Origin of the sequence: Neolewinella lacunae, from assembly GCF_014349155.1 — a bacterium.
GTDB lineage: Bacteria > Bacteroidota > Bacteroidia > Chitinophagales > Saprospiraceae > Neolewinella > Neolewinella lacunae.
Genome location: NZ_JACSIT010000029.1, coordinates 1 through 45,901 on the forward strand (window position 1 = coordinate 1; position 45,901 = coordinate 45,901).

At 56.6% G+C, this 45,901-nt stretch carries 22 protein-coding genes, 1 tRNA gene and 1 pseudogene; 20 read left to right on the plus strand and 4 right to left on the minus strand.

The genetic code is table 11. The features are described from left to right. Positions 1–336: 336 nt before the first annotated feature. From dnaX to H9S92_RS00175, 4 genes are all read right to left on the minus strand, one after another. The gene (gene dnaX, locus H9S92_RS00160) at positions 337–2,091 is read right to left on the minus strand and encodes a DNA polymerase III subunit gamma/tau (RefSeq protein ID WP_187464709.1); all 1,755 of its coding nucleotides are present in this window, start codon (positions 2,089–2,091) and stop codon (positions 337–339) included. Between the two features lie 41 nt (positions 2,092–2,132). Then, positions 2,133–3,308: a DegT/DnrJ/EryC1/StrS family aminotransferase gene (locus H9S92_RS00165; protein WP_187464710.1), complete on the minus strand. Its 1,176-nt coding sequence runs from the start codon at positions 3,306–3,308 to the stop codon at positions 2,133–2,135. A gap of 235 nt (positions 3,309–3,543) precedes the next feature. Beyond that, on the minus strand, positions 3,544–4,146 hold the full coding sequence (locus H9S92_RS00170) for a hypothetical protein (RefSeq protein ID WP_187464711.1): 603 nt from the start codon (positions 4,144–4,146) through the stop codon (positions 3,544–3,546). A 143-nt stretch (positions 4,147–4,289) separates the two neighbouring features. After that, the gene (locus tag H9S92_RS00175) at positions 4,290–4,763 is read right to left on the minus strand and encodes a DUF1573 domain-containing protein (protein ID WP_187464712.1); all 474 of its coding nucleotides are present in this window, start codon (positions 4,761–4,763) and stop codon (positions 4,290–4,292) included. A gap of 264 nt (positions 4,764–5,027) precedes the next feature. Here H9S92_RS00175 and H9S92_RS00180 point away from each other — a divergent pair. The 20 genes and pseudogenes from H9S92_RS00180 to H9S92_RS00270 form a co-directional block, all read left to right on the plus strand. Beyond that, a tRNA-Ala gene (locus H9S92_RS00180) sits at positions 5,028–5,101 on the plus strand. A 375-nt stretch (positions 5,102–5,476) separates the two neighbouring features. Continuing rightward, the gene (gene infA, locus H9S92_RS00185; protein WP_187464713.1) at positions 5,477–5,695 is read left to right on the plus strand and encodes a translation initiation factor IF-1; all 219 of its coding nucleotides are present in this window, start codon (positions 5,477–5,479) and stop codon (positions 5,693–5,695) included. Positions 5,696–5,739: 44 nt separating this feature from the next. Continuing rightward, complete coding sequence (gene rpmJ / locus H9S92_RS00190; protein WP_068213048.1) at positions 5,740–5,856, plus strand: 50S ribosomal protein L36; 117 nt, start codon at positions 5,740–5,742, stop codon at positions 5,854–5,856. A 17-nt stretch (positions 5,857–5,873) separates the two neighbouring features. Continuing rightward, positions 5,874–6,251: a 30S ribosomal protein S13 gene (rpsM, locus tag H9S92_RS00195; protein WP_187464714.1), complete on the plus strand. Its 378-nt coding sequence runs from the start codon at positions 5,874–5,876 to the stop codon at positions 6,249–6,251. After that, positions 6,251–6,649 carry a 30S ribosomal protein S11 gene (gene rpsK / locus H9S92_RS00200; RefSeq protein WP_187464715.1) on the plus strand — a complete coding sequence of 133 codons (399 nt, stop codon included), beginning with the start codon at positions 6,251–6,253 and terminating at the stop codon, positions 6,647–6,649. Before rpsM ends, rpsK begins: the two co-directional genes overlap by 1 nt. An 87-nt stretch (positions 6,650–6,736) precedes the next feature. Further along, positions 6,737–7,351 (plus strand): 30S ribosomal protein S4, encoded by a 615-nt coding sequence (gene rpsD / locus H9S92_RS00205; RefSeq protein WP_187464716.1) that lies wholly within the window; start codon positions 6,737–6,739, stop codon positions 7,349–7,351. Positions 7,352–7,561: 210 nt separating this feature from the next. Then, positions 7,562–8,566 (plus strand): DNA-directed RNA polymerase subunit alpha, encoded by a 1,005-nt coding sequence (locus tag H9S92_RS00210; protein WP_187464717.1) that lies wholly within the window; start codon positions 7,562–7,564, stop codon positions 8,564–8,566. 166 nt (positions 8,567–8,732) lie between these two features. Further along, entirely contained in the window at positions 8,733–9,242 is a 510-nt protein-coding gene (gene rplQ / locus H9S92_RS00215; protein WP_187464718.1) for a 50S ribosomal protein L17, read from the plus strand. Between the two features lie 482 nt (positions 9,243–9,724). Continuing rightward, positions 9,725–10,285, plus strand: a complete 561-nt coding sequence (locus tag H9S92_RS00220) for an RNA polymerase sigma factor (protein ID WP_222935915.1) — start codon at positions 9,725–9,727, stop codon at positions 10,283–10,285. A 7-nt stretch (positions 10,286–10,292) separates the two neighbouring features. Further along, entirely contained in the window at positions 10,293–11,030 is a 738-nt protein-coding gene (locus H9S92_RS00225) for a tetratricopeptide repeat protein (protein WP_187464720.1), read from the plus strand. 80 nt (positions 11,031–11,110) lie between these two features. Continuing rightward, positions 11,111–13,201 (plus strand): S8 family serine peptidase, encoded by a 2,091-nt coding sequence (locus tag H9S92_RS00230; RefSeq protein WP_187464721.1) that lies wholly within the window; start codon positions 11,111–11,113, stop codon positions 13,199–13,201. A 21-nt stretch (positions 13,202–13,222) separates the two neighbouring features. Then, the gene (locus H9S92_RS00235; RefSeq protein ID WP_187464722.1) at positions 13,223–16,051 is read left to right on the plus strand and encodes a CHAT domain-containing protein; all 2,829 of its coding nucleotides are present in this window, start codon (positions 13,223–13,225) and stop codon (positions 16,049–16,051) included. 32 nt (positions 16,052–16,083) lie between these two features. Then, positions 16,084–16,980, plus strand: coding sequence for a DMT family transporter (locus tag H9S92_RS00240; protein WP_290283137.1), 897 nt, complete (start codon positions 16,084–16,086; stop codon positions 16,978–16,980). A gap of 1,104 nt (positions 16,981–18,084) precedes the next feature. Next, positions 18,085–19,710 (plus strand): winged helix-turn-helix transcriptional regulator, encoded by a 1,626-nt coding sequence (locus H9S92_RS00245; RefSeq protein ID WP_187464724.1) that lies wholly within the window; start codon positions 18,085–18,087, stop codon positions 19,708–19,710. A gap of 429 nt (positions 19,711–20,139) precedes the next feature. Further along, positions 20,140–21,759: a tetratricopeptide repeat protein gene (locus H9S92_RS00250; protein ID WP_187464725.1), complete on the plus strand. Its 1,620-nt coding sequence runs from the start codon at positions 20,140–20,142 to the stop codon at positions 21,757–21,759. A gap of 389 nt (positions 21,760–22,148) precedes the next feature. Then, positions 22,149–22,928 (plus strand): LytR/AlgR family response regulator transcription factor, encoded by a 780-nt coding sequence (locus H9S92_RS00255; RefSeq protein ID WP_187464726.1) that lies wholly within the window; start codon positions 22,149–22,151, stop codon positions 22,926–22,928. Between the two features lie 1,633 nt (positions 22,929–24,561). Continuing rightward, positions 24,562–25,770, plus strand: a pseudogene (locus H9S92_RS22750) (Ig-like domain-containing protein); the annotation flags it as partial. 729 nt (positions 25,771–26,499) lie between these two features. Next, positions 26,500–33,987: a beta strand repeat-containing protein gene (locus H9S92_RS00260; RefSeq protein ID WP_246463559.1), complete on the plus strand. Its 7,488-nt coding sequence runs from the start codon at positions 26,500–26,502 to the stop codon at positions 33,985–33,987. A gap of 1,111 nt (positions 33,988–35,098) precedes the next feature. Then, the gene (locus tag H9S92_RS00265; RefSeq protein ID WP_187464728.1) at positions 35,099–38,743 is read left to right on the plus strand and encodes a hypothetical protein; all 3,645 of its coding nucleotides are present in this window, start codon (positions 35,099–35,101) and stop codon (positions 38,741–38,743) included. A gap of 579 nt (positions 38,744–39,322) precedes the next feature. Next, positions 39,323–45,901 (plus strand): DUF7507 domain-containing protein (locus H9S92_RS00270; protein ID WP_454557402.1); only part of this gene is annotated, 6,579 nt, incomplete at its 3' end.

Genomic DNA, 45,901 nt, shown 5'->3' on the forward strand with positions numbered 1-45,901 from the left:
CCTCCGACTGTGCGGCGCGGATCGCGCGCTCGTCGCAAGGCTACGCCTTGCGATAGAGTAATAACTAACCCAGACACACTTAATTGAACTATCCCATCCGAACCTCCGAATGGAGTTTAGCCGGACGAGACGTCCGGAACCGGTCCGCATCCGACATTCTCTCTCCTCGTCCGTTTCATTGCACCTGCGACCGCGCCCCTTTCCCCTTTATTCCTTTCCCCCTTTATTCCTTTCCCCCTTTACTCCTTTCCCCCTTTATTCCTTTACTCCCTGTCTCACCTGTCCCTCGCGGCAGCTCATTCAATCATTCGCTCATTCACTCATCCACTCATTCGCTCATTCCTCCGGCCTAAGATCAAACCGCTTGCGCAAATCATCAATCGCCGGGTTCTTTTCCCGCATCCGCAGGTACTTATCCTTGGCCGTCAGCCGCCTTTTGACGGGGGCCTGGGCGGGGCGGAGGGTTTCGTCCACTTCCAGGCGCATCACCAGGGTGGGCCGGCCGAAGGTTTCGCGCAGGTACTGAATCAGCGTGCTGTCTTCGCGCAAAGAGGCCATCACGCGCTGGGAGCCGATGTTGACCACCACCTCCTCGCCTTCGAGTTGTGCTTCGGCCATTTGCAGGTGCAGTGCCAGGGTGGAGCCCTCGTTTTTTTGCAGGAAATTTTCCCAGGCCCGTTGCAGGCTGGCGGCGCTCAGCTCGGGCAGTTGGGTGACCACGGCGTTGCTCGCACTTTCCTGGGCGATCTCGGCCAGCATGTCCTGCAGGTTGATCGACTGAAAAACCGTCGGTGCGGGGGGCGTAGTTTTCTTCACCTGCGGCGCTTCCAGCTCGTGGTCGTCGTCGCCGCCGGTGGCCAGCTGTCCGCCCGCAGCACCCGTTCCCGCTACGGTGTGGGTGGCGTCAGGGTTTTTTTTTTCCGGATTTTGGGCGCTCAACGCAGGTGCCGGGGAAGGGGACGCAAGAGCAGGGGAAGTCGGGGCATCGTTGCGGAAGGCCCGCTTGATGGATACCATGCGCAGCAGACTCATTTCCACGTGCAGGCGCTTGTTCCGCGCCATGCGGAAACCCAGGTCGCAGTCGTTGGCCACGTCCAGAATGGTCAGGAGGAGGTCCGGCGGACTAATCGCGGCCTGCTGGTGGTAGCGCTCGCGGAGCCGTTCGCCCACCTCCAGCAACTGCAGGGTGGCCGTGTCTTTACACACCAGCAAGTCGCGCACGTGGGCCGCCAGGCCGTTCAGGAAGAGGTCTTCGTCGAAACCCTTCTGCAAAATCTCGTCGAAGAGCAGCAACATGCCGGCGCGGTCTTCGGTCAACACAAAGTCCACCGCCCGGAAGAAGTAGTCGTAGTCGAGCACGTTGAGGTTCTCGATGACGGCATCGTAGGTAATGGAGTTGCCGGTGAAGGAGACGATGCGGTCGAAAATGGACAGCGCGTCCCGCAGCGCACCGTCGGCCTTCTGGGCGATGATGTGGAGGGCGTCTTCCTCGGCCGCAATCTGCTCCTGCTGGCAGATGTCCTGGAGGTGCAAAACGATGTCGGCTGGCTGAATGCGCTTAAAGTCGAAAACCTGGCAGCGGGAAAGGATCGTGGGGATGATCTTGTGCTTCTCGGTGGTGGCCAGGATGAAGATCGTGTTCGGCGGCGGCTCCTCCAGCGTTTTCAGGAAGGCGTTGAAGGCCGCCTGGGAGAGCATGTGAACTTCGTCGACGATGAACACCCGCGATTTGCCCTTGTCCAGGGGAATCCGCGCCTGCTCGTTGAGCGAGCGGATGTGGTCCACCGAGTTGTTGCTGGCCGCGTCGAGCTCCCGGATGTACACGTTGGCGTTGTCGTCGAAGGAAACGCAGCTGTCGCACTGGTTGCAGGGCTCGAAGTCGGCCGTGCGGTTCAGGCAGTTAAGTACTTTGGCCAGGATGCGCGCCGAAGTCGTTTTCCCAACGCCCCGGGGCCCGCAGAAGAGGAAGGCGTGGGCCAGGTGGTCAGTAAGCAGGGCGTTTTTCAGCGTCTGCGACACGTGCTGCTGCCCGACAACCTCGTCGAAGCGGACGGGACGGTACTTACGGGCGGAAACGACGAAGTTGGACATAGTGGCGAAGGTACGAAAGTTCCCGCTGCTGGTGTTGCGGCCTAGGCAAAAAAGCTGCGGATAGCACCGACGATGTAGGCCAGGGTATCCTCGTCCATCTCACTGTGCATGGGCAGGGAGATCACTTCGCGGGTGAGCAGGTCCGTATTGGGCAGGAAAGTGACGGCGTTGGCGGCCGTTCCCCGGAAGGCTTCCTGGTCGTAGAGGGCCACAGGGTAGTAGATCATGGTCGGTACCCCGGCGGCCTGGAGGTGTTGCTGGAGCGCGTCGCGGCGGTCTCCGTCAATGCGCAGCGTGTACTGGTGAAAGACGTGGGTGCTGTTGGCCTGGCGGGCGGGGGTGAGCAGGCCGGGCAGGTCTTGCAGGTGCGCGTCGTAGTACGCCGCCGCCTGCTGCCGGCGGGCGCAGTAAGCATCCAGGCGGGGCAGTTTGCAGTTCAGGATGGCGGCCTGGATGGAGTCAAGGCGGCTGTTGCAACCCACCACGTCGTGGTAGTAGCGCCGGGACTGCCCGTGGTTGGCCACCATCGTCAGGGTTTTGGCCAGCGCCTCGTCGTCGGTGTTGATGGCTCCGCCGTCTCCGTAGGCGCCCAGGTTTTTGCTGGGGTAAAAGCTGGTGCAGCCAATGTGGCCGATGGTGCCCGTAGCGCGCACTTCACCGTCGGGCAGGGTGTAGCGGGCACCGATGGCCTGGGCGTTGTCTTCCACCACGTAAAGGTTGTGGGCCCGCGCCAGCTCCATAATCGGGGCCATGTCGCAGCTCTGCCCGTAGAGGTGGACGGGGATGATGGCTTTGGTCTTGGCCGTGATGGCCGGGGCAATGTCTTCGGCCCGTACGTTGAAGGTGCGCGGGTCTACGTCGACCATAACCGGACTCAACTGCAGCAGGGCAATGACTTCCGCCGAAGCCACGTAGGTGAAGGCGGGGACGATCACTTCGTCGCCCGGCTCCAAACCCAGGGCCATCAGGGCGATCTGCAAAGCGTCGGTGCCGTTGGCGCAGGGAATGACGTGGCCCGCCCCTAGGTAGGCCTCCAGGCTGGCCTGGAAGCTGCGCACCGCCGGGCCATTAATAAAGGCTCCACTACGAATGACGTCCAGTACGGCCTGGTCTACCTCGTCCTGCATCGCCAGGTACTGGGTCTTAAGGTCCACCATCTGGATGTTGGTTGGGGGCGGAAGCTGGGCGTGGCCTTGGGAATTGGTAGGGGTTGCCATCGGTAGGGAGCGTTTTGGGGCGCAAAGGTAAGGGCAATCCGTGGAAGGGAGTAACGGAGCAAGGGAGGCCACGGCAATAGGGGATAGTTCAGGGATAGTTCAATTAAGTGTGCCTACTGAACTATGAACTACTGAACTATGAACTTCCCCCCGTGTGCCGTCCTAACTCCGCTCCTCAACGCTGGCCTTTCACCTGCGGCCGCGCCCAAAAAAACACCGGCCGCAGTAAGACCCCTCAAAGCGGATTTTTCACCATCAGGTCGTACAGCTCGCGGCCCCGGCGGTAGAAATTTTCGATTTCGGCGCTGGGGATGAGGGTGCCTTTCCGGTAAAAGAGGAGGTAAAAGCCGAGGCCTTCCATCGACCAGCCCTTGTTGGTGGTGAAGTAATGGAGGAGGGGGTCGGGGAAGTGGTGGCGGATGTACTCCTCGTCTTCGCCCGTCAGACGGTACTGGCCGGAGAACTTGGGGAAGCGCACGAAATCGATGTCTTTGAAGCCCAGCAGCTCGCCGATTTTGTGGCCCAGCGTCTCGGGCTGCATCCAGAATTCGGGGAGGCCGAGGTGGCGGCTGTGCAGGAAAAAGACCGTCTGGTAGGTGATGCCGGAATTATCGGAGGCCCCCCACTTCTTGAAACTGTAGTCAAAAACGGCCATGTCGAACTCCATCATGCCGTCTTGCATGCGCAGCACGCGTTCCACTTTCTTCTTGTAGCCTTCGCTGAAAAGCTTGAAATCCTGGAGCTGGGTCAGCAGGCCCATTTCGTCGGTAGGGTAGAAGGAGCAGCCCAGCTTGTGGGCCAACTCGGCCAGGTTGCGTTCGCGGTAGGGGTGGACCATAATAAGTGGTTTGGCGGAGCCCAAGGTAAGGTGCGCGGCCGGAACAGCGGAGGGCAACGGTGTGCAGGGAATCCATAAAACGCCAAAAGCCCCGTTCCGGCGGGGGAACGGGGCTTTTGGCAAGCGGGACGGGGGAGAAGAAATTACTTGCCGCCGCCGTTGAAGAGGCCTTGCTGGCCAGCCGGAACGGCGTCGGGCTGGGCGGGCTTGGCTTCTACTACTCCTTTAATGGTCAGGATGATGGGCTCGGCGCTGGCGTTGGTCGTCAGCGTAACCCGCTTCTGGAACTGGCCGACGCGGTGGGTGTCGTAACGAACCTTGATTTCGCTGCTTTCACCGGGGGCGATGGGGGCTTTGCTGTAGCTGGGGACCGTGCAACCGCAGGAACCGCGGGCGTTGGTGATCAGGGCGGGCTCCGTACCGGTGTTGGTAAACTTGAAGACGCGGTAGGGATCGGAGTCTTGCTCGATGGTACCGTAGTCTACTTCCAGGCTTTCAAACTCCATCTTCGCGCCGGAAGTTTCCGTGGCGACGGGTGCGGGTTTGGTGGCCACCTGGGCCTGAAGCGCCAGGGTGAAACAGCTGGCAAGCAGGAAGAGAAGGAAGAAACGTTTCATGGTAGTTTAATTTTACAAGGACAAATATAAGGACAAAACCGGGGGATCCGGTTAATGGACTGTTAATGGCCGTCATGGACAGGCCGCACCGCCTTTAACGTCCGATCAGACGGCGGGGGTTGTGTGAAAGCCACAAAAAGCGTGTTAAACCTTTGCAAAAAGTTGGGGCAAAGAAAAATTGAGAAACTTTTCTACGGAGGGCTTGTGCATGTTGATGGGCCGATCTATCTTTGCGTCCGCTTAGGCAACTAGGCGGCTCTAACTGGGGGATTAGCTCAGCTGGCTAGAGCGCTTGCATGGCATGCAAGAGGTCACCGGTTCGACTCCGGTATTCTCCACCCCACCTACGGAACCTCCGGTGATTACTGGGGGTTTCGTCTTTTTTCGGCCCTGCCCAAGCCACTTCTGGTGGCTGCCGCAGGTCGCTCAAGCGGGCTTTGTCCCTGCGCCAACTGCCTGTCACCCCAGTGGATGGCAGCCAGCGCTGCGGAGAAAGCGGCAGTGGACGGTAAACCGTGTTACCGGTCTCGGAGCCCCCACACCCCGCCGGACGGGCAGGGTGGCAGGAGCTCGTTTCCGGGGTACTTACGCGGCGCAAGTAGCTCTGAATCAACTACTTCTTGCTCCGGGGTGTTTACTGCCTGAAAACATTTTCACAAAACACTTGGGCGGGTTGGGATAAAAGCTTACCTTTGCCCTCCGAAATTTAAAACATGTCCAAAAAAAACCTGATTAAGCAGGATGGCGTGATCGAAGAAGCCCTGTCAAACGCGATGTTTCGCGTGCGGCTGGAAAACGACCACGAAATCAAGGCGACTATCTCCGGTAAGATGCGGATGCACTACATCAAAATCTTGCCCGGCGATAAGGTAGCAGTGGAGATGAGCCCCTACGATCTGACCCGCGGGCGCATCACTTACCGCTACAAATAGTCTCCTTCCCGGCTGCCGCTGATTGAGTATAAATTTGACCAACTATGAAAGTACGGCCCTCCGTCAAGAAGCGCTCGGTCGATTGCAAAATCGTCCGCCGCAAAGGCAAAGTCTACATCATTAATAAGAAGAACCCCAAGTTCAAGCAACGTCAGGGATAAGTCTAAGCTACAGAATTATGGCACGAATTGCAGGTGTTGACCTCCCGCGGAACAAGCGCGGCATCATTAGTTTGACCTATGTCTTTGGCGTGGGCCCTACCCTGGCGGGCGAGATTCTCGACCGCGCAGAAGTAGCGCACGATACGAAAGTTGCGGACTGGACGGACGAGAACATCCGGATCATCTCTAACCTCATTACCAACGAGTACAAGGTAGAGGGTGATCTCCGGACGGAAATTCAAATGAACATCAAGCGCTTGATGGATATCGGCTGCTACCGCGGCCTCCGTCACCGTAAAGGGCTGCCCCTGCGTGGCCAACGCACCCAGACCAACGCACGGACGCGGAAGGGCAAGCGTAAGACAGTAGCAAACAAGAAAAAAGTCACTAAGTAATGGCTAAGAGACAAGCAGCCGGCCGCGTAGTCAAGAAGCGCAAAGTAAAAGTTGAAAGCGAAGGACTCGCCTACATCCAGGCCTCCTTTAACAACATCATCATCACCATCACCAACAAGAAGGGTGACGTGATCAGCTGGGGTACCGCCGGTAAGGAGAAATTCCGCGGTTCCAAGAAGAGCACGCCCTACGCCGCGCAGGTAGCTTCTGGCAACGCTGCCCGGGAAGCCTACGAACTTGGCCTTCGTGCGGTAGAAGTTTACGTCAAAGGCCCCGGAAGTGGCCGCGAAGCCGCCATCCGCGCCATCGACGGTTCCGGTATCCGGGTATCCAAGATCAAAGACGTGACGCCAATGCCCCACAACGGCTGCCGCCCCCCCAAGCGCCGTCGCGTGTAATCTTCCCCATTCTCTCCCTCCATTCAACAAAACATCCCCCGCTCTTTTGCCAGCGCGATCGATGGGGAATAAAGACTTCAGGTCACTATGGCTAGATATACTGGTCCTAAGGCGAAAAAAGCCCGCGCACTTGGCGAACCGATCTTCGGTTTCAGCCGCGCATTCGAAAAGAAGAAATACCGGCCCGGCATGCACGGCAACACCCGTGGCAAGCGTCGGCAGCCCTCTGACTACAAACTCCAACTGACGGAGAAGCAGAAGGCCAAGTACACCTACGGGGTGCTTGAGCGGCAGTTCCGTAACCTTTTCGAGAAAGCCGCCGCCAACCGGGGCATCACCGGTGAAGTGCTCCTGCAGTTGCTCGAAGCCCGCCTGGATAACGTAGTCTTCCGCATGGGCCTGGCCAGCACCCGCCGCGCCGCCCGCCAGCTCGTATCCCACCGTCACATCCTGCTCAACGGCCGCGTCAACAACGTACCCTCTACGCAGTTGCGCCCCGGCGACGTCATCGCCGTACGCGGTAAGTCCCAGGGCCTCGAAGTCATCCGCGATGCCGCCAGCAGCAAGAGCAACGTCCGCAACTACGGCTGGCTCTCTTTCAGCTCCGATAAAATGGAAGGCACCTTCCTCGCTTACCCCGAAGAAGGCACCATCCCCGAAAAGATCAACGCCCAGTTGATCGTTGAACTTTACTCTAAGTAAGGTTGCCGAGTCTTTCCGCACGCTGGTTCGCCGGCGCGCGGAAAGAACCCCTCGGGTGGTGTGCCCTCCCCCCCGCCCCCTTCGGGCCACCATCCAGTCCCCAGCCAGGTCTAAAGACCCGCTGGGGACAAATTAATTTAAAGTCCAGGTGTACTTTTTCGCTTAGCCCTATCGGCCGAAAAGACCCCACTCAAAGCGATATATCAAAATATGAGCAGTATTCTGAACTTCCAAAAGCCGGACAAAATCACGATGCAAAAGTCGAATGATTTTCAAGGCACCTTTGAATTCAAACCCCTGGAACCCGGCTTCGGCCAAACCATCGGTAACTCCCTGCGCCGGGTGCTCCTCAGCAGCCTCGAGGGCTTCGCAATCTCCGCCGTCCGGATCGCCGGTGTCGACCACGAGTTTTCTACCATCCGCGGCGTTACCGAGGACGTGGTGGAAATCATCCTCAACCTCAAGCAGGTCCGCCTCAAGCGCCTCATCAAGATGGATGAGAACGTCGAGGAAGAAAAAATCTACCTGACCATCAGCGGCAAAGACCAGTTCACCGCCAAAGACATCGGAGACCACACCAACGTCTTCAAGGTCATGAACCCCGAACTGCTGCTCTGCACCATGGAACCCTTCGTGAACCTCGAAGTGGAACTGACCATCACCAAAGGCTACGGTTACGTCCCCGCCGACGATAACCTGCCCAAGAACGCCCCCATCGGCGTGATCCCCGTAGACGCCATCTACACCCCGATCAAAAACGTAGCCTACCGCGTAGAAAGCACCCGCGTAGGCCAGCGCACCGACTACGAGAACCTGATCCTTGACGTCAAAACCGACGGCACCATTCACCCCGAAGACGCCGTTCGCGAAGCCGCCAACATCATCATCCAGCACCTCGTCCTGATCACCAACGAGGCCATCGTCTTCGAAAGCAGCGGAACGCGCGAGGAAACCATCGTCGATGAGCACATCCTCCACATGCGCAAGCTCCTCAAAACGAGCCTGGAAGACCTCGACCTTTCCGTCCGCGCCTACAACTGCCTCAAGGCCGCCAAGATCAACAGCCTCGGCGAGCTCGTCCGCTACGACACGCACGAACTGCTCAAGTTCCGCAACTTCGGCAAGAAATCCCTCGTCGAAATCGAAGAACTGCTGGTAGAAAAGGGCCTGACCTTCGGGATGGACCTCGGCAAGTACAAACTCGACGAAGAGTAAATCTCCCCGGCCCGGCACACCCCGCCGGCCCGCTAAGAAAACACGGACTGTCCGTTGCCCGGACATTTTTACTACTACAAACCGGCAATTACCGTCGCTGCACCTGGAGGGGTCCGTCCTCCGCTAAACAGCGGCAGTGTGTTGCCAACAAATCTTCCCCCAGACCATGCGTCACGGAAAAAAAGTTAACCACCTGGGCCGCACCAGCGCCCACCGGAAAGCGTTGCTCAGCAACCTTGCCATCGCCCTCATCACGCACAAGCGCATCAACACGACCCTGGCCAAGGCCAAGGCCCTGCGCGTGTACGCCGAGCCCCTGATCACCAAGGCGAAAACCAACGACACCCACAACCGCCGCATGGTGTTCAGCTACCTTCAGAACAAGGAAGCCATCATCGAGCTTTTCGACGTGGTTGCACCCAAAGTCGCCAACCGCCCCGGTGGTTACCTGCGCGTCATCAAAACCGGCTTCCGCCAGGGTGACGGCGCCGAAATGGCCATGATCGAACTGGTAGACTTCAACGACGTCTACAACAAGGAAGGCAAAGCCGCCGGCAAGTCCAAGCGCAGCCGCCGCGGTGGCAAAGGCAAAGGTGGTTCCTCCGCTGCGCCCCCCGTTGCCGCAGCTCCCGCAGTAGTTGCTGCCGCCGCTCCCGCCGCCGCCGAGGAGGAGTAAATCCTCACCATTCTAAGTTCATCTGGGCGCTGCCGCAGGTGCAATGAAAGGGATTAGAAAGCAAGCCTTGCCAGGTCACTACGATCGGCAAGGCTTGTTTCGTTTGGAGGGGCTAATGAGTGAATGAGTGAATGCGTGAATGAGCTGCCGCACGAGATAGGCTGCCGCACGAGATAGGCTGCCGCACGGGATAGGCTACCGCACGGGATACGCTACCGCACAGATTTGGAGTACTACCCACCATTGCTCCTTTCCCCCCTATTCACGCATTCGCTCATTCACTCATTCCCCCAAAAAAAAGCCAGCTTCCCGAGGGGTGGGAGCTGGCAGCAGGTTAACAGGGGAACGTTCATGGGATTATACAACACAGAGATTGAACAGGAACACGGGCTTAGATCGCGGCAAGCGACAAAGTCTTACCTTCGGGACTGCGGAAAAACTGCCCGGTTTGATTTTTTTTGGGGCAGGACTGCCATAACACTATGCCATTGCCACATCCGGACCATCGCTACCTGACTGCACTGCGGGAGAACGATTCGCAGACGCTGGAGGCCCTCTATCGCCTGGCCAGTCCCGGGGTGCAGCAATGGGTACTGGCCAACGGCGGGACGATGGCCGATGCGCGGGACCTCTTCCAGGAGGCCCTCATCAGCCTGCACCGCAGCGCCCACCAGCCGGATTTTTGCCTGCAGTGCCCCATCGGTGCGCTCATCTTCACCATTTGCCGCAACCAGTGGATCAGCCAGTTGCGCCGGAAAAAGCGGGAGGCGGAGGTAAGAAAAATTGAGGCCGAACGATATATCCCCGAATCCGCCACGGTCTCGGCCTACGAGCGGTGGGAAGAGGATCAGCTCGAAAAGCAGCGTCTGGATGCTACGCTGGCACAACTCTCGGAGACGTGCCAGCAGTTGCTGCGGCTGCTGGCCCGGGGGATCTCTCCGGCGGAGGCGGCAGAGCGGCTGGGAATGTCGAACGCCAACACCGTCTACCGCCGCAAGAATGCCTGCCTGACCCGCTGGCGGGAACTACTAGAAGCGAAGTAAACTGGCAATGACCAACGAAGAAAACTACCTCCGCATCGAGGCCTACCTGCAAGGGGAACTGGATGCCACCGAACGGGCGGCCGTGGAAGCGCTGGCGGAGCGCGATGCCGACTTTGCCCGGGCCTTGGCCGAACGGCGGGCGTTGGCCAGCCACCTGCGCGCCGAAGCCGGGGCAGACGCGCTGCGCTTTACCCTGGCTGACCTCGGCGCGAAGTATTTCCCCTCCGAGGCAAAGACCGCCCGGCTCCCCCGGCCCCGCAGGCAATGGCTGGCCCTGGCGGCGGTGGCGGTAGTGGTGCTCGTGCTTACCCTCGGCGGCATCGCCTGGTGGCCTGCGGGTGCGGCCAATTACGCAGATTTTGCGCGCCACGAACCCCTGGCCCTGGTGGAGCGGGGAGCCGCCGATCAACTGCCCAGCCGGGCGGAAGCGGCCTACAACGCCGGTGAATTTGAGCAGGCCATCCCCCTGCTGGAAAGCTACCTGGAGGAGCACCCCGCCGATGAACGGGCCCGCCTGGCCCTCGGCGTGTCCCTGCTGGAGCGCAACCGCGACCAGGAGGCGGTGGACATCTTCACGGCCATCGCCGCAGGAAAGTCTTCGCTGGCCGCCTACGGCAACTGGTACCTGGCCCTGGCCGCCGTAAAGCGGGGAGAAAGCGCCGCCGCAGAAGCTTTCCTCCGGCGCATCCCCACCAGTGAAAGCTACCTCAAAGCCCAGGTGGAACGCCTGCGGGCAGCCCTGTAACCCCAGTAAAGCCGGACTTAAGTTCCTACGTGGCCACAGTTTTCAAGCGAATTGCGTCATCCTTATCCTAAATTGATCCCATGCAAAGTATTGTTCTCAAGACCCTTTTCCTGGTGAGTTTCCTGGGCGGCGGCCACCTCGCAGCCCAGTTGTTCTCCGACCCCTTCGACGCAGACCTGGCGGCCTGGACGGCCATCGGAGCCTGGTCCTGGGATGCCAACGGCGCGGCGGAGGGCAGTCCCGACGCCGACTGGCGAAACCGCAGCCGCATCCAGTCTGCATCGCGCGGCGGAGCGGCCCTGTTTGCCGGCCCTGAGCAAGACGGGCAATTGCTCTCGACCATCATTGACGTTCCGGCGGCAGTAACGGAGGTTTACCTGAGCTTTTACCAGTACTACCGCTCCAACGGAGGGGGCGGGCGGGTCCGCATCCTGGCTGGCGGCGTGGAGGTGAGAACCTTCCCCCTCACCACCGGTCTGGAAGCGGACGACGAAAGCTCGGCGGGCAATTTCATCCTGCTGGATTTAAGTGACCTATTGGCCATCGGCATCAACGCCTTTCAGATCGAATTCGACGTCGAGGGGGCAACCCGGTTCTGGCTGCTGGACGACGTTAACGTCAGCACCACCCGGCCCGCCCGGCCCACCTTCCCCCGCTACTTCGGTGAGGCCCTGAGCAGTTTTGGCATACCTTATATTGTGGATGAAAGGGGGGCTCCCGCCGTCCCCCGGCAACTGGTCGCAGACTTCTTACCCGGTGTGACGGAGGCAGAACGCGCTGACTTCCGCGATGCCTTCGGGGCCAGGCTCCTTCGCTCCTGCGTCTGCGATCGCCTGGAAGTGTGGGAAATGCCCGGCGGACTTTTCTTCGACGCGACAACGGGTGAACCCCTCGGCAACCCCTCCGAAATCCTCCAGAACACCCTGCCCGGCATGGGGATGAATAAGGTCGATGGCCTCGACCTCAACTACTACAGTTACAATGATCTGCAGGCCCTCAACCCGGGCCCCAACCTTCCCCTCACCGCCGAGCAAGTAGCCAGCTTCCCACTGGGCGGCGGCGGGCTAAAAGTGGCCATCCTCGACACGGGCATTGATCTGGACCACCCTGACTTTAACGGCATGCTCTACCGCGACACCGACGGGGTAGGGGACAACTCCGATAATGACCAGGACTGCTACCCCGATAACCCCCTGGGCTGGAACTTCGTCGATGACAACAACAACCCCGAAGATAACAATGGCCACGGAACGCACGTCAGTGGCATCGTAGCGGATCTGCTGCGGGACTGCGACGACTGCCAGGCCCAGATCCTGCCCTACAAAACCCACGACAGCCACGGCGTCGGTACCCTTTTTGCGTCGGCCTGCGCGGTTTTGCAGGCGGCGGTAAACGACGGAGCCACGATCATCAACGCCAGCTGGGGGTTTTACGGGGGCGGCAGCACCATCCTGCGCAGTGCCATTGATACGGCGGGCAACTACGGTGCCGTCCTCATTGCCGCAGCGGGCAATGACTCCCTCAACCTGGTGGCCGACCGGCAGTACCCCGCCACCTACGAACTGCCAAATGTTCTCTGCGTGGGAGCCGCCGAAAACTCCGTTACGGATGGCATCGTCCTGGCGGCTTTCAGCAACTACGGCAGTGCTTTTGTCGATCTGGCCGCCGACGGGGTGGACATCGAAAGCAGCGTACCCGGTGGCGGCCGGGGCCTGAAATCGGGGACCTCCATGGCCACTCCGGCCGTCAGCGCGGCGGCGGCACTCTACGCCTGCAGCCAGGACGGCCGGTTGGGCGGGGCCCTGGCCTTCCTGATGAAAGACGCGAATAAGGAAAGAAACCTGGTGGGCGTCCAACAGGGCAACTACCTCAACCTCGAAGGGCTTTGCCCGGGGGTAGTAGATGAAGAGATTGACCAAGTTGGGGGGATCTTCACGGCCTTCGCCAACGCAGATTTTTCCAAAGTAACAGTGCGGGCGCTCGTAGACCTGCCCGGCGCGCTGGTGGGGCTTTACGGTCCGGAGCAAACCCTGCTGGACAGCCAGCGGCCTGACAGTTTCACGCGGGGCAGCGAAGTTGTTTTTGCCATTTCGACGCCACAACGGGGCAATTACCTGCTTACGGTGCGCGCCGGCGGGCGTACCTGGACCCAACGTTTGGTAAATCGGTAGGGATGGGGCCATTTTTAGGCCATGTTTCGATGGTTGCCCTGCGTTTTACTCCTTGGTGGATTTACGGGCGGGTTGTTTGCGCAGCCCTGTCCGTCCGTTGCGGAGACGCTGAGTGCCCTGTACGCGCGCCCGCAGGCGGTGGAGGACATCGTCGCCGAGGTGCGCGCCCGCTGCCCGGCCCACCTGGATAGCCTCTCGGTGGTCTTTCACGGCCGCAGTGTCTACGCTTACGGTAGCGAGGGATCTTACGCTGGTGCCATTGATTTTGCCCTGCGTGCCCTGGAGGTGCAAAGGGAGTTGTACGCCCAGGCCCCGGCCATTCCCCTGGGCAAGACCCTGGCCAACCTCGGCCTTTTTTACCGCAACCAGGGGCAGCTCCGCACGGCCGAACCCTACTTGCTGGAGGCGGAGCAAGTGTTCCGCCAACTGGATGCCTACCAGCGGCTACACAACAACCGCGAGCAACTCGTCTATCTATGGCAGGCCAACGGCGACTTCGGTCGGGCCGAGGAACTGCTGGAAAGTATGCTGACCGAAGCCCGCGCCCAGCACAACGCCCTGGGGGAAGCGGAAGTCTTACGCCTGCTCGGGGTCCAACACATCGAAACGGGATCCTACCCGGCGGCCCTCGCTCCGCTGGAGGCCTCGGTGGCCGCGTTTGAGGCGCAGGGACAGGCCTACTGGGCACTGACGGCCACCATGGAGTTGGGGCGCGCTCACTTCTACCTGGGGCACCACACCGAGGCCCGCACCCTTACGCTGAAGGCCCTGCGGGGAATGGCGGGTGAGGGCCAGGCCTACAACCAGATTGTTCAGCAAAACCTCCTGGGCCTCAATGCCCTGCGCGCCGGGGACGCTGCCGAGGCCAACGACTGGCTGGCCAAAGCCCTGTCACTGGCCGAGGGCAGCAACGACCCCCGGCTCCTGGCCCTGACGACCGATAATCTGGCGGAACTGGCGCGGAGCCAGGGAAACCATGCGGCGGCGGCCAACTTGAGCCAACGGGCGATTGCCCACCTGGTCCCGGGCTGGACCTACAGTGAAGAAACGCCTTTGCCTACGGAGGCGCAACTGGCCCTGAGCGTGTACCCCGCCGACGTCTTCAAGTACCTGGCCAACCTGGCGCAGTCGCTGGAAGCCGCTGGCCAGGTCACCGCCACCCGCGAAGCCCTGGCGGCGGCGGATGCCCTGGCCGACCTGCTGCGGGCCAACTACGGCGCGGCGGTCAGCAAACTCTTCTGGCGGCGCGAAGCCCTGCCGGTGTACGACCGCGCCATCCGCCTGAGTGCCTTGGCGGGCGACCGGGAAAACAGCTTCTACTACCTGGAAAAGAGCCGGGCCATCCTTTTGCTCGAAGCCCTGTTGCGGGAGCGGGCCGGGGCCAGCCTGCCGCCGGCGCTGGCCGATAGCCTGGTGCTTTCCGAAAAGCGTTTGCTGGCCGGGCAACGTCGCCTGTTGGAAGAGGAACTGGCCAACCGGCCAGCTGTGGAAGATTCCGTCCTCCTGCTGCGTGACGGGCTGGAAGAGTTGCGCAAGTCGGTCGCGGAGCGCCATCCCCAGGTGCGGGAGCTGGTGGCCCGTCCGCCCGTCGTTGATCTGGCCGCAGCGCGGAGCCGACTAGGAGAAGCGGGCTGGGATTACCAGTTGACTTACTTTTTGGGCGGGGATACGGCGCGGGTCTTCCGGCTTTCGGCGGAGGGCGCGGCATTGATTTCCCTGGGCCCGACGGCGGAGATCGAGTTGGCCGTGCGGGCGGTGCTGGCTTACTTTACGGCTCCCGAAAAAATCGACCAGGACCCTGCGGGCTACCTGCTGGCCAGTTCCCATGCCTACGCGCTGCTGCTGGCTCCGTTGGAATTGCCGGCGGGTGCGGGGGTGCTGATTTTGCCCGACGGCATTTTGGCGTCCCTGCCCTTCGTGGCGCTGGTGGAGGGGGAGGCTGGAGCGGACCTTGCGTCGGCCGCTTACGTCCTGCGCCGGCACCGGATCGGCTACGCCCAATCGGCAACGGTGTTGGACCACCAGTCTCGTCCAACGGACCTTGCACCTGCGACCGCGCCCCAAAAAAAATGGGCATTGGCCTTTGCGCCTTTTGCTCCGGCGGACCCTGCGGGGGGCGCTCCTGTGCTCCCGTTCAGTGCCCAGGAAACGGCGGCGGTGGCGCAGTGGTACCCTACGGAAACCCGCCTTGGTTTGGCTGCCGACCGCGATTTTCTGCTGGCCGCGCTGGCGGAATATCCTTTGCTGCACCTGTCCACCCACGCTTATTCGGTGGAGGAGGGGGGGCTGCCGCCGCGCATCCTCACGGCGAGCGGGGCGCTGTATCCGGCCGATATTTACGCGCTTCGGCTGCGCGCCGAACTCATCATGCTGAGCGCCTGCGAGAGCAACATCGGGCCGCTGGCCGAAGGCGAGGGGATGCTGGGCCTGGGGCGGGCGTTTACTGCGGCGGGTGCGCGGGGCGTGGTGGCCAGCCTGTGGGCGCTCAACGACCGGACGACCGCCGAAATTGTGGGCAGTTTTTACAGCCACCTGGCGGCAGGGGAGCGCAAGCCGACAGCCCTCCACCGGGCGCAGCTGGATTACCTGGAGCGCGACGATGTGCCGGGCTATCTGAAGTCGCCGTATTATTGGGCCGGCCTAACCTACTACGGCAATGCCGATCCGCTTCCGGCTCCGGCGGGCTGGTCAAACTGGTTCTGGCTCGGCGGGGTGTTGGTACTGCTGGGGCTGAGTTGGTGGCTGGCCTGGCTGCGATTACGGGCGCGGTCGCAGGTGCTCCCCCCCGACCCCCCGAAGGGGGGAGTCAGGACAAGGAGCAGAGTCCCCAAAGAGGGAGATCAAGGGTAGGGGAGGAGCTTGAGCGTCTTCATTAAGCGTGAGTGTTTACCCCAATAAATCAAGCCGTTATTCGTCCGCTCCATCCTATTCTACAAATCAATCTGGCCATGGTGTTTGTCGGGACCAGCGGCGTCCTGGGCCGATACGTGCCCGTTGAGGCACCGGTAGCCATTTGGTGGCGGGCCTGCCTGGGGCTGGTCTTTTTGCTGGCCTTTTGCTGGTACAAGGGTTACGGTTTTGGCCTGCGTGACCGGCGACAGCGTGCGGCGGTCTTGCTCTCCGGGGTGCTCATGGCGGTGCACTGGATCAGCTACTTCTACGCGCTAAAGCTGGGCGGGGTGGCCATCGGGATGCTGGCCATTTTTACCTACCCGGCGATGACGACTTTGCTGGAGCCTTTGTTGCTGAAGCGGCCTTTTCAGTTGCACCACTTGCTGTTGGCCGGGCTGGTCCTGGGCGGTATTTACCTGCTGGCTCCGGGCTTTGACCTGGCGAACCAGGCGACGTTGGGCCTGTTGTGCGGCCTGGGCTCGGCCCTGGTGTATTCCCTGCGCAATATTGTGGTGAAGACCCAGATTGCGAGTATGCAGGGGTCGGTGCTGATGTGTTACCAGGCGGGACTGACGGTGGTGTTGGTGGCTCCGGTGTGGTACTTTTTCGAGGCGGTCCCTCCGGCGGAAGCCTGGCCCTATCTTTTGGGGCTGGGGCTCTTTACTACGGCAATTGGGCACACCCTGTTTTTGGCCTGTTTCCGCTTCTTTTCGGTGAGCACGACGAGTTTGCTGAGTTGCATCCAGCCGATTTACGGCATTTTGCTGGGGGTGGTGTTTTTCCGGGAGGTTCCTGGGTGGTCGGCGGTGCTGGGAGGCGCGTTGATCCTTTCGGCCGTGGCGGTAGAGGCGGTGATGGCGATGCGGGGGCGGGGGGTGGGGGCGTGAAGTGAGCCGGTGGGGCTTCTTTCCTGGGGGGGCAGGGGGCAGGATGGGTGATGTTGGAGGGGAGGTTAAATGCGTACTTAGCCTTAAATTGATCGTTTATCCATTCCCTGGCCTGTTCATCTACCTTGGCCTTGAGTCCGCTAGGGTGGGGGGGCTATGTTTGTTTTAGGTTTAAGAGATGAAAAATTGGTTTCCACTTATTGAGAGAACAGTTCGACTGGTTAAGGCTAGCGGGCCGCTTGCAGCAGGGGCGCACTGTGACTACAAAAGTTAATTTCAACATTTGGTGTTTTTAAGTATTTTCTGTGTTGTGTTCTAATTGTTTATCGACCCTCCTGCTTTTGCTCAGCGCCTTACCAGGTAGTTGAAACAAGAGAAGGTTTTTTATTTTTCATGAGATTGTTACGGCAGGCATCGTTGCGATGACCTGCCTTTTTTGTGGCAGTGTAAAGCCTGAGGGGCTAGTGGGGCTATTAGGTGAGGCTTGTCCAATAGTCGGTTTGTACCGATATTAACCTAGTTCATTTCTGTTTTTAAACGTTTATCGGCACTTCAGTGAGTTTTGAATGTTGGCACAAGTACATTTGAGTACTGTGAACACGAAAAGTTATGCACCTCTACCAATTCCAAACATTTACCAGTATCTGTAGATTTCTGGTGCTCCCTTAGAAAAGCCAGCTACGGCGATGGCAACAAGCTGGTGATCCTTACTTGGAGGCCTTTTTTACTAGATCTTGGATTTAGTTGGGCAAAATTGCAACCAAGTTTGAACCATCTAAGCCCTCTATTGTCTACGCAAGGTCATGAAATTTCACTGAACTTTTGGCTGTAGTGCTGTAGCGGTCTTCTCTCGTTGTCTGGCTTTTTCCCTGGTTTGTCCACCTTTTCCGGTGACTGGTCAGGGTTTTTAAGCGAATGTCAAAAAGCTTTTCGCCACGCGAAAGAGCAAAGCGTCCATGCTTTGGTCAATGCTCCTGAGGAGAGGTTGCTTCTTTTGAACCAGCAATAGCTCGTGTTTGGCTTTGACAGTGGGCCTGTGGAAGCGCTTTGGTTTTTCGCTTTTTTCGGGCTAAGTCTTCGAGGATTTCAAATCATAACCGACCCATGAACAGCGCACTTACTTGTTTTTGTTTTTTTCTGTTGCTGGGCATTTGCTCTGGGCAGGGATGGAATCCAGATTCTTTGTTTTCCGTTTTCAGTAACCCGCAGCTGCCCGCTACGGAGCGGATCGGGGCCTTGGTTACTTATGGTGAGAGCAGTTTCGCGCGGGAAAACCCTGAAACTGTGCTGCTTTCCTTGTCCCAGGTAGAGAGACTCGTTGAAGACCAAGCGTCGGACAAGGAAAAGCGTCTAACCAGTTACTACAAGGGGGTCTCGCTGTACCGGACGACACGCTATGTGGAAAGCCTGGGCGTGTTAGGAAAGGTGTTGGAGGAAGCCAAGGCGGCTAGAGATACCGCATTAATCATTAAGTCGCTGAGCTATTCCGGAAACAGCCATTTGACGATGAGCAATTTCTCTACCGCCCTGGACGTGTATACTGAAGGCTTACTATTGGCCGAAGCTCGGGGTGAGCAGCGGTATATTGAAGTTTTTCGATCAGCCATCGGGCTGGTTTATCTGGCCCAAAAGGAGTTCGGGAAAGCACGGGAGTACATGCTTGCTGCCCTCAATTATAGCCGGACAAAAGGGGATACTGCTAATTGGATTAGGGGCTTGACCAACGTTGGCATCAGTTATTTTGACGAAGGGAACTTTGCCAAAGCGACGGAGCAACACTTACAAGCCTACGATTTGGCGAAAGCCCACCATTTCAATAAAAACCTGGGGACAATCCTCTTTAATCTTGCGGATGCTTACCTTCATCTGGGGGAAAATGCCAAAGCCAAATCCTTTCTCTGGGAGGGGATGGCTGTTGCCGAGGAAAAGCAAGATTATTTTGCGCTGGCCGGGGGGACGGTCTTGCTCGCCAACTTATACCGCCAGGTGAATCTGGATTCTGCCGCCTATTACGCAGAACGGTCCTTAGCGTTGGCTCGTCAAATAGGCGATAAAACAGTGCTGGAAGATGCGCTTCAGATCAGTTTTCTTCTACACGAAGACAGTAAAGACTATCAAACAGCATTAGAGTACCATAAGGAGTGGAGCCAAACCAGGGACAGTATTTACAGCGAAGATAACCAAAAGGCTTTGTTTGAAAACGAAGCAAAATACGCCTACGAAAAACAAAAGTTAATAGATGAGATGGCTTTTGAGGAGACCTTGCTGCAGCAACGTTTAAAGGCCAGAACGGTTGGTTTCAGCCTACTTGCGGTAGCCGTACTGTTGGTCATCCTCTTTTTGGCGATCCTCGACCGTCGCAAAGTCATAAGTGCGCAGGAGAAAATGGCCCTACAGCATGAGTTAGCGTTGACAAAGGAGCGGGTGGCGGCTCAGTCGGTTTCGGTTGAAGGGGTACGGAAAGAGTTGGAACTGGACAAAGCAGCGCTGGACGCTTACCTGGGTAAACCGCTGGGTGAATCTTCCTGGAACATCCTCTGTGCCATCTTCGAGAACCCTGCAATGAGCAATCGGGAGATCGCCGATAAAGTTTTCCTCAGTCTCGAGGGGGTGAGCTCTTCTCTCCGCCGGATGTACCAGGCCTTTGAAGTGAGTTCGGACAGCAGCCAGAACCTCAAAGTGGCCCTCCTTACCAAAGTCGTGAAGATTTCCTTGGAGAAATACCCCTGACGAGCAGATAGCGAACTGTTAAATAGTGATCATACGCCGTAATCTAAAGGTCGACTGTAGACTAAAACAGGGGAAATTAAAGTCCGTCTTTACGGCACTAGAGGTATGTCATGTTGCATATTTTGCCAAAAAAACGAACTAAAATTTTGTGCCAGCACTGTTGTTTACACCTTCCAATGCTGATTTGCCTTGCAGGTTTTTCCTCTATTGTCTAATTTGGTCGGCAAAGAGTGGCAGCACCAACGCTGGGGGACTGGTTCCCTCAGCAACAAAGACCAGGCAATCCTTCCTTCTGCAGGAACCCAGATTGCTGGTCGTTTCGATTGAACAACAGCAGGCTCCTCCCCTGGGCTATTTACTGAGAAAAGGGACCAGGCCACCTCGTTTTTGTGTAATTCCATTCGGCAGAACTTAAAACCATAAACGAACATGAGTAGGGCTTTTACGTTTTTTTGTTTTTTTTTGCTCCTGGGTATTTGTTTTGGTCAAGGCACCAAACCGGATTCATTGCTCTCCGTATTTGTTAACGGACAGCTGCCCGCCACTGAGCGGATTCAGGCTTTGATTGCTTACGGCGAAAGCAGTTACGCCCGGGAGCATCCAGACAGTATCCTGCATTACTATGCCCGGGCAGAGGATTTGATAGCGGCCGAAGGCACTGAGGCGGAAAAGCGCCAGATCAACTACTTCAAGGGTGTTGCGCTTTACCGCACGGCGCGTTACGTTGAAAGTTTAGGCGTTTTCAAATGGGTGCTGGAAGCGACCAAGGCGGCAGGTGATACGGTGCAATACATAAAATCGCTGAGTTATACGGCGAACTGCCACTTGACCTTAAGTAACTTTTCCATTGCTCTGGAGTTTTACACTGAAGGTTTACTGCAGGCTGAAGCCCTGGGGGACAAGCGATTCATCGAATCTTTTCGATCCAGCATCGGGTTGGTTTATCTGGCCCAAGAGGAGTTCGAGAAAGCGCGGGAGTACATGATTGCAGCGCTTGAGTACGGACGTGCAAGTGCTGATACTGCCAATTGGATCAGGGGGCTGACGAACATGGGGGTCAGTTACGGCGACGAAGGAAAATTTGCCAAGGCGGTGGAGTACCATCTAGAGGCCTACGCGTTAGCAAAAGCAACCGGCTTTAATAGAAATGCGGGCACGATCCTCTTTAACATCGGGGATTCTTACCTTAATCTGGGCGATACCGCCCAGGCCAAAGGGTATTTCATGGAGGGGTTGGCCGTTGCCGAGACGCACCAGGATCGTTTAACCCTGGCCAGGGGAACGGTCATGCTCGCTCACTTATACCGCCACGTAAATGCTGATTCTGCAGACCATTACGCTACCCAGTCATTAGTCTTGGCCCGCCGGGTAGGTGATCAAACGATCTTAGAAGATGCCCTTCGAATCAGTTATTTTCTCAGCGAAGATCAGCGGGATTACAAAACAGCGCTGGAATTTCATAAAGAATGGCAGCAAACCAAGGATAGCATCTACAGCGAACAGAACAGAAAATCTTTGTTTGAAAATGAAGCAAAGTACGCGTACGAAAAACAAAAATTGTTGCATCAACTTGCTTTTGAGGACCAGTTGGCCCAACAACGCTTGAAAGCCAGAACCGCTAGTTTTACGCTTCTTGCGGTGGCGGTGCTGTTGGTCATCTTATTTGTAACCATCCTCAACCACCGGCAAGTCCGAAGTGCCAGGGAGAAGGTGAAGCTGCAACACGAGTTGGAGTTGGTCAAGGAGCGGGTTGCTGCCCAGTCGGTGTCGGTAGCCGGTGTCCGTAAGGAACTGGAACTGGACAGGGAAGCACTTGAAAGCTTCTTGGGGAAACCCCTCGGAGAAAGCTCTTGGAACATCCTCTGCGCCATTTTTGAAAACCCATCCATCAGCAACCGGGAGATCGCCGATAAGGTCTTCCTGAGCCTCGAAGGGGTGAGTTCTTCGCTACGCCGGATGTACCAGTCTTTCGAGGTGACCTCCGACAGTAGCCAGAACCTTAAAGTGGCCCTGCTCACCAAAATTGTCAAGGTTTCTCTTGGTGAATAGGAGGATTTGGGAGGTATACCCAGGTTAAACGGGGTTGAACGGGTATCCGTGCATCTGCCTGAAAACCCAATTGAACGGACTTTATGTGTCGCTGCCTACTTTACTTTGTTCTATGCATCGTAGGTGTTATAAAGCTGAAAAAAAGAACCGTGCTTTAACCGACGACTGCATCGCCACTGGCGTTCTCTCGCTTTTCACAATTCTTTTCACCTCCCGGAAGACGCCCGCTTTGATGTCTGGGCTTTCGACCACTTAACTACCCGCTTTGCGCCAAGTTGCTTTGGGCTGTTACCCTCCAACTCTTTGGAGTCACCCATGAGTACTGGGCATCTAAAACGCCTGACATCAAATCAGAACACAATCTTCTCGTGAAAACAAAATGTTGAAAAATGGTTCCTTCCATCTACCAAACTGAAATCCTCGTTTGTGAACCTAACCTGTCATTCCGGGACCTGCTGCTGGTGCTGCTAACTAAAATGGGGGTCCGCAAAGTTGTGGCCGCTAGTAATGTTGCCGAAGCGGAAAGTAACTTTCGCCAGCACCCCCCGCACGTCTGCATCCTGGATGCCGATGTAGCCGAAAGTTTTGAGTTTGCTACCAAAATCAGGCAGAACGGCCTGCTCACTCCACTCATTTTTCTGGGATCCTCCGTCAATCGAGAGGCTAAGCGTAAAAAGGTTTCCGCAATCAAGAACACCAATTTTCTGGATGACGACCTCTCCAGCTCCCGCCTCACGGACGCGTTGAACTATGCCCTGCTTCAGTTGGAAAACAGCCTGCTCAACCAGAAAATCGCAATTGACCATTCCTCAGCAAGGGTGGGGCCAATTGCTGCACAAGGACTGCAAGGAGAGCAACACGTCTTCTTCAAAATCGGCGATGCCTTCCGGGCGATGAACATTGAGAAAATCAGTTTCTTCTTTGCGGACAACAAACTCACCTACGCCAGAGTCGAAAAAAGGAACTACCCTACTAACGTCCAGCTCAAAACCTTGGAGGAAAAACTGTTCCCCCAGTTTCTGCGCTGCCATAAGAAGTACCTCATCAATGTCATGCATATTGAATCCATCTCCACTAAGGACGACAAGATCAAGATCAATGAAGAGCAACTCCCGATTGGCTATAGCTACCGTAAGCCTTTTTTAGACCAGTTGAACCTGTTGCGATAGTTCAGAACTGGTGGCAAAGGACACCGGCGCGGGCCATTGTTCAATTTACCATTTAAGACGGTTTGTTTTGCGGGTCTGACTTGTTGTGGCTGTAATGGCCTTGTTCATCCTCAAAAACGCCTGACTTGTCTTGGTAACGGTTTTGCGCTGCTGAATGTCTGCCTATATTGTGCTAAATCTTACCCGCACTCTTTCCCTATTTTCTTGTGCTTACAGTAACTATATAAAAACTACAATTGTGTTGTTCAAAAGTGTTTATTTATGCGAGTGGCTCTTTGCCACTCGTTTTTTTTTGCGGTTGAGAGAAGTGTTTGGTAAAGGCAACACCAATAGTCTCTTCTACGATGCATTTCGTGCCGCTGTACTCTACACTTCAATCCTTCATCTTTGCTCAGCCTGTGACCCCCGGTCTTAACCCACTAGCCAGCCACTGCCGACAAACATGGCGTTTTGCAGATGAACGCAACTATCTGGGGGTAAACGTGGCAAAACCCAAGTTGAGTGCGGTTTGTGAGGTGTTTGAGCTGAAATCTGGCAATGCTCCTGGGTTGTCGCCTATTTATCGGCGCTCAGTCTAGCGAATGGGTACTTATCTGCTGGATGTTTATTTCCAGGTGCTATCCGAGCGACCTTCACGCTAGAAATTCGGATTGGATAAAGTAGAGTTAGAAGTTCACTTACAACAATGGTAGACAGATCAAGTTGCTGCACGATTCCGCTGTGATGAGCAAGTTGAGGTCTGCTTAAAGCAGGTTTTCGGTTAACGATATTTTCCCTTTTCAAATTTCAAGTAATTGGCTATCAGTAATCTGAACAATATATTCTCTCTAGTTTAGAGTTGGGTTAAACCAGTGCGTTGCTTTTTCTTACACGACAGCAACTTAAGTACCAAAAAGTGAAGGAGCAAGCCATCTAGGTTGGCGGGTTCTTTCTCTTTCTGTGGTACGCTCCACTACCAGAAAATATTGTTGGGGTTTAAAGCTTTGTTATACCAGGCTAAAAATTGCCGTTAGGTGATTCAGGCTGATAGTATTAGGTTTTGGTGAAAATTAATCTCGTGATGCGTCAAGCACTATAACACACTCACAAACGATCACCCTACTCGTTGGCGTGGTATAAATTTTTTGAAGTGAAAGACTACCTGAAAAAAAATAGCAGAACTGTTTATAACGCCCTTTTATGTTTCAATTCTGTTGACAAAATAACGTGGGGAAACGGTTCTGTTTGGAAAACATTAGTGGTGCTGTTCGCAGGTTTCGCCCTGTTGCTGGGCTGGAACGTCTCCTTGCAGGGGAAGGGGACTGGCCCGCAGTACCCAGACTTGTTTGCTACCTACCCATCTGAGGTCATTGAAGAATGTGAAAATGACCCTTCTGCGGAGTCTGTCTGGGCGGCGTTATGGCCTTTTGGCTCTGGACACCAGGAAAATTTGCCTGCTTATATAAGGAAGGCTGGTCAAGGCAAAGCGCATCAGCTTTCCGCTGGTCCGGCCAGTTTCTTTGGTGCCCATCTGGTGAAGCGTTTTGACCAGGGTCCATCACCTATCGATGGGTTTAACCTGCTGCCTGCAGATGCCAGTACTCAGTCCACAATGGCTACTGAGACTTTGCCGGCCGGAACGCTCATCATCGCCATGGACGATGCCAATCAAGCCAGCGATACCCGTATCACGCAAGCCTACGGGCTAGCGGTCAGGCTGTTGCACGCCGGGATTCCATTGAAGTGGATTATTAATTCAAGCAAAACCAGTAGAACTGGGATTGATTTTACCGCATCCGCCCGGCAGCGCTATCCCACCACGGGCACTTACAGCAGCCGAAGTTTCCGGGCGGGTCCCATTGCCATCTTCCCAGGTTTTGAGGCCCAGGCGGCCACGGTAATCAACAGTTTTGGCAATTCGATCCGAGTGTATGAGTTACAAAACGCCACCACCGTGGATGTACACTCCAACCTTACCCACAAGCCTTTTGTGTTTGTAGAAAATGGAGCCAACCCAGATATTCATTCAGATAATATTTTGGTACGTGCTGGTCTTACCCAAGGCACGCACTTCACAGAGGGATCCCTCACCACTATAACTGCCTCTTCTTGTGTTACCATCATTACGGTGCCGCACAACGAAAGTATTACTACCGCCCAAAGGACGGCAGTGAGAGCTTTTTTACAAAGCGGTGGCAACTTTCTTGCGCAATGCGCGGCGATACGGGGCTTTCAAAATAGTGCCCCCCGGCCATTTCTCAATGCCGGTTACAGGGATAATCCCGGTTTAGGCACTTTCCTGTACGATAACCCCACGGAGCCTTCCGCGCAATTTGAAGGAAATATCGGAGATAGAGGTGGTTCAGTGGAAGACTTTGGGTTCAATACTAACCCTCCCGGGGGTACCCGTATCGTATACGATAGTCAAAATGACTACAAGGCCTATACCGGGCGTATTGATGGGGTTACTGCCAGCGATGGGGGGTATATACACTACCTAGCGGGGCATGACCATAGTGATCAAGGCGCCAACCGGCTTGATGCCGATCGCTTTTACCTGAATGCGGTTTTGCGCTCTGCCATACGTCCTACCAATTGTGGGCTCAACTTGGGCCCCATCGCCCAAGACGACACCGGAACCATTAACTGCGGTAGTGCCTCCGTCACCGTTAACGTACTGGCCAACGACACCAACCCCCTGGGAGGCCCCCTCACCGTCAACCTGATCGGCAGCGGTACCAACGGAACCTTTGTCAACAACGGCAACGGCACCATCACCTACACGGGCAACGTTACCGGCTTCTGGGGCGGTGACCAAATCACTTATGAAGCTTGTAGTGGCGCGGTTTGTAGCCAGGCTACCATCACTATTACCGCTAGCAATCCTAGTCAGTCCACCATCAATGGTACGGTATTTCTGGATGCAAATACCAATGGCATCCTAAACGCTGGCGAAACAGGGGCGAGTGGGGTGACCGTAAACTTGTATAACGACCTAAACAACAACGATTTACTTGATGTAGGAGAACCCCTGATTACTAGTACATCTACCACAGCAGGCGGAGCCTATTCTTTCTCGATCAACTCCATTAGTGCGCCTAGTACAGTAACGCTTAGTAATCAACTTGTTCCAGCAACTACCAGCGATTCCTGGCAGAATAGTGCCGGAACTAACTTCCCAACTTCATTTCAGGACAATGGTGACATTATCAGGTATCAGGGCTTTAGGTTTCAAAGTTTGAACATCCCTGCCAATGCGACCATCACCTCAGCTACGCTTCGACTCATAGGGTACGATGATGGCAACATACCAGTAACCATTCGGGCTGAAAATTTATCTGCTCCACCTGCGTATACAGCGGCCAATAATTATCTTTCTACCCGGGCGGTAACGACTTCCTCGGTTACTTGGAATGTGCCAAACATTTCAGATGAGCAAGTACTGAACTCTCCAAATTTTTCCAGTGTAGTTCAGCAAGTGGTTAATAATCAGGGGGGATTGACGCATCTTTCTCTAATTCTGAGTAATACAACCGGAACTTGGTTGATTTACAATTCAGACGACGGTTCGGCTTTCAGACCACGGTTAGATTTGACCTATACAACTCCCGGTGCACCTAGTAATTTCGTTGTCACAGTCAATACAAGTACCTTACCTACTGGTGCTACTCTCACTACTGATAACGTTGAGGCGGTCAGTTTTACGGCCCTAGGCCAGCTCGATTGCAACAACAACTTTGGCTACGAAACCTGCCCGAACGCATTTGTAAGCATCACGCCTTCCAGCAGCACGGTATGTGTAGGTGGCGCCGTCACCTTGAGCAGCACGGTGAGTGGGGGCAATGGTTCCTGTACGCGGCAGTGGCAGAGCGGCCCCTCGGCCTCCGGCCCTTGGACCAATATCAGCGGCGCCACGGCCGCCACCTACAATGCGCCCACGGCTACGGCGGGCACGTTTTATTACCGGGCCACCTACGCTTGCACGGGCAGCACCTGCGCGGTCCCTACGTCCAATGTGGCCACGGTGGTGATCACGCCTGATCCCACCATCAGCATTGCGCCCAGCTCCTCTACGGTTTGCGTAGGCGGTACGGTCACCCTTACGGCCACTCCCGGCAACGGCACGGGGACCTGTACCATCCAATGGCAGAGTGGCACCTCGGCTGGCGGCCCTTGGACCAATATCAGTGGTGCCAATGCCGCCACCTACAGTGCACCGACTACTACTGCCGGTACCCGCTACTACCGGGCTACCTACTCCTGCACGGGCAACGGCTGTGGCGCCGCCAACTCGGCCACGGCTACCGTAGTGGTCACCCCCGATCCGACCATCAGCATCACCCCAAGCTCGTCTACGGTTTGTGTGGGCGGCACGGTCACCCTCACCGCCACGCCCGGCAACGGCACAGGCACTTGCACCATCCAATGGCAAAGCGGTACCTCGGCCAGCGGTCCCTGGACGAACATCAGCGGTGCCAATGCTACCACTTACAGTGCGCCGACCACTACGGCGGGTACACGCTATTACCGGGCCGCTTACTCCTGCACGGGCAGCGGTTGCAACGTGGCCAACTCGGCTACGGCCACGGTAGTGGTTACGGCTGATCCGACCATCAGCATCACGCCTGCTTCTTCTACGGTGTGCGTAGGCGGCACGGCCACCCTCACGGCTACGCCCGGCAACGGTACGGGCACCTGCACCATCCAGTGGCAGAGCGGCACCTCCGCTACCGGACCCTGGACGAACATCAGCGGTGCCAATGCCACTACCTACAATGCGCCGACTACCACGGCGGGCACCCGGCACTACCGGGCTACTTACTCCTGTACGGGCAGCGGCTGTGACGCGGCCAACTCGGCTACGGCTACCGTAGTGGTCACCCCCGACCCCACCATCAGCATCACCCCAAGCTCGTCTACGGTTTGTGTGGGTGGCACGGTCACCCTTACGGCCACCCCCGGCAACGGCACGGGCACTTGCACCATCCAATGGCAGAGTGGTACCTCGGCCAGCGGCCCCTGGACCAACATCAGCGGCGCCAACGCCACCACCTACAATGTGCCCACCACCACGGCTGGTACCCGCTACTACCGGGCCACCTATTCCTGCACCGGCAGCGGTTGTGATGCGGCCAACTCAGCGACGGCTACCGTGGTGATCAATGCCCTGCCCAATAACGGGCTGGCGGTGAGCGACGCTGCCATCTGTATTGGCCAGACCGCCACTATCACCATCACCGGCAGCCAGAACGGCGTGAGTTACCAGCTTCGCCTGGATAGCAACGACAGCAACGTGGGCGCTCCGGTGGCAGGCAATGGCGGCGCCATCAACATCACGGTGAGTCCTACCGCCACCACCTTGTACAATATCCTGGCCACCAACACCACCACCAACTGTTTTGCCGAACTGACCGACAAGCCCATGGTAACGGTCAATCCGCTGCCCAACAATGGCCTGGCAGTAACCGACGACGCGATCTGCGCCGGCGAAATGGCCTCAATCACAATTACCGGCAGCCAAAGCGGGGTAAGCTACCAGCTTCGCCGGGATAACAACGACAGCAATGTGGGCGCCCCAGTAGTGGGCACAGGTGGCAACATCACCATCATGGTAAGCCCGGCCAGCACCACTTTATACAATATCCTGGCTACCAACACCACCACCACCTGCGCCGCCGAACTAACCGACAAGCCCACTGTAACCGTGGAAGATCCACTTGATCCCGGCACCAACGGTGCACTTTCTATCTGCGCCGGCGAAACAGTCACTGCCGCAGCCCTGTTTGCTGCTTTGGGTGGCACACCTGACCCAGGAGGAATATGGACTCCTGCCTTGGCCGGTGGTGGCACCTACACCTACACCCATGCGGCTACGGCAAACTGCCCGGCCACCAGCGCCCAGGTAGTGGTGACAGAAACAGCCGGCCCTGATGCGGGTACGAATGGTACTTTGATGATTTGCCAGGGCGAAACGGTTACCACTGCAGAACTGTTCAATGCACTGGGCGGAACGCCTGACCCAGGGGGAGTCTGGACGCCCGCTTTAGCTGGGGCAGGTGTGTATACCTATACCCACGCGGCAGTGGGTGCTTGTCCTTTATCCAGCGCCCAGGTAGTGGTGACAGAAGAAACGCCTGAAACCGCAGGATCCAATGGCAGCCGAGAGTTTTGTGAAGGCACAAACACGCTGCAAAACTTGTTCGACATCATTACGGGCGAAGACCCGGGAGGAAGCTGGGCGGGAACGACTGCCGGACCAAGCTCGGGCGTGATGATAGGAGCTGGCACGGCAATCAACTTCAGCGCCGCAGCTCCGGGTGTGTACCAGTTCACTTATACGATTCCGGCGACGGCCGCTTGTCCAGCGGTAAGCGCCACGGCAACGATCACGGTAACAAACCGGTTACTGGCTGGCCCCGACAATAGTGATGAGTTCTGTGAAGGCAGTGGCCAGGGATATAACCTGACGGAATTGTTGTCGGGCGCAGATGCGGGCGGTACGTGGGCGCAGACGAGCGGAGCTACCGTAAACATCGGCGACCCTTCCAGTGTGGACTTCAGCGCGGCAGCCCCCGGTACGTATATCTTCACCTACACCCACGCGGCCAGTGGATCCTGCCCTGCTGACGTTGCGACATTGACGATTACAGTAACGAATCAGTTGCTGGCCGGTATCGATAATAGTGATGAATTCTGTGAGGGCAGCGGAGCAGCGTACAACCTCACAGCTTTGTTATCGGGTGCCGATGCAGGCGGTGCGTGGGCTCAAACGGGGGGGATTGCTGTAAACATCGGCAACCCTGCGAGCGTCAACTTCAGCGGGGCAGCCCCCGGCGTGTATACTTTCACCTACACGCACGCCGCGAGCGGATCCTGCGCTGCTGACGTGGCCGTATTCACAATCACAGTAACGAATCAGTTGCTGGCGGGAACCGATAACAGTGACGAGTTCTGCGAAGGTAGTGGCGCAGCATATAACCTGGTGGCTTTGCTGTCAGGTGCTGATGCGGGCGGAGTCTGGGCCCAAACAAGCGGAGCTGCCGTAAACATCGGCAACCCTTCGAGCGTCAACTTCAGCGGGGCAGCCCCTGGCGTGTATACGTTCACTTACACGCATGCGGCGAGCGGCTCTTGCCCTGCCGATATGGCGACATTCACCATTACGGTAACAAACCAGTTGCTGGCAGGTCCCGACAATAATGATCTTTTCTGCGCAGGCAGCAATGCGAATTACGACCTGACGGCTTTGCTGTCAGGCGCGGATGCTGGAGGCACTTGGAGCCAAACGGGCGGTGATATGGTTAACAGCAGTAATCCTGCAAACGTCAATTTCAGTGCTGCGGCCCCAGGAATGTATACCTTCTCATATACGCACGCAGCAAGCGGTTCCTGCCCTGCGGAAGTATCAGTAATGACAATAACGATTGAGTACTGCTGTCCAGAAGTGCCAATAGCGAGCGTAGGCACAGTGGAATGTGTCAATGGCACCACCTACCAATATACATTTGCGGCTTCTCTTGGTGCGACGGTTGCGAGTGCAAACGGTACGATCAGCGGCAATTTGGTGATGGTAGCGGTAGGAACTAACGACGTCCTCACGGTCTATAATGATGTAAACTGTGAAGCCGTAACGCTGAATATAACCAGCCCGACCATCTGTAACATTTCTTGTGAGCAGCCCAACCTGACCGTCGGCAACAGTGTATGCAACGGCGCGACTTACTCAGTGAGTTTCACGGAAACTACGGGTGCGACGATCACGACGGCCCCTGGCACCTACACCATCACGGGCAACGTAATCAGCGGCATTCCGCTGGGAACCAACGTAGTAATCACGGCGACAAACCCGAATGACGGCGCTTGTAACATTACACTGACAGCGATCAGCCCGACCGATTGCGGTAACTTATGTCCAGATGAGTTAATATCAGTGAGCGCCCTGGGCGTGTGTTCCGCTGATGGCCTGACCTACTCGGTGAACTTCGTGCTGGCTCCCGGAGCCACGCTGACGACTGAGCCCATGGTGGGCACGATTGGCTCGAACGTGATCATGGGCATTCCTGCGGGTACGAACATCCGTTTGGTAGCGACCAATGCAGGTTGTAATAAGGCGGACGATATCCTAATAACAGACCCCAATTGCTGTCCGGATGCCCCAATAGCTAGCGTAGGGTCGGTGGTATGCCTGAACGGCACTACCTATCAGTACACGTTTGCGGCATCGCCAGGTGCGACTGTCGTGAGTGCAAACGGCACGATCAGCGGCAACACGGTCACATTAACGGTGGGCGCGAACGATGTGCTGACGGTATACCGGGATGTCAATTGTGATGTAGTGACGCTGAATGTGGACAGTCCGGCCAACTGCAACCTGACGTGTGAGCAGCCCAACCTGACACTGGGCAACAGCGTATGCAACGGCGCGACGTACTCGGTTAGTTTCACGGAGACGACGGGTGCGACGATTACAACGGCTCCGGGTATTTATACGGTCACAGGCAACGTGATCAGCGGAATACCACTGGGAACCAACGTGGTAATTACAGCGTCGAACCCCAATGACGGTGCGTGCGCCATCACGCTAACGGCGATCAGCCCGATTGATTGCGGTACACCATGTCCGGATGAGTTGGTTTCAGTGAGCGCTCTGGGCGTCTGTTCCACGGATGGCCTTACCTACGCTGTAAACTTCGTGCTGGCTCCGGGAGCAACGCTGACGACCGAACCGCTGGTGGGTACGATCGGTGCGAACGTAATTACGGGCATTCCGGCAGGCACTAATATTCGTTTGGTAGCAACCAATGCAGCTTGTAACAAGACGGATGATATTATAGTAGCAGACCCCAACTGCTGTCCGGACGAACCAATAGCGAGCTTAGGCTCGGTAGTCTGCGTCAACGGGACAACCTACCAGTACACGTTTGCGGCATCGCCAGGTGCGACAATCGTGAGTGCAAACGGTACGATCAGTGGCAACATGGTAACGGTTGCTGTGGGCACCAATGATATGCTGACAGTATACAGGGACGCTAACTGTGATGTAGTGACACTGAATGTGACGAGCCCCGCCAACTGCAACTTGGCATGTGATCAGCCTGACCTGACTGTGGGCAACAGCGTTTGCAATGGTACGACCTACGCGGTGAGCTTTACGGAGACGACGGGCGCGACGATCACGACGGCTCCAGCTATTTACACAATCACGGGTAATCTAATCAGCGGCATACCGCAAGGCACCAATGTAACAATCACCGCAACCAACCCGAATGACGGTGATTGTACGGTAACTCTGACGGTGATCAGTCCAAATGATTGTGGCACGCCATGTCCGGACGAGTTGATTTCAGTAAGTGCGTTGGGCGTATGCGCTACGGATGGCCTGACTTACTCGGTGAATTTCTTTCTTTCCCCCGGCGCTACGCTAATAACCGACCCCGCCGTAGGTACAATAGGTACGAACGTGATCACGGGAATCCCTGCAGGAGCCAACATCCGTCTGATTGCAACGGATGCTGCTTGTAACAAGACCGACGACATCGTGGTGGCCGCACCAGATTGTTGCCCGGAAGCTCCCGTGGTGAGTGTCGGTTCAGTAGTGTGTGTAGACGGTACGACCTACCAGTACTCCTTTGCGGCTTCCCCTGGTGCAACGGTAACGAGTGCTAACGGAACGATCATTGGCAACACGGTTACGGTTGCAGTAGGCACGAATGACGTGCTGACGGCCACCAACGATGTCTCCTGTGATCTGGTCACATTGGGCGTTGCTAGCCCCGCCACCTGCGTGGACCTGATGTGTGAACAACCTGACCTGACACTGGGTAATGCCATTTGCGCGGTTACGACTTACTCGATCGCCTTCACGGAGACGACAGGTGCTGTAATCAGCACTGACCCTGGGACCTACACAATTACGGGCAACGTCATCAGCGGAATACCTATCGGAACCAATGCCGTAATTACAGCTACGAATCCGAACGATAGCGACTGCGCGATCAGCCTGACGGCTACGAGTCCAACTGCACTGGAGTGTGCTCCTTGTCCGGAAGAACTGATTTCGGTGAGTGCCTTGGGTATCTGTTCTGCCGACGGCAGCACATACTCTGTAAACTTTGCCTTGGTAGCTGGTGCTACACTGACTACTGACCCGGAAGTCGGCACCATTGGTGCGAACGTGATCACGGGCATCCCCGCAGGCACGAGCATCCGCCTGATTGCTACGGACGCCGCCTGTAACAAGACCGATGACATTGTGGTGGCTGCACCGAACTGTTGTGTCTCAATAGAAGCTTTTGTGTACCTGGAAGGAAGCCTCATCGCACCCCAAACCGGCCTGTACAGTACACCAATGCGTACTACCTTGAATGCTTCCAAACTTCTGCCAGGGCAGTACAGCGAAGACATTTTTATCGGTAATTTCTACCAACCCATTCTTGGAGCTTCAGGCCAAGCCTATAATGTGGCGCCTTGGAACTATGCGGGCACAGAAGGCATTGGTTTCGATTCAGAAATGATGAATGCGAATGCTGATGCTGGGTATCCGTCAACTGTGGTGGATTGGGTTTTGGTTTCCTTGCGTTCGACCCCAGAGAACGGTAGTGAAGCGATTTGCCAACGTGCCGGCCTGCTGCACAATGACGGAAGGATCGAATTCATCAATGACGCTGATTGCTGTGTGCTGGATCCATCACAGAGCTATTACATAGTAGTAGAACATCGGAACCACTTAATCGTAATGTCGCACGAAGCAGTTCCTGTCGTCAACAACGTGCTCACTTACGATTTTCGCAATAAGCAGTCATACGTCAATGATCCCTTCTCGTCAGGCGTGTTTCTCCGACAGAAAGAAGTCTTACCTGGTGTTTTTGCAATGTACGCTGGCAACGGTGATCACCTCACTTCAAACAGTGAATACACAGATATTACCGCTGCTGATTACACCAAGTGGCTTGTTAATGGCCCCGCCAACCGCGTGTATAACCTCGTCGATTATAACATGGATGGTGACGTTAGCGCGCTGGATTTCTTCCTGTGGTTGAGTAATGCTCCAGGCTTCACCAGCATCATCGTTTCCAATTGAAATGATTGGGGGATTCAAAAGTCAGGAACTTCCTTGAAATGTATTTGCCCATCATTCAGAATATTATTCTACTCTCTTTATGAAAAAAACATTTGCCACGCTGCTTTTGCTTTGCTTCACCTATACGCTCGGGTATTCCCAGAGAGTGATGCAATGGAGCATCGGAGAAGTTGAAGTGAACTGCGGCCCCGTCACCTCGGTTTGCTACCCCCTGCTGATCGCGCTCGAAGAAGCGTCGGATACGCCGGAGCTAGGGACCAGTACCTTGAGGTTTTTTTATGATTCGGGACTGTTGACTGGAATGAACATCATTAATGTTCAAAACGGTTACAGCGTTTCAGGGACAAACCAAAGCGCTCCGGTATACGGAGGAGTATTCAATTTTTCTACAAATGCTGGTACTTTTGTTGCCTGCAATATCATTGAAAATACCTCCATGCCAATCGCACTGGGTACCGTCCCAGTACACGTATTAGATATCTGCTTTACGGTACTCCCTGCTGCAGGCTTTCCCTTATGCGCACCCATCGTTTTTGATAATAACCACATCGGTGCAGGCCTAGGGATAGCCGAGGACGATGGTTACCTCAATAATGACGCTGGAGTGGTAGGCACCTATTATCTGAACCAGAATTACACAAATTTGAACTTGGCGGACGATGAAGTGGTCAACTTCTTATATACAGTGAATCCTGGGTTTGATGGAAACGTGGACGCCCTCACTGACAACGTAGGGATGACCCTGACTTCCGGATGCGTAGAGCTGCCCACTCCAAGCGATGACCTAGCAGTTAGTGACGATGAAATTTGTATCGGTGAGACGGCAATGATTACCATCACTGGGAGCGAAGTAGGAGTAAATTACCAATTGCGACTGGACAGCGACGATAGTAACGTTGGCACGCCCATAGCAGGTACCGGGGGGGACGTCAGTTTCTCTATTTCACTAAGCGAAACTACTGTCTACAACATATTGGCCACGGATGTTGCTTCGGGATGTTTTGTTGAGTTAATAGACAAACCTACCGTAGGGGTTAATTTATATCCTGATGCTACGCTTCCGGTTAGTGACGATGCTATCTGCCTTGGAGAGGTGGCAACGATTACCGTCATGAACAGTGAGAGTGGCGTGAGTTACCAACTCCGATTGAATAGTGACGATACCAATGTGGGGACCCCAATTGAGGGCACGGGCGCAAGCATCAGTTTTATGGTCAGTCCGTTGGTACTGACAACTTATAACGTATTTGCCACGAATACGACGACGGGTTGCGAAAATGAGCTAACGGATATTTCTACGGTATCGGTGGAGCCCGCCCTCGATCCCGGCACGAACGGCACCCTGACAATCTGCGAAGGCGAAACGGTTACGGCCGCTGAGCTCTTTGCCTCCTTGAACGGCACGCCCGATGCTGGTGGCACCTGGACCCCCGTCCTTGCTGGTGCGGGCACCTACACCTACACCCACGCTGCTACGGCCAACTGCCCGGCGGTTAGCGCCGAGGTGGTTGTCACGGAAGAACCCGCCCTTGATGCTGGCACGAACGGCACCCTGACGATCTGCGAAGGCGAAACGGTTACGGCCGCTGAGCTCTTTACCTCCTTGAACGGCACGCCCGATGCCGGCGGCATCTGGACCCCCGTCCTTGCTGGTGCGGGCACCTACACCTACACCCACGCGGCTACGGCCAACTGCCCGGCGGTTAGCGCTCAGGTGGTGGTTACGGAAGAGCCCGCCCTTGATGCTGGCACGAACGGCACCCTGACGATCTGCGAAGGCGAAACGGTTACGGCCGCTGAACTCTTTGCCTCCTTGAACGGCACGCCCGATGCTGGTGGCACCTGGACCCCCGTCCTTGCTGGCGCGGGCACCTACACCTACACGCACGCGGCTACGGCCAACTGCCCGGCGGTTAGCGCTCAGGTGGTGGTTACGGAAGAACCCGCCCTTGATGCTGGCACGAACGGTACCCTGACGATCTGCGAAGGCGAAACGGTTACGGCCGCTGAACTCTTTACCTCCTTGAACGGCACGCCCGATGCTGGTGGCACCTGGACCCCCGTCCTTGCTGGTGCGGGCACCTACACCTACACGCACGCTGCTACGGCCAACTGCCCGGCGGTTAGCGCCGAGGTGGTGGTTACGGAAGAACCTGCCCTTGGTGCTGGTACGAACGGTACCCTGACGATCTGCGAAGGCGAGACGGTTACGGCCGCTGAGCTCTTTGCCTCCTTGGGCGGCACGCCCGATGCTGGCGGCACCTGGACCCCCGTCCTTGCTGGCGCGGGTACCTACACCTACACGCACGCTGCTACGGCCAACTGCCCAGCGGTAAGTGCCCAAGTGGTGGTTACGGAAGAACCTGCCCTTGATGCTGGCACGAACGGTACCCTGACCATCTGCGAAGGCGAGACGGTTACGGCCGCTGAACTCTTTACCTTCTTGAACGGCACGCCCGATGCTGGTGGCACCTGGACCCCCGTCCTTGCTGGTGCGGGCACCTACACCTACACCCACGCGGCTACGGCCAACTGCCCGGCGGTTAGCGCTCAGGTGGTTGTCACGGAAGAGCCCGCCCTTGATGCTGGCACGAACGGCACCCTGACGATCTGCGAAGGCGAAACGGTTACTGCCGCTGAGCTCTTTAGCTCCTTGGGCGGCACGCCCGATGCTGGTGGCACCTGGACCCCCGTCCTTGCTGGTGCGGGCACCTACACCTACACGCACTCGGCTACGGCCAACTGCCCAGCGGTTAGCGCCGAGGTGGTTGTCACGGAAGAGCCCGCCCTCGATCCCGGCACGAACGGCACCCTGACGATCTGCGAAGGCGAAACGGTTACGGCCGCTGAACTCTTTACCTCCTTGAACGGCACGCCCGATGCAGGTGGCACCTGGACCCCCGTCCTTGCTGGTGCGGGCACCTACACCTACACCCACTCGGCTACGACCAACTGCCCAGCGGTTAGCGCTCAGGTGGTTGTCACGGAAGAGCTTGCCTTGGACCCGGGTACGAACGGTACCCTGACCATCTGCGAAGGCGAAACGGTTACGGCCGCTGAGCTCTTTACCTCCTTGGGCGGCACGCCCGATGCAGGTGGCACCTGGACCCCCGTCCTTGCTGGTGCGGGTACCTATACCTACACCCACGCTGCTACGGCCAACTGCCCAGCGGTAAGTGCCCAAGTGGTGGTTACGGAAGAACCTGCCCTTGATGCTGGCACGAACGGTACCCTGACGATCTGCGAAGGCGAGACGGTTACGGCCGCTGAACTCTTTACCTCCTTGAACGGCACGCCCGATGCTGGCGGCACCTGGACCCCCGTCCTTGCTGGCGCGGGTACCTACACCTACACCCACGCGGCTACGGCCAACTGCCCAGCGGTTAGCGCTCAAGTGGTTGTCACGGAAGAGCCTGCATTGGATGCTGGCGCAGATAACGATGATACTTTTTGCGCGGGCGCAGGTGCAATGTATGATTTGACGGCATTGCTATCCGGTGCCGACCCCGGTGGAACCTGGGTGCAAACTGGCGGAGCAACAGTTGACATCTCCAATCCAGCAAGTGTCAACTTCAGCAGCGCTGCTCCAGGAGCATATACCTTTACTTATACGCATGCAGAAACGGTTAACTGTCCCGCTGACGCTTCAACCATGGTCATTAACGTAGAAGCAGTTCCTATTGCTTTCTTAGTGACTGGTGGGGGAACCTATTGTGCTCATGAGATAATGGCCCAGTCCATCGGATTGGATGGCTCGCAATCGGGCGTGAACTACACTTTGTTCCGTGGTGCTACCTCGATAGAAACCCTTCCCGGTACTGGCGCAGCATTAAACTTTACCGCCCAAACGACTGCTGGTACCTACACGGTAGTAGCAACGAGCACGGCTGGAGAGCTTTGCAGCAGCGATATGGCAGGCAGTGCAGTGATTGTTGTTGAAGATTGCTGTGTGACCATTGAAGCTTTCGTATACCTGGAAGGAAGTGTTATTGTGCCACAAACAGGAGCCTATGCCCTGCCAATGCGTACGACACTAAACCTATCTAGGTTGCTGCCAGGCCAGTACAACGAGAATGCCTTCGAAGGTAATATCTACCAGCCGATATTAGGCGTTGCTGGTCAGGCTTACAATGTTGCTCCCTGGAGCTACAGTGGCACGGAAGGCATTGGCTTTGATTCAGAAATGATGAGTGCAAATGCCGATGCAGGTTATCCCGCTACAGTGGTAGACTGGGTTCTCGTCTCATTACGTACTAATCCAGAAGACGGTGATGAAGTGCTTTGTGAGCGAGCTGGGCTTCTCCACAACGACGGAAGGATTGAATTCCTGAGCGATGCCGATTGTTGCCAAATTGATCAGTCTCAGAGTTACTACGTGGTAGTTGAACACCGTAACCACCTGATTGTAATGTCGCACGAAGCAGTAGCAGTGGTGAACAATACCATTACTTACGATTTCCGGGATAAGCAATCTTACGTCAGCGATCCATTTGCAGCGGGTATTTTCCTGAGGCAAAAGGAAGTATTACCAGGCGTATTCGCAATGTACGGAGGGAATGGCGATCACGTTTCTTCTGGAAGTGAATACACTGACCTCACTGCCGCTGACTACACAACTTGGGTGACCAACGGACCTCAGAACAGGGCCTACAACCTAGTAGACTACAACATGGATGGAGACGTTAGCGCGCTGGACTTCTTTTTATGGTCCATGAATGCACCTGGCTTTACGAGTGTTAAAGCACGGGTCGAGTAAAAAGGCAACCGCGAGGAAGTACAAAACTTCCTCGCGGTATGTCTATTCAATTTATATTCTAAGATTATTGTCATGAAAAGAATTTTTACGACCATTTTTATTTTTTGCTTCGCTATTGCTTTAGGAAACGCTCAGAGAGTGATGGAGTGGAGTATCGGTACCCCACAGGTAAGTTGTGGAGCCACTCCTGAGATTTGCTTCCCACTCTTAATCTCACTCGATGATGCCACGGGCACTCCTGAGCTAGGTACAAGCACGCTCCGGTTTTTCTATGACTCCGGACTGCTAGGAAATCTTGATGTCACAAACGTCCAGAGTAACTATACGGTGAGTCCTCCAATTCAAAGTAATCCAGTTTTTGGCGATCCATTAAATTTTTCTACGGGTAGTGGGACCTTTGTCGCCTTAAATATTTTGGAAAACACTACTACACCCATCGGCTTGAGTACGACTCCTGTGCGTGTGCTAGATATTTGTTTTACCATTTTGGCGGATGTTTCAAATACTCTATGCACGCCGATTGTTTTTGACAATAATCACGTCGGTGCAGGTCAAGGTATTGCCTCAGATGATGGCTATTTGAACAATGATGCCGGTATTGTGGGTACCTACTACCTGAACCAAAACTATACTAACCTAAACCTGGCCGATGACGAAGTGGAAAACTTCTTATATGAAGTAAATCCTGGTTTTGACGGAAGGCTGGACGCCTTTGCTGATAATCTTGGGATGACTGCTACTACCGGGTGTTTAGAAATGGTATGTGCTGCACAGGTTGCCCTTTTGAAGAGTGGCGTTTTTGAAGACGAGAGCGGCAACGGCTTTGCCGAGGAAGGGGAGACGATTACCTACAGCTTCACCGTTACGAATACGGGTAATGCTATCCTGACGGACCTGAACATCGACGATGCGACGATCAACGTCACCGACTTGGTGGTGGTACCGTCCACGCTCGCTCCGGGCGAGGTGGGTATGGCTACGGCCAGCTACGTAGTGACCCAAGCGGACATTGACGCTGGCGGCGTTTACAACCTGGCGACGGTTACGGGAACGGACCCCAACGGCGACCCGGTTACGGACGATTCCGAAGACCCCAACCCCCTGGATCCCACCGATCCGAACTATGACCCCACCTGCCCCGACTGTACGTTCACTGAGCTGGACCCCAACCCGGAGGTAATGCTCCTCAAGGCGGGTGTTTTTGAAGACGAGAGCGGCAACGGCTTTGCCGAAGCAGGGGAGACGATCACCTACAGCTTCACGGTCACGAACACGGGTAACGTCACGCTGACGGACCTGAACATTGATGACGCGACGATCAACGTGGTTGACCTGGTGGTGGTACCGTCCACGCTCGCTCCTGGCGAGGTGGGTACTGCTACGACCAGCTACCCCGTTACGCAAGCGGATATCGACGCCGGCGGCGTGTACAACCTGGCTACGGTTACGGGAACGGACCCCAACGGTGACCCGGTCACGGATGAGTCCGAAGACCCCAACCCGCTGGATCCCACCGATCCGAACTACGACCCCACCTGCCCCGACTGTACGTTCACCGAGCTGGACCCCAACCCGGAGGTAATGCTCCTCAAGGCGGGTGTTTTTGAAGACGAGAGCGGCAACGGCTTTGCCGAGGAAGGGGAGACCATCACCTACAGCTTCACGGTCACGAACACGGGCAACGTTACGCTGACGAACCTGAACATCGACGACGCGACGATCAACGTGGTTGATCTGGTGGTGGTACCGTCCACGCTCGCTCCCGGCGAGGTAGGTATGGCTACGGCCAGCTACCCCGTTACGCAGGCGGACATTGACGCCGGCGGCGTGTACAACCTGGCTACGGTTACGGGAACGGACCCCGACGGCGACCCGGTTACGGATGAGTCCGAAGACCCCAACCCGCTGGATCCCACCGATCCGAACTACGACCCGACCTGCCCCGACTGTACGTTCACCGAGCTGGACCCCAACCCGGAGGTAATGCTCCTCAAGGCGGGTGTTTTTGAAGACGAGAGCGGCAACGGTTTTGCCGAGGAAGGCGAGACCATCACCTACAGCTTCACGGTCACGAACACGGGCAACGTCACATTGACTGACCTGAACATCGACGACGCAACGATCAACGTCACGGATCTGGTGGTGGTACCCTCCACGCTCGCTCCTGGCGAGGTGGGCACGGCTACGGCCAGCTACGTAGTGACCCAGGCGGACATTGACGCTGGCGGCGTGTACAACCTGGCGACGGTTACGGGTACGGACCCCAACGGCGACCCGGTCACGGATGAGTCCGAAGACCCCAACCCGCTGGACCCCACCGATCCGAACTACGACCCCACCTGCCCCGACTGTACGTTCACCGAACTGGACCCCAACCCGGAGGTCATGCTGCTGAAGTCAGGTGTTTTTGCCGACGAGAGCGGCAACGGCTTTGCTGAGGAAGGGGAGACGATCACCTACAGCTTCACGGTCACGAACACGGGTAACGTCACGCTGACGAACCTGAACATTGACGATGCGACGATCAACGTCACGGACCTGGTGGTGGTACCGTCCACGCTCGCTCCTGGCGAAGTGGGTACGGCTACGGCCAGCTACGTGGTGACCCAGGCAGACATTGACGCCGGTGGGGTGTACAACCTGGCGACGGTTACGGGTACGGACCCCGACGGCGACCCGGTCACGGATGAATCAGAAGACCCCAACCCGCTGGATCCCACCGATCCGAACTACGACCCCACCTGCCCTGACTGTACGTTCACCGAACTGGACCCCAACCCAGAGGTGATGTTGCTGAAATCCGGTGTCTTTGCGGACGAGAGCGGCAACGGCTTTGCCGAGGAAGGGGAGACGATCACCTACAGCTTTACGGTCACGAATACGGGTAACGTTACGCTGACGAACCTGAACATTGATGACGCGACGATCAACGTGGTTGACCTGGTGGTGGTACCGTCCACGCTGGCTCCTGGCGAAGTGGGTATGGCTACGGCCAGCTACCCCGTTACGCAGGCGGACATTGACGCTGGCGGCGTGTACAACCTGGCGACGGTTACGGGTACGGACCCCAACGGTGACCCGGTCACGGACGATTCCGAAGACCCCAACCCGCTGGATCCCACCGATCCGAACTACGACCCCACCTGCCCCGACTGTACGTTCACCGAGCTGGACCCCAACCCGGAGGTGATGCTGCTGAAATCGGGCGTCTTTACCGACGAGAGCGGCAACGGCTTTGCCGAGGAAGGAGAGACGATCACCTACAGCTTTACGGTTACGAACACGGGTAACGTTACGCTGACGAACCTGAACATCGATGACGCGACGATCAACGTGGTTGACCTGGTGGTGGTACCGTCCACGCTCGCTCCGGGCGAGGTGGGTTTGGCTACGGCCAGCTACCCCGTTACGCAAGCGGACATTGACGCTGGCGGCGTGTACAACCTGGCTACGGTTACGGGTACGGACCCCAACGGTGACCCGGTTACGGACGATTCCGAAGACCCCAACCCCCTGGATCCCACCGATCCGAACTATGACCCCACCTGCCCCGACTGTACGTTCACCGAGCTGGACCCCAACCCGGAGGTGATGCTCCTCAAGGCGGGTGTTTTTGAAGACGAGAGCGGCAACGGCTTTGCCGAAGCAGGGGAGACGATCACCTACAGCTTCACGGTCACGAACACGGGCAACGTTACGCTGACGGACCTGAACATTGACGACGCGACGATCAACGTCACGGACCTGGTGGTGGTACCCTCCACGCTCGCTCCCGGCGAGATGGGCACGGCTACGGCCAGCTACGTAGTGACCCAAGCGGACATTGACGCTGGCGGCGTGTACAACCTGGCTACGGTTACGGGTATGGATCCGGATGACAATCCAGTCACGGATGAGTCCGAAGACCCCAACCCACTGGATCCCACCGATCCCAACTACGACCCCACCTGCCCCGACTGCACGTTCACCGAGCTGGACCCTAACCCAGAGGTGATGCTGCTGAAATCCGGCGTCTTTGCCGACGAGAGCGGCAATGGCTTTGCTGAGGAAGGCGAGACGATCACCTACAGCTTCACGGTTACGAACACGGGCAACGTCATACTGACGGACCTAAACATCGATGATGCGACGATCAACGTCACGGACCTGGTGGTGGTACCCTCCACGCTCGCTCCCGGCGAGATGGGCACGGCTACGGCCAGCTACGTTGTGACCCAAGCGAACATTGACGCTGGCGGCGTGTACAACCTGGCTACGGTCACGGGTAACGACCCCGACGGCGACCCGGTCACGGACGATTCCGAAGACCCCAACCCACTGGATCCCACCGATCCGAACTACGACCCCACCTGCCCCGACTGTACGTTCACCGAGCTGGACCCCAACCCCGAGGTGATGTTGCTGAAGTCAGGTGTCTTTGCCGACGAGAGCGGCAATGGCTTTGCCGAGGAAGGGGAGACCATCACCTACAGCTTCACGGTTACGAACACGGGTAATGTCACGCTGACGAACCTGAACATCGACGATGCGACGATCAACGTCACCGACCTGGTGGTAGTACCGTCCACGGTGGCTCCGGGTGAAGTAGGCACGGCTACGGCCAGCTACGTGGTGACCCAAGCGGACATTGACGCTGGCGGCGTGTACAACCTGGCTACGGTTACGGGTAACGACCCCGACGGCGACCCGGTCACGGACGAGTCCGAAGACCCCAACCCGCTGGATCCCACCGATCCGAACTATGACCCCACCTGCCCCGACTGTACGTTCACCGAGTTGGACCCCAACCCAGAGGTGATGTTGCTGAAGTCGGGCGTTTTTGCCGACGAGAGCGGCAACGGCTTTGCCGAGGAAGGCGAGACGATCACCTACAGCTTCACGGTTACGAACACGGGCAACGTCACGCTGACGGACCTGAACATCGATGATGCCACGATTAACGTTACGGATCTGGTGGTGGTACCGTCCACGCTCGCTCCGGGCGAGGTGGGTTTGGCTACGGCCAGCTATCCCGTAACGACGACGGATATCAACGCCGGTGGTGTAAGCAACCTGGCTACGGTTACGGGTATGGATCCGAATGACAATCCGGTCACGGACGATTCCGAAGACCCCAACCCGCTGGATCCCACCGATCCGAACTACGATCCCACCTGCCCAGACTGTACGTTCACCGAGCTGGACCCCAGCCCGGAGGTAATGCTCCTCAAGGCGGGTGTTTTTGAAGACGAGAGCGGTGATGGTTTTGCCCAAGAGGGTGAGACGATTACCTACAGCTTTACGGTTACGAACACGGGCAACGTCACGCTGACGGACCTGAACATCGATGATGCCACGATTAATGTTACGGATCTGGTGGTGGTACCGTCCACGCTCGCTCCGGGCGAGGTGGGTATGGCTACGGCCAGCTACGTGGTGACCCAGGCGGATATTGACGGCGGCGGCGTTTACAACCTGGCGACGGTTACGGGTAACGACCCCGACGGCGACCCGGTCACTGATGATTCCGAAGACCCCAACCCGCTGGATCCCACCGATCCAAACTACGATCCCACCTGCCCCGACTGTACATTCACTGAGCTTAACTTTGAAGTCGCAATAGAATTGGAGAAAGTTGGTACGTTCGCAGACGAGAATGGTGATGGTTTCGCCCAAGTAGGTGAGACGATTACTTACAGCTTCACGGTAACGAATACTGGCGCTGCGCCACTTACTAACGTGACGATTAATGACCCAATAGTTGACGTAGATGGAGGACCGATTGCGGTTCTTGGAATAGGAGAAAGTGACAACACCACTTTCACAGCCTCCTATGTATTGACACAGGCAGATATCAATGCTGGTGAAGTGATTAATCAAGCAATTGTAACGGGAACTGATCCTTCCGGCGAGGACGTTTCGGATGAATCGGATGACCCGAATGACTTCGAAAACGTTGACCCAGATAACGATGGTGATCCTGACGATCCAACTGTAGTCACCGTTATTTCGCCAGATGTAAATGTTGCCTGCATAAGCTTCCTCAATGTTACACTTGATGCAGATTGCCAAGCAGTAGTGATTCCTGAAATGGTCCTTTCAGGCAGTTTCCAAGCCATTATAGATGATTTATCCATTTCCATCAATGGAGAAAATACCAACATCATCGGGTCTTGCGGCAACTTCACTTACATGGTGACTTACACGGGAGATAGTGACGATGTTGATTTCACTACTTGTTGGGGAACCATCTTCGCCGAAGATAAGACGCCACCGGCGGTTGTCACGGAGGTAGAAGATGTAGACCTGCTCTGCGTTGACCTGGACGACAATACACTGACGACGCTTCCTTCTGCGGTTAGCAAGTGCTACGAAGTCTTCTCTGCCACGGGCGCTACGGTTCCCGGTACGATGGCTCCCCAGTTGCGGGCCCGCCTGCTGGCCGGTGGGCTGACGCCGCTGCTGCCTACCTTCACGGACGGCTGCACGGACCGCATCCGGGTATGTGTCAACGACGTCGTCGCTTACGATGCCATCGACCCCCTGTGTGAGGACGTCATCCTGACTCGGACCTTCACGGCTACCGAAATTGCCGTCTGCCCGACGGCAGCTGGCGAAGCCAACGCGAGCGTAACGTCTTCCTTCCGCATCATCTTCAACCGTCCGACGCTGGAAGACCTTGACGATTCTGCCATTGAGCCAGTAGTTGAATTTGAGCAGTGTGGCGTTGCTAACCCCACGCGGGCCAACTACCCCGCACCGCGCCCTGCGGACTTCCCTGCGCTGAACATCGGTGACCGTATTTTCAACCTGACGGCTGGCGAAGCGATCTGCAACATCGGCGTGACCTACGCCGACGGCGAAGCGATCGTGACCTGCCCCTTCACCTACAAGTTCATCCGGACCTATACGGTCATCGACTGGTGCAACCCGGGCGACGTGCGCACCTTCACCCAGGTGGTGAAAGTGGGCGACACGACGCCACCGGTCTTCACCGGCCCGAGCCAGGACCGCAACTTTGACGGCATCACCGACGCCGACCTGGTTTACACGACCAATGCGGGCAACATCTGTGCCGCTTACCTCCGCCTCGACGCCGCCGGTGTCCGCGCGGTAGACAACTGCTCGGGAACCAACGTAACGATCACGGCCAACATCTACCCCGGTGCTGACCTGAAC

What these genes read in the sequence shown, in the direction of transcription:
- H9S92_RS00255 (WP_187464726.1), top strand. Translation starts at nt 22,149, where the DNA reads ATGGTTCCTTCCATCTACCAAACTGAAATCCTCGTTTGTGAACCTAAC.
- H9S92_RS00235 (WP_187464722.1), top strand. Translation starts at nt 13,223, where the DNA reads ATGTTTCGATGGTTGCCCTGCGTTTTACTCCTTGGTGGATTTACGGGC.
- rpsD (WP_187464716.1), top strand. Translation starts at nt 6,737, where the DNA reads ATGGCTAGATATACTGGTCCTAAGGCGAAAAAAGCCCGCGCACTTGGC.
- H9S92_RS00250 (WP_187464725.1), top strand. Translation starts at nt 20,140, where the DNA reads ATGAGTAGGGCTTTTACGTTTTTTTGTTTTTTTTTGCTCCTGGGTATT.
- H9S92_RS00165 (WP_187464710.1), bottom strand. Translation starts at nt 3,308, where the DNA reads ATGGCAACCCCTACCAATTCCCAAGGCCACGCCCAGCTTCCGCCCCCA.
- H9S92_RS00265 (WP_187464728.1), top strand. Translation starts at nt 35,099, where the DNA reads ATGAACAGTGAGAGTGGCGTGAGTTACCAACTCCGATTGAATAGTGAC.
- H9S92_RS00210 (WP_187464717.1), top strand. Translation starts at nt 7,562, where the DNA reads ATGAGCAGTATTCTGAACTTCCAAAAGCCGGACAAAATCACGATGCAA.
- rpmJ (WP_068213048.1), top strand. Translation starts at nt 5,740, where the DNA reads ATGAAAGTACGGCCCTCCGTCAAGAAGCGCTCGGTCGATTGCAAAATC.
- H9S92_RS00175 (WP_187464712.1), bottom strand. Translation starts at nt 4,763, where the DNA reads ATGAAACGTTTCTTCCTTCTCTTCCTGCTTGCCAGCTGTTTCACCCTG.
- rpsK (WP_187464715.1), top strand. Translation starts at nt 6,251, where the DNA reads ATGGCTAAGAGACAAGCAGCCGGCCGCGTAGTCAAGAAGCGCAAAGTA.
- rpsM (WP_187464714.1), top strand. Translation starts at nt 5,874, where the DNA reads ATGGCACGAATTGCAGGTGTTGACCTCCCGCGGAACAAGCGCGGCATC.
- H9S92_RS00245 (WP_187464724.1), top strand. Translation starts at nt 18,085, where the DNA reads ATGAACAGCGCACTTACTTGTTTTTGTTTTTTTCTGTTGCTGGGCATT.
- dnaX (WP_187464709.1), bottom strand. Translation starts at nt 2,091, where the DNA reads ATGTCCAACTTCGTCGTTTCCGCCCGTAAGTACCGTCCCGTCCGCTTC.
- rplQ (WP_187464718.1), top strand. Translation starts at nt 8,733, where the DNA reads ATGCGTCACGGAAAAAAAGTTAACCACCTGGGCCGCACCAGCGCCCAC.
- H9S92_RS00230 (WP_187464721.1), top strand. Translation starts at nt 11,111, where the DNA reads ATGCAAAGTATTGTTCTCAAGACCCTTTTCCTGGTGAGTTTCCTGGGC.
- infA (WP_187464713.1), top strand. Translation starts at nt 5,477, where the DNA reads ATGTCCAAAAAAAACCTGATTAAGCAGGATGGCGTGATCGAAGAAGCC.
- H9S92_RS00225 (WP_187464720.1), top strand. Translation starts at nt 10,293, where the DNA reads ATGACCAACGAAGAAAACTACCTCCGCATCGAGGCCTACCTGCAAGGG.
- H9S92_RS00220 (WP_222935915.1), top strand. Translation starts at nt 9,725, where the DNA reads ATGCCATTGCCACATCCGGACCATCGCTACCTGACTGCACTGCGGGAG.
- H9S92_RS00170 (WP_187464711.1), bottom strand. Translation starts at nt 4,146, where the DNA reads ATGGTCCACCCCTACCGCGAACGCAACCTGGCCGAGTTGGCCCACAAG.